The sequence below is a fragment of the Arthrobacter sp. D3-18 genome (genome assembly GCF_054408525.1).
Window position 1 is genome coordinate 4,401,800 of the sequence record NZ_CP096440.1, and the last position, 55,826, is coordinate 4,457,625.

Annotated in this window: 59 protein-coding genes and 1 tRNA gene (2 of these 60 running past the window's edge); 33 read left to right on the forward strand and 27 right to left on the reverse strand. The window is 61.9% G+C overall.

Annotation, left to right across the window (positions count from 1 at the left end; translation table 11 throughout):
- The 3 genes from M1D89_RS22660 to M1D89_RS22670 form a co-directional block, all read left to right on the forward strand.
- On the forward strand, positions 1 to 31 hold the final stretch of the coding sequence (locus M1D89_RS22660; protein ID WP_498647193.1) for a FadR/GntR family transcriptional regulator. It extends 671 nt beyond the left edge of the window; 31 of the gene's 702 nt are visible here — the last part of the coding sequence; the start codon falls outside the window, past its left edge; it ends in the stop codon at positions 29 to 31.
- A 113-nt stretch (positions 32 to 144) separates the two neighbouring features.
- Entirely contained in the window at positions 145 to 717 is a 573-nt protein-coding gene (locus tag M1D89_RS22665; RefSeq protein ID WP_498647196.1) for a nucleotidyltransferase domain-containing protein, read from the forward strand.
- Entirely contained in the window at positions 718 to 1,101 is a 384-nt protein-coding gene (locus tag M1D89_RS22670) for a hypothetical protein (RefSeq protein WP_498647197.1), read from the forward strand.
- Between the two features lie 3 nt (positions 1,102 to 1,104).
- On the opposite strand, the gene M1D89_RS22675 is transcribed toward M1D89_RS22670, so the two are convergent.
- A complete protein-coding gene (locus tag M1D89_RS22675) occupies positions 1,105 to 2,073 on the reverse strand; it encodes an AraC family transcriptional regulator (protein ID WP_498647200.1) in 969 nt (322 codons plus the stop codon).
- A gap of 184 nt (positions 2,074 to 2,257) precedes the next feature.
- Between M1D89_RS22675 and M1D89_RS22680 the strand changes: the two genes are divergently transcribed.
- From M1D89_RS22680 to M1D89_RS22720, 9 genes are all read left to right on the forward strand, one after another.
- Positions 2,258 to 2,407, forward strand: a complete 150-nt coding sequence (locus M1D89_RS22680; protein ID WP_498647202.1) for a hypothetical protein — start codon at positions 2,258 to 2,260, stop codon at positions 2,405 to 2,407.
- 127 nt (positions 2,408 to 2,534) lie between these two features.
- Positions 2,535 to 3,323 carry an SDR family oxidoreductase gene (locus tag M1D89_RS22685; protein WP_498647204.1) on the forward strand — a complete coding sequence of 263 codons (789 nt, stop codon included), beginning with the start codon at positions 2,535 to 2,537 and terminating at the stop codon, positions 3,321 to 3,323.
- A gap of 60 nt (positions 3,324 to 3,383) precedes the next feature.
- A complete protein-coding gene (locus M1D89_RS22690; protein ID WP_498647206.1) occupies positions 3,384 to 4,625 on the forward strand; it encodes a styrene monooxygenase/indole monooxygenase family protein in 1,242 nt (413 codons plus the stop codon).
- A 27-nt stretch (positions 4,626 to 4,652) separates the two neighbouring features.
- Entirely contained in the window at positions 4,653 to 6,404 is a 1,752-nt protein-coding gene (locus tag M1D89_RS22695; RefSeq protein ID WP_498647208.1) for a flavin reductase, read from the forward strand.
- 25 nt (positions 6,405 to 6,429) lie between these two features.
- Entirely contained in the window at positions 6,430 to 8,061 is a 1,632-nt protein-coding gene (locus M1D89_RS22700; protein ID WP_498647211.1) for a phytoene desaturase family protein, read from the forward strand.
- A 7-nt stretch (positions 8,062 to 8,068) separates the two neighbouring features.
- Positions 8,069 to 8,875, forward strand: coding sequence for a cyclase family protein (locus tag M1D89_RS22705; protein WP_498647213.1), 807 nt, complete (start codon positions 8,069 to 8,071; stop codon positions 8,873 to 8,875).
- Entirely contained in the window at positions 8,872 to 10,548 is a 1,677-nt protein-coding gene (locus M1D89_RS22710) for a thiamine pyrophosphate-binding protein (RefSeq protein ID WP_498647215.1), read from the forward strand. Before M1D89_RS22705 ends, M1D89_RS22710 begins: the two co-directional genes overlap by 4 nt.
- Before the next feature lie 99 nt (positions 10,549 to 10,647).
- Complete coding sequence (locus M1D89_RS22715) at positions 10,648 to 11,793, forward strand: zinc-dependent alcohol dehydrogenase (RefSeq protein WP_498647216.1); 1,146 nt, start codon at positions 10,648 to 10,650, stop codon at positions 11,791 to 11,793.
- A 72-nt stretch (positions 11,794 to 11,865) separates the two neighbouring features.
- Positions 11,866 to 12,447: a hypothetical protein gene (locus tag M1D89_RS22720; RefSeq protein ID WP_498647218.1), complete on the forward strand. Its 582-nt coding sequence runs from the start codon at positions 11,866 to 11,868 to the stop codon at positions 12,445 to 12,447.
- A 90-nt stretch (positions 12,448 to 12,537) separates the two neighbouring features.
- Here M1D89_RS22720 and M1D89_RS22725 read toward each other — a convergent pair whose 3' ends face one another.
- Positions 12,538 to 12,969: a universal stress protein gene (locus M1D89_RS22725; protein WP_054808808.1), complete on the reverse strand. Its 432-nt coding sequence runs from the start codon at positions 12,967 to 12,969 to the stop codon at positions 12,538 to 12,540.
- Between the two features lie 160 nt (positions 12,970 to 13,129).
- Between M1D89_RS22725 and M1D89_RS22730 the strand changes: the two genes are divergently transcribed.
- Positions 13,130 to 13,936 (forward strand): SDR family oxidoreductase, encoded by an 807-nt coding sequence (locus M1D89_RS22730; protein WP_498647219.1) that lies wholly within the window; start codon positions 13,130 to 13,132, stop codon positions 13,934 to 13,936.
- Between the two features lie 108 nt (positions 13,937 to 14,044).
- Complete coding sequence (locus tag M1D89_RS22735) at positions 14,045 to 14,254, forward strand: dodecin (RefSeq protein ID WP_011773002.1); 210 nt, start codon at positions 14,045 to 14,047, stop codon at positions 14,252 to 14,254.
- A 62-nt stretch (positions 14,255 to 14,316) separates the two neighbouring features.
- Here M1D89_RS22735 and M1D89_RS22740 read toward each other — a convergent pair whose 3' ends face one another.
- A complete protein-coding gene (locus M1D89_RS22740; RefSeq protein ID WP_498647222.1) occupies positions 14,317 to 15,192 on the reverse strand; it encodes a helix-turn-helix transcriptional regulator in 876 nt (291 codons plus the stop codon).
- A gap of 185 nt (positions 15,193 to 15,377) precedes the next feature.
- On the opposite strand from M1D89_RS22740, the gene M1D89_RS22745 reads away from it, so the two are divergent.
- From M1D89_RS22745 to M1D89_RS22765, 5 genes are all read left to right on the forward strand, one after another.
- Positions 15,378 to 16,199, forward strand: coding sequence for an aldo/keto reductase (locus tag M1D89_RS22745; RefSeq protein WP_498647223.1), 822 nt, complete (start codon positions 15,378 to 15,380; stop codon positions 16,197 to 16,199).
- 21 nt (positions 16,200 to 16,220) lie between these two features.
- Positions 16,221 to 17,192: an aldo/keto reductase gene (locus tag M1D89_RS22750; protein ID WP_498647225.1), complete on the forward strand. Its 972-nt coding sequence runs from the start codon at positions 16,221 to 16,223 to the stop codon at positions 17,190 to 17,192.
- A complete protein-coding gene (locus M1D89_RS22755) occupies positions 17,189 to 18,226 on the forward strand; it encodes an NAD-dependent epimerase/dehydratase family protein (protein WP_498647227.1) in 1,038 nt (345 codons plus the stop codon). Before M1D89_RS22750 ends, M1D89_RS22755 begins: the two co-directional genes overlap by 4 nt.
- Before the next feature lie 61 nt (positions 18,227 to 18,287).
- Positions 18,288 to 19,118, forward strand: coding sequence for an aldo/keto reductase (locus tag M1D89_RS22760; RefSeq protein ID WP_498647230.1), 831 nt, complete (start codon positions 18,288 to 18,290; stop codon positions 19,116 to 19,118).
- A 2-nt stretch (positions 19,119 to 19,120) separates the two neighbouring features.
- Positions 19,121 to 20,164 (forward strand): lactonase family protein, encoded by a 1,044-nt coding sequence (locus tag M1D89_RS22765; protein WP_498647232.1) that lies wholly within the window; start codon positions 19,121 to 19,123, stop codon positions 20,162 to 20,164.
- Positions 20,165 to 20,238: 74 nt separating this feature from the next.
- On the opposite strand, the gene M1D89_RS22770 is transcribed toward M1D89_RS22765, so the two are convergent.
- Both M1D89_RS22770 and M1D89_RS22775 read right to left on the reverse strand, forming a co-directional pair.
- Positions 20,239 to 20,469, reverse strand: coding sequence for a hypothetical protein (locus M1D89_RS22770; RefSeq protein WP_054808809.1), 231 nt, complete (start codon positions 20,467 to 20,469; stop codon positions 20,239 to 20,241).
- Positions 20,466 to 20,663, reverse strand: coding sequence for a hypothetical protein (locus tag M1D89_RS22775; RefSeq protein ID WP_017197046.1), 198 nt, complete (start codon positions 20,661 to 20,663; stop codon positions 20,466 to 20,468). Before M1D89_RS22775 ends, M1D89_RS22770 begins: the two co-directional genes overlap by 4 nt.
- 390 nt (positions 20,664 to 21,053) lie before the next feature.
- Between M1D89_RS22775 and M1D89_RS22780 the strand changes: the two genes are divergently transcribed.
- Positions 21,054 to 23,771: an alpha-amylase family glycosyl hydrolase gene (locus M1D89_RS22780; RefSeq protein WP_498647235.1), complete on the forward strand. Its 2,718-nt coding sequence runs from the start codon at positions 21,054 to 21,056 to the stop codon at positions 23,769 to 23,771.
- Positions 23,772 to 23,820: 49 nt separating this feature from the next.
- Here the strand turns inward: M1D89_RS22780 and M1D89_RS22785 are convergent, their stop codons facing one another.
- The 3 genes from M1D89_RS22785 to M1D89_RS22795 all read right to left on the reverse strand — a co-directional run bounded on the left by M1D89_RS22785 (position 23,821) and on the right by M1D89_RS22795 (position 26,586).
- Positions 23,821 to 24,978: an IS30 family transposase gene (locus M1D89_RS22785; RefSeq protein ID WP_498647237.1), complete on the reverse strand. Its 1,158-nt coding sequence runs from the start codon at positions 24,976 to 24,978 to the stop codon at positions 23,821 to 23,823.
- Between the two features lie 88 nt (positions 24,979 to 25,066).
- Entirely contained in the window at positions 25,067 to 26,071 is a 1,005-nt protein-coding gene (locus M1D89_RS22790) for a hypothetical protein (protein WP_498647239.1), read from the reverse strand.
- A 5-nt stretch (positions 26,072 to 26,076) separates the two neighbouring features.
- On the reverse strand, positions 26,077 to 26,586 hold the full coding sequence (locus M1D89_RS22795) for an RNA polymerase sigma factor (RefSeq protein WP_498647241.1): 510 nt from the start codon (positions 26,584 to 26,586) through the stop codon (positions 26,077 to 26,079).
- 145 nt (positions 26,587 to 26,731) lie between these two features.
- On the opposite strand from M1D89_RS22795, the gene M1D89_RS22800 reads away from it, so the two are divergent.
- Positions 26,732 to 27,709 (forward strand): serine hydrolase domain-containing protein, encoded by a 978-nt coding sequence (locus M1D89_RS22800; protein WP_498647243.1) that lies wholly within the window; start codon positions 26,732 to 26,734, stop codon positions 27,707 to 27,709.
- Between the two features lie 57 nt (positions 27,710 to 27,766).
- On the opposite strand, the gene M1D89_RS22805 is transcribed toward M1D89_RS22800, so the two are convergent.
- From M1D89_RS22805 to M1D89_RS22840, 8 genes are all read right to left on the reverse strand, one after another.
- Positions 27,767 to 28,819: a HoxN/HupN/NixA family nickel/cobalt transporter gene (locus M1D89_RS22805; protein WP_498647245.1), complete on the reverse strand. Its 1,053-nt coding sequence runs from the start codon at positions 28,817 to 28,819 to the stop codon at positions 27,767 to 27,769.
- Positions 28,819 to 29,676, reverse strand: coding sequence for an urease accessory protein UreD (locus M1D89_RS22810; RefSeq protein WP_498651016.1), 858 nt, complete (start codon positions 29,674 to 29,676; stop codon positions 28,819 to 28,821). Before M1D89_RS22810 ends, M1D89_RS22805 begins: the two co-directional genes overlap by 1 nt.
- 211 nt (positions 29,677 to 29,887) lie before the next feature.
- Positions 29,888 to 30,505, reverse strand: a complete 618-nt coding sequence (gene ureG, locus M1D89_RS22815) for an urease accessory protein UreG (RefSeq protein ID WP_498647247.1) — start codon at positions 30,503 to 30,505, stop codon at positions 29,888 to 29,890.
- A gap of 21 nt (positions 30,506 to 30,526) precedes the next feature.
- On the reverse strand, positions 30,527 to 31,198 hold the full coding sequence (locus tag M1D89_RS22820; protein ID WP_498647249.1) for an urease accessory protein UreF: 672 nt from the start codon (positions 31,196 to 31,198) through the stop codon (positions 30,527 to 30,529).
- Between the two features lie 138 nt (positions 31,199 to 31,336).
- Positions 31,337 to 31,810, reverse strand: a complete 474-nt coding sequence (gene ureE, locus M1D89_RS22825) for an urease accessory protein UreE (RefSeq protein ID WP_498647253.1) — start codon at positions 31,808 to 31,810, stop codon at positions 31,337 to 31,339.
- A gap of 8 nt (positions 31,811 to 31,818) precedes the next feature.
- On the reverse strand, positions 31,819 to 33,549 hold the full coding sequence (ureC, locus tag M1D89_RS22830; protein ID WP_498647255.1) for an urease subunit alpha: 1,731 nt from the start codon (positions 33,547 to 33,549) through the stop codon (positions 31,819 to 31,821).
- Positions 33,546 to 33,917, reverse strand: coding sequence for an urease subunit beta (locus tag M1D89_RS22835; RefSeq protein WP_498647257.1), 372 nt, complete (start codon positions 33,915 to 33,917; stop codon positions 33,546 to 33,548). The genes ureC and M1D89_RS22835 overlap by 4 nt, the downstream gene beginning before the upstream one ends.
- Positions 33,918 to 33,925: 8 nt before the next feature.
- Positions 33,926 to 34,228, reverse strand: coding sequence for an urease subunit gamma (locus M1D89_RS22840; RefSeq protein ID WP_498647259.1), 303 nt, complete (start codon positions 34,226 to 34,228; stop codon positions 33,926 to 33,928).
- 205 nt (positions 34,229 to 34,433) lie between these two features.
- Here M1D89_RS22840 and M1D89_RS22845 point away from each other — a divergent pair, with 205 nt between their 5' ends.
- Entirely contained in the window at positions 34,434 to 34,955 is a 522-nt protein-coding gene (locus tag M1D89_RS22845; RefSeq protein ID WP_498647261.1) for a flavin reductase family protein, read from the forward strand.
- Here M1D89_RS22845 and M1D89_RS22850 read toward each other — a convergent pair.
- The 4 genes from M1D89_RS22850 to M1D89_RS22865 form a co-directional block, all read right to left on the reverse strand.
- On the reverse strand, positions 34,887 to 35,600 hold the full coding sequence (locus tag M1D89_RS22850; protein WP_498647263.1) for a biliverdin-producing heme oxygenase: 714 nt from the start codon (positions 35,598 to 35,600) through the stop codon (positions 34,887 to 34,889). The two genes, M1D89_RS22845 and M1D89_RS22850, sit on opposite strands and share 69 nt — an antisense overlap.
- A gap of 185 nt (positions 35,601 to 35,785) precedes the next feature.
- Entirely contained in the window at positions 35,786 to 36,895 is a 1,110-nt protein-coding gene (locus tag M1D89_RS22855; protein WP_498647265.1) for an ATP-binding protein, read from the reverse strand.
- A gap of 200 nt (positions 36,896 to 37,095) precedes the next feature.
- Positions 37,096 to 38,196 carry a D-TA family PLP-dependent enzyme gene (locus M1D89_RS22860; protein WP_498647267.1) on the reverse strand — a complete coding sequence of 367 codons (1,101 nt, stop codon included), beginning with the start codon at positions 38,194 to 38,196 and terminating at the stop codon, positions 37,096 to 37,098.
- A gap of 47 nt (positions 38,197 to 38,243) precedes the next feature.
- Positions 38,244 to 39,248, reverse strand: a complete 1,005-nt coding sequence (locus tag M1D89_RS22865; protein WP_498647269.1) for a LacI family DNA-binding transcriptional regulator — start codon at positions 39,246 to 39,248, stop codon at positions 38,244 to 38,246.
- Between the two features lie 298 nt (positions 39,249 to 39,546).
- Between M1D89_RS22865 and M1D89_RS22870 the strand changes: the two genes are divergently transcribed.
- From M1D89_RS22870 to M1D89_RS22890, 5 genes are all read left to right on the forward strand, one after another.
- On the forward strand, positions 39,547 to 40,266 hold the full coding sequence (locus M1D89_RS22870) for a GAF and ANTAR domain-containing protein (protein WP_498647271.1): 720 nt from the start codon (positions 39,547 to 39,549) through the stop codon (positions 40,264 to 40,266).
- 282 nt (positions 40,267 to 40,548) lie between these two features.
- Positions 40,549 to 41,331: a GAF and ANTAR domain-containing protein gene (locus M1D89_RS22875; RefSeq protein ID WP_498647272.1), complete on the forward strand. Its 783-nt coding sequence runs from the start codon at positions 40,549 to 40,551 to the stop codon at positions 41,329 to 41,331.
- A 123-nt stretch (positions 41,332 to 41,454) separates the two neighbouring features.
- Positions 41,455 to 42,177 (forward strand): GAF and ANTAR domain-containing protein, encoded by a 723-nt coding sequence (locus tag M1D89_RS22880; protein WP_498647274.1) that lies wholly within the window; start codon positions 41,455 to 41,457, stop codon positions 42,175 to 42,177.
- Between the two features lie 11 nt (positions 42,178 to 42,188).
- Positions 42,189 to 42,497 carry a hypothetical protein gene (locus M1D89_RS22885; RefSeq protein WP_498647276.1) on the forward strand — a complete coding sequence of 103 codons (309 nt, stop codon included), beginning with the start codon at positions 42,189 to 42,191 and terminating at the stop codon, positions 42,495 to 42,497.
- A gap of 96 nt (positions 42,498 to 42,593) precedes the next feature.
- Positions 42,594 to 42,968, forward strand: coding sequence for a hypothetical protein (locus M1D89_RS22890; protein WP_498647278.1), 375 nt, complete (start codon positions 42,594 to 42,596; stop codon positions 42,966 to 42,968).
- Here M1D89_RS22890 and arfA read toward each other — a convergent pair.
- Positions 42,965 to 44,491 carry an arabinosylfuranosidase ArfA gene (arfA, locus tag M1D89_RS22895; RefSeq protein ID WP_498647280.1) on the reverse strand — a complete coding sequence of 509 codons (1,527 nt, stop codon included), beginning with the start codon at positions 44,489 to 44,491 and terminating at the stop codon, positions 42,965 to 42,967. The genes M1D89_RS22890 and arfA overlap by 4 nt on opposite strands.
- Before the next feature lie 201 nt (positions 44,492 to 44,692).
- Here arfA and M1D89_RS22900 point away from each other — a divergent pair, with 201 nt between their 5' ends.
- The gene (locus tag M1D89_RS22900; protein ID WP_498647282.1) at positions 44,693 to 45,298 is read left to right on the forward strand and encodes a class I SAM-dependent methyltransferase; all 606 of its coding nucleotides are present in this window, start codon (positions 44,693 to 44,695) and stop codon (positions 45,296 to 45,298) included.
- A gap of 138 nt (positions 45,299 to 45,436) precedes the next feature.
- Here M1D89_RS22900 and M1D89_RS22905 read toward each other — a convergent pair.
- Positions 45,437 to 45,509 (reverse strand) — tRNA-Lys (locus M1D89_RS22905).
- 240 nt (positions 45,510 to 45,749) lie between these two features.
- Between M1D89_RS22905 and M1D89_RS22910 the strand changes: the two genes are divergently transcribed.
- Complete coding sequence (locus M1D89_RS22910) at positions 45,750 to 46,409, forward strand: hypothetical protein (protein WP_498651017.1); 660 nt, start codon at positions 45,750 to 45,752, stop codon at positions 46,407 to 46,409.
- A gap of 234 nt (positions 46,410 to 46,643) precedes the next feature.
- Here the strand turns inward: M1D89_RS22910 and M1D89_RS22915 are convergent, their stop codons facing one another.
- Positions 46,644 to 47,375 (reverse strand): hypothetical protein, encoded by a 732-nt coding sequence (locus tag M1D89_RS22915; RefSeq protein WP_498647284.1) that lies wholly within the window; start codon positions 47,373 to 47,375, stop codon positions 46,644 to 46,646.
- Positions 47,376 to 47,570: 195 nt separating this feature from the next.
- Here M1D89_RS22915 and M1D89_RS22920 point away from each other — a divergent pair, with 195 nt between their 5' ends.
- Both M1D89_RS22920 and M1D89_RS22925 read left to right on the forward strand, forming a co-directional pair.
- On the forward strand, positions 47,571 to 48,188 hold the full coding sequence (locus tag M1D89_RS22920; protein WP_026005244.1) for a DUF47 domain-containing protein: 618 nt from the start codon (positions 47,571 to 47,573) through the stop codon (positions 48,186 to 48,188).
- 1 nt (position 48,189) lies between these two features.
- On the forward strand, positions 48,190 to 49,206 hold the full coding sequence (locus M1D89_RS22925) for an inorganic phosphate transporter (protein WP_498647286.1): 1,017 nt from the start codon (positions 48,190 to 48,192) through the stop codon (positions 49,204 to 49,206).
- A gap of 160 nt (positions 49,207 to 49,366) precedes the next feature.
- On the opposite strand, the gene pstB is transcribed toward M1D89_RS22925, so the two are convergent.
- The 4 genes from pstB to pstS all read right to left on the reverse strand — a co-directional run bounded on the left by pstB (position 49,367) and on the right by pstS (position 53,520).
- A complete protein-coding gene (gene pstB, locus M1D89_RS22930) occupies positions 49,367 to 50,146 on the reverse strand; it encodes a phosphate ABC transporter ATP-binding protein PstB (RefSeq protein WP_011772968.1) in 780 nt (259 codons plus the stop codon).
- Between the two features lie 69 nt (positions 50,147 to 50,215).
- Positions 50,216 to 51,319, reverse strand: coding sequence for a phosphate ABC transporter permease PstA (gene pstA, locus M1D89_RS22935; protein WP_498647288.1), 1,104 nt, complete (start codon positions 51,317 to 51,319; stop codon positions 50,216 to 50,218).
- A complete protein-coding gene (gene pstC, locus M1D89_RS22940; protein ID WP_017197022.1) occupies positions 51,320 to 52,252 on the reverse strand; it encodes a phosphate ABC transporter permease subunit PstC in 933 nt (310 codons plus the stop codon). It abuts the gene before it with no gap.
- Positions 52,253 to 52,398: 146 nt separating this feature from the next.
- Entirely contained in the window at positions 52,399 to 53,520 is a 1,122-nt protein-coding gene (gene pstS / locus M1D89_RS22945; protein ID WP_498647290.1) for a phosphate ABC transporter substrate-binding protein PstS, read from the reverse strand.
- Positions 53,521 to 53,756: 236 nt separating this feature from the next.
- Between pstS and M1D89_RS22950 the strand changes: the two genes are divergently transcribed.
- Positions 53,757 to 54,884, forward strand: coding sequence for an FUSC family protein (locus M1D89_RS22950; protein WP_498647292.1), 1,128 nt, complete (start codon positions 53,757 to 53,759; stop codon positions 54,882 to 54,884).
- A gap of 116 nt (positions 54,885 to 55,000) precedes the next feature.
- Positions 55,001 to 55,826, forward strand: partial view of a DNA repair protein RadA gene (gene radA, locus M1D89_RS22955; protein WP_498647294.1) — the 5' portion only. Its footprint extends 548 nt past the window's final position; the window shows 826 of its 1,374 coding nt (coding positions 1-826); its start codon is at positions 55,001 to 55,003; its stop codon lies off the right edge, out of view.

Sequence of the window (55,826 nt, forward strand, 5' to 3'; positions counted from 1 at the left end):
TGACCTGAAGACGTACGTGCTGGAGGCGTAGCTACCGACGCAGGCTCGTTAGCCTACTATTGTAGATATAAGTGCACAATAGTAGATGTCGGAGATACCGTGCGGCTGCAGAACCCCTTAACGACTATCAGCCCCACGCTTGACATGGGCGTACTCTACGTCTTGGCACGGGCTGATGCCGAGTTCACGGCCCCCAACCTCTCGAACCTTCTTCCCGAGCGCAGTTCCTTGGCCGGCGTCCGCAAGGCCCTCCTTCGTCTCGTCGCCCAGGGCATCGTCTTGGAAAAGGTGGCCGGAAGAACGCACGTTTTCCGGCTGAACCGTGATCACGTTCTGGCCGAGGCTGTGATTGCTATGGCTTTCACAAAAGATCGCCTTTTCGACCGGATACGGCGCGAGATCGAGATGTGGGAATTCTCGCCCATTGTCGTCACGATCTTTGGCTCAGCTGCACGTAATGACATGCGGAACGATAGCGATATAGACCTTTTCATAGTCCTCAATGACTCCATCGAGGAGTCACAGGCTGACACCATGATTGCCCAACTAGCCGCCCGTGTCAGTGCGTGGACAGGCAACGACACGCGGCCCTTGGTCTACCTCGAGTCCGAAGTTGCCCCTGCGCCGATCTTCGATTCCATCATGGCCGACGGGTACACAATTTTCGGCGATCCTGCTTGGCTGAGGCGCGCACTACGCGCCGACAGCGTTGCTTGAATGAGGACCGCCCAAGGAAGTGAAGAAATCCGCTTAGGTCGCTTGAACAAGGCCGTCCAATTCCAAAAAGTTGCTTTGGATGCACTCGACTTGGCTGAGGAACATCATGAAGTAGCTGACGCCGTGGCAACACTCTGCGTCCACGCCGGCATTGCCGCTTCTGACGCCATCTGCATTGCGCGGCTCGGACACTTCGCACAGGGACAAGACCACAGTGAGGCTGCCGGACTCCTGAGGACAGTAGATGCAACTGCAGCAAAGCACCTAACCACTCTGCTGGCCATGAAAACTCGCGCGGGGTACGGGCACCACACCGTCACTACGGAACAGCTTAAAAAGGCCACAAGGGCCATGAGCGCGTTGTTGGAACTTGCGCGGTTATGACACTCAGCGACGCAGGCTCACGCTGGGCAGCTCGCCGAATGCCTTGAGGTACAGCGCCGAGAACCGTCCTTGGTGCGTAAACCCGCACAACTCCGCAATGGCAGTGACGCTCTGCTCCCGCGGGTTCGCTTCCAGGAGCATCTCCCGGGCTCGGTCCAGCCGGATACTGCGCAACATGTCCGACGGCGTGGCACCGGTTTCCGCCCGAAGCGCCGTTTGCAGCGTACGGACCGAAACGCCCAAGCACTCGGCAATGTCCGGCACCGTAAGTTCCTCGAATGCATGCCGCTCCAACAGCTCGCGGCATTCACGGACAAGCCGGCTTTCGGACTCCGCGTCCCGGGTCTCGCCACCGGGCAACTCCATCGCCATCAGCAAGCGCGACATCATGCTGTCCGCCAGCAATCCCTGAACGAACGCAGGGGCACTGGTGGCGGGCTGGCTGATCATGTCGTCATGAAGTTCGACGACGGACCTCAAGAACGCCCGGCCGCTGCCGCTTGAGAGATCCATGCCATAGCCCAGGTCAACAGCACGGTCGCCGTACAATTGCTCGGCCACGCGCTCCATCGCCGAGCGCCGCACATAGACAATCATGTGCGGACTGCCGCTGTCCCAACTCATGGAAAAGGGCCGGTCGACCGGCGGAACGGTGGCCACACTCGCACTGGATTCCACAGTGTTTGTACCCACCTGCATGGAAGCATGCCCGGCCAGCGGAATCTGCACCAGATGGAAATCCTGCAGTCCCTCGGGTTCTATCCGAACGTCCGCGCCGTAGTCCAGGAACTCGATGCCAACGTCGCCGCGATGCAACGAACGCAGCTTCATGTCCATCAACGATGCGCGCGTGCGTGGAGCGAGCTCGTGGCTGCAGAACAGCTCCGCGATCTTGGCATGTGCTTCGTCCACATCCGTTGTGGCCACCGTTGGTTGTCCCCGCAGAACATCACGGGCAAGAATCCTGACCATCCGCCACCTACTTCACGGGTAATTGCACTCCACATTTAAACGGCATTTTGCAGCTTTTCGCCTTTCGGATGATCCCCGCGCCAAGTGGATATTCCGCAGTGCAGCGGCTGTCTAGAGTCGCCTTTAAGACAAGTATGACGCAGCTCACAAAACCATAACAGTCGTGGAAGCGAGGTGAGGACAAGTGAAGAACATCAAGCTCGTGCACGACCGCCGGGACGAATGGGACAGGAGCCACTTCGAACTCTGGGCGGCGGAGCTTCAGGCCAGGGAAACCCACCTCACTTCCGCAGCGTGGGTTGGTTGGCATGAAGAAGAGGAAGACCCTGCGTAATTTGGATGATCCTCGCGCTAAGTGGATATTCCCACCGGCAGCGGCTGCCTAGAGTCGCTAGCAGGATAAATATGACGCACGTCATATCTCCGTAACAGCATCATCCCCACGCGAAAGGGTTCGGCACATGCCAGCACTCAAGGGCAGGACGGCAATTGTTACCGGTGGAGCCACCAAGGTGGGGCAAGGCGTAGTCTCGGCGCTTCGGGACGCGGGAGCCACTGTGGTGGTTGCGGACATAGACCCCGACGGCGCCTCGCTCACCGCCGGGCTGGGCGAAGGAATCACCTACTCCCACACTGACATCACCGATGACGGCGCCGTGGAACGGTTGGTCAGCGAAACCGCTGCTGCACATGGGGGCCTGGACATTCTGGTGAACCTCGCCTGCACCTACAAGGACGACGGCGGAGCTTCCGGTCGCGCCGACTGGCTCGACGCACTCAATGTCAACCTTGTTAGCGCTGTGGTGGCAAGCAACGCGGCCCGCCCCTACCTGAAAGCCTCCGGACACGGTGCCATCATCAACTTCACCTCCATTTCCAGCTCGGTGGCCCAGACCGGCCGCTGGCTCTACCCGGCGAGCAAAGCGGCGCTGGTCCAAGTCACCCGGAGCATGGCAGTGGACTTCGCAGGGGACGGCATCCGGGTGAATTCTGTTAGTCCCGGTTGGGTGTGGAGCAACATCATGGACTCCCTCAGCAACGGAAACATTGAGAAGACAGACTCCGTCGCCGCACCTTTCCACGCTCTCAAGCGCGTCGGCCGCCCGCAGGAGATAGGCGACGTCGTCGCGTTCCTTGCCGGCGACCAGGCAAGTTTCGTGACCGGTGCTGATTGGGCGGTCGACGGCGGCTACTCGGCTTTAGGCCCGGAACGCGCCGAAGAAACCATCCCCTTGCTCGCCGCCAACTAACCATCACAGACAGTCGGTCCCAAGAGCCGGAACCAGAGACCAAGAGAAAAGGGCAACACTATGACACAACGCCATATCACCATCGTCGGAGCCGGCCAGTCCGGGCTGCAGCTCGGCATCGGCCTGCTCGATGCCGGATACCAGGTCACCACGATTTCCAACCGCACGCCCGAGGAGATTGCCGGAGGCAGAGTGGCCTCCAGCCAGTGCATCTTCCACAACGCCCTGGAGCACGAGCGTGCGTTGGGTCTGGATTTTTGGCCGGACGCCCCCACCGTTGACGGCATCTCCTTCACCATCCCGCACCCCGAAGTTCCGGGTGAGAAGGCCATCAGCTGGGCTTCCCGCCTGGACAACCACGCCAAGTCGATCGATCAGCGCGTGAAGTTCCCCAAGTTCATGGAGGAGTTCACTGCAAGGGGCGGCGAGCTGGTGTTCGAGGATGCCGGTGTCGCTGAGCTGGAAAAATACACACGGAACTCGGACCTGGTGATTGTGGCAGCGGGCAAGGGCGAGATCGCACAGCTGTTCACCCGCGACGCCGAACGCAGCACCTACGACGCACCGCAGCGCGCACTGGCCCTGACCTACGTGAAAGGCCTGGAGCCCCGGCAAGAGTACTCCGCGGTCTCGTTCAACCTCATCCCCGGGGTAGGGGAATACTTCGTTTTCCCGGCACTGACCACTACCGGTCCTTGCGAAATCATGGTCTTTGAAGGAGTTCCGGGCGGACCCATGGATACCTGGAAGGGCCTGTCCCCCGAAGAACACCTGCAGAACTCCAAGAACATCCTCAAAACCTTCCTTCCTTGGGAAGCCGAACGGGCCACGAATGTGGAACTGACCGATCCCAACGGCGTGCTTCAGGGTCGCTTCGCGCCCACCGTCCGCCACCCGATTGCTACGCTGCCGAGCGGCAGGCAGGTACTGGGCCTGGCCGACGTCGTGGTGTTGAATGATCCGATCACCGGACAGGGCTCCAACAACGCCAGCAAATGCGCGGCATCGTATGTGGACAGCATCATTCAGCACGGCACTGCAGCTTTCGATGCGAGCTTCATGCAGGCCACCTTTGAGCGCTATTGGGACTACGCCCAGCACGTTGCGCACTGGACAAATGCCCTCCTGGCCCCGCCGCCGCCACATGTCCTTGAGCTCCTGGGGGCTGCGAACAACGAACCGGCCATTGCGCATCGCTTCGCCAATGGCTTCAACCACCCTCCGGAGTTCCAGGACTGGTTCATGTACCCCGACAAAGCCGCGAGCTATCTTGCTGACCTGTCGGCCGCCAAAGTTTCATAGCACACCCCTGCTAACAAGGACACCATCATGCGAAAGATAGCAATTATTGGGGCCGGCGAATCCGGGGCCCAGTTGGCCCTTGGCCTCCAGCGGGCAGGCTACGCAGTGACGCTCCTGTCCGATCGTTCCGCAGCCCAGATCCGCACCGGCAAGGTCATGTCCAGCCAATGCATGTTCGCCACTGCCCTGGACGCCGAAGCCCAAATGGGGACAGCGCTCACACAGTTCTACGAATCCGGATCGGTCCCAGGCATCAACTCCATCCGACTGCACGTGGAAGCGGACGACCCCATTGAGTGGGAAGCCCCTTTGGATGGCCCGGCCCACTCCATCGATCAACGGATCAAGAGCGCCCTCTGGATCGAGACGTTTGTTGCATCCGGTGGTGACTTCCGCATTGAGAAGGTCACCCCGCGGATGCTCGAAGAACTCGCCCATGACTACGAGCTGGTCATTGTGAGCACCGGCAAGGGCGAGATCGGCCAGATCTTTCCCCGCGACAAGGCAAAGTCACCCTTCGACCGGCCGCAGCGGGTGCTGGCGCTGAATTACGTCAAGCCCGACGGCGGCGCTTCCGCCGATTCACCGGCAAGCACCTCCATCAGCGACAATGCCATTCGCATGTCCATGGTCCCCGGCGTCGGGGAGTTCTTCACTTTCCCCGGCCTGACCGTTTCAGGTCCTTGCCACATGATGGTGTTCGAAGGGGTGGTGGGCGGACCCATGGACCGCTGGACCGACGTCGGAACGCCGGAAGAGCAGCTGGAGCGTTCGCTGGAAATCCTGCGCGAACATTTCCCGCACGAGGCCGAAAACTTCGCCGATGCGGAATTGACGGACGACGGCGCCACGCTCCTGGGGCGCATCACACCCACGGTGCGTTCCGCCGTCGGGGAGCTTGGCAACGGGAAGCTGGTGTTCGGGCTCGGTGACGCCGTGGTCCTCAACGATCCCCTCACCGGGCAGGGTTCCAACAACGCCACACTGGCCGCGAAGTACTACCTTGATGCGATCGTTCGCCGCGGCCAGCAGTCTTTTGACCGTGCATGGATGGAGCGCACGTTCGACGAGTTCTGGCGCGGGTGGGGCCAATGGGCGGTGGAATGGACCAACGACCTGCTGAAGCCGCGCCGGGATCACCAGAAGACGCTTCTCAGTGAAGCCGCTGAGCACCCTGCTTTGGCGGCAAGCATCGTGAGCGGCTTTGATGATCCTCGGACGTCGTACCCATGGTGGTTTGACTCAGCTGCAGCCGTGGACTTCATGCAAGCCCGCAAAGAAGAGGACTCGTCGGCTTTCGATGTCCGGGATTTCCGCAGCGCCTTGGGTCAGTTCGCCACCGGCGTCACCGTGGTCACCACAGTCTCGGCAGACGGTCGAAAAGTGGGCATGACGGCCAACTCGTTCACGTCGGTGTCCATGGATCCGCCGTTGGTACTCTGGTGCCCCAGCAAACGCGCGCCCAGCTTGGACGATTTCGAGGACGCAACGCACTTTGCCATCAACATCCTGGCCAGTGACCAGCATGTGCTGTCCCGCCAGTTCGCCACACCGGCCACGGATAAGTTCGCCGGCGCGGAAACCACAGAGGGCATCGCCGGAATTCCCCTGCTGGAAGGCGCAGTGGCCACCTTCCAGTGTCGAACAGTTTCGCGACATGACGCCGGGGACCATGCCATCTACGTGGGTGAAGTGGAAAGCTACAAGCACGACGGCGGCGCTCCCTTGGTGTTCCATGGCGGCAAGTACCACGCCACCGCCAGCCATCCGGATTTCTAGGCAGTCCCTTTAGAAAGGTGCGGGTATGGACGAATCCGTTGACGTCGCGATCATTGGATCAGGCATTAACTCTTTGGTGGCGGCGGCTGAGTTGGCCTTGGCCGGAAGGCGCGTTTGCATCATGGAGCGCTCGGACCGGTTGGGCGGTTTCATTCAGTCAGCCGAGCGGACCCTTCCGGGCTTCATCCACGACTCCTTCTCTTCCTGGCACCCGTTATTCGTGTCCGGCGGCGCCTACGGTGCGCTGGGTAAGGAACTGCACGCCAGGGGCCTGGAGTACTGCAACACCACCGGCCCAGTGACGGCCAGCGTTGCTACGGACCCGGCCACCGGAGCCCACCGCGTGGTCATTGCCCAGCGTGATCCGGCCGAGACGGCTGCTGCGTTCAAGTCCTCTGGCGATCAAGCCGCCTATCTGGCTATGTTGGATGATCTTGGGCGAAATGCCGGCACGGTTTTTGGAGCGTTCGGGGCGGAACTTCGCTCGTTTGGGGAGGTGGCCAAGATTGCGTTTGGCGCTGTTCGGCACGGGCGCTGGAGTGGCACGGAGGCTTTCGTCCGGGATTCGGTGATGAGCGGCCGGAATTACACCCGCAGCCGCTTTGACGGGTGGGAAGCGGACCAGTTGTGGTCGCCTTGGCTCCTGCACGCAGGGCTCGGCCCAGACCAAGCCACCGGGGGCGTCATGCTGCCCGTGATGGCCCTGAGCATGCACGGCTTCGGACTTCCCATTGTGAAGGGCGGGGCATCAAGGTTCGTGGCGGCCTTTGAGTCGTTGCTGCGCGACAACGGGGTCCGGATCATGCTGGGCGCGGAGGCCGAGGAGATTCTGGTGGCTGAAGGGTCAGTGGCTGGAGTGCGGACTTCGCAGGGAGTAGTTTCTGCCAAGACGGTGCTCGCAAACGTTTCGCCCCAAGCCCTCTACTCCCAGCTGCTTCGCCAAGCGCCGGCCGGTATTGCCGAAGCCGCTGAACGCTACCAAAACGGCCGCGGGGCCATGCAGATCCATCTGGCTTTGGACAAGCCTCTGGAGTGGCTCGATCCGCGGCTCAACGAGGTTCCCCTGGTTCACATCAGCAACGGCTCGGACAGCACCGGGATCGCCTGCGCCCAGGCCGAAGCCGGGCTGCTGCCCAGCGAACCCACCGTGGTGGTGGGGCAGCAATGCGTCCTGGACCCGTCCCGCGCTCCGGAGGGCAAGGCCACGCTCTGGCTGCAACTCCAGGAAGTCCCCTTCTCTCCCATTGGTGATGCGGCGGGCCGGCTGCCCGTTGGCGAAGGTTGGACCCACGAACTGAAACAGGGCTACCTGGACCGGGTCCTCGACCGATTGGAGCAGTTCGCTCCGGGAGCCCGCGCCACGGTTCTTGCCTCAGACATCATCGCTCCCACGGACCTGATGTCCGCGAATCCCAATGCCGTCAACGGCGACCCCTATGGTGGTTCCGCGGAACTCTTCCAAAACCTGCTCTGGCGACCTTTTCCTGCGGCGGCAGGCCACCAAACCGCCGTCGACGGTCTCTGGCATATCGGCGCTTCCACTCATCCAGGCCCTGGTCTTTCCGGTGGTTCCGGACACCTGGTGGCCCAAAAACTGACCGCGCCACCCTCACGGCTTTCCCGTATTCAAGCAGCACTGAAACCAAGCAAGCGATAGGAGAACAATGTCTGTTCTGGCCGGGCTCACTGCAGCCCTCTCGAGCGGTTCGGTGGAAATCATCGATCTCACCACGCCCCTAAGCTCCGAAACCCCCATCCTGAACCTGCCGCAACCGTTCGCGAACACGGTTGGATTGTCGGTCTCGCCGGTGAGCAATTTCGACGACGCCGGCCCTGCTTGGGCGTGGAACGACGTCACCGTGGGTGAACACGCCGGGACGCATCTGGACGCCCCGGTCCACTGGATCACGGGCAAGGACGGAAAATCCGTGGACCAGATCGAACCACACCGGCTGGTGGGTCCCATTGCCGTGATTGACAAAACCGCCGAGGTTTCCGGCAACCCTGATTTCCTGTTGGAACCTGAACACTTGGAGCAGTGGCAGGAAGAGCACGGTGCCTTCCCTCAGAATTGCTGGGTCATTTTCCGGACCGGATGGGCGGCCCGTGGCACTGATGCGGCGGCATTCGTCAACGCGGACGACGCCGGTCCCCACACCCCGGGGGTCTCTGCCGCGGGTGCCAAGTGGCTTGCCGGTAACGCCTCAATCAGTGGTTTCGGTGTTGAGACCGTGGGCATCGACGCCGGCCAGGCCGGCGGCTTGGATCCGATGTTCCCTGTCCACTCCTTCCTCCTGGGCGCAGACAAGTACGGCGTCACCTCGCTGCGGAACGTCGACCGGCTCCCCGTCACTGGTGCCACGTTGGTAGTGGCGCCATTGCCGATCGTGGGCGGCACCGGCAGCCCCAGCCGGGTGTACGCACTGGTTGAAAAGGGCATGGTTGAAAAGGACACTGGGGTAGCAGCATGAGCGAACAAGTACGGGTCTCCACACTGGTGGGCAGGACGCTGGCGAAGCTCGGCGTCGGGCATGTTTTCGGCGTGGTCGGCTCCGGCAACTTCGATGTCACCAGCACCCTCATGGCCGAAGGCATCGGGTTCACAGCAGCCCGGCATGAGGGCGGCGCCGCGACCATGGCTGACGCGTATTCGCGGATGTCCGGCAAGGTGGGCGTGGTGACCACGCATCAAGGGTGCGGTCTGAGCAACGCCATCACCGGGATCGGTGAGGCAGCGAAAAGCCGAACCCCCATGATCGTGCTCACAGCCGACACCCAGGCCGCAGCGATCAGGTCCAACTTCAAAATCGACCAGGACGGACTGGCCCGCAGCGTAGGGGCCGTGGCCGAGCGCATCCACTCCCCCGCCACCGCCGTCGCGGACACCGTTCGGGCCTTCCGGACAGCGGTGAACGACCGCCGCACAGTGGTCCTTAGCCTGCCACTGGACGTCCAAAGCGGCACCGCGGCAGACGAGGTGAGTGCCGCCGTCGTGCCTGAACCTTTGAAGATCCGCCCGGATGCTGCCGCCATTGAGCAACTGGTAGCACTGATCGCAGCCGCGGAACGGCCTGTGTTCGTCGCCGGACGCGGCGGACGTGGTGCCGGGGACGAGATCCTGGAGCTGGCACGGCACGCGGGTGCGCTGGTGGCGACCTCCGCTGTGGCGAGTGGGCTGTTCAACGGCGACTCCCACAACCTGGGTATTTCGGGTGGCTTCTCCTCCCCGGTGACCGCCCAACTGATCAGCGATGCGGACCTGATTGTGGGCTGGGGTTGCGCGCTGAACATGTGGACCATGCGGCACGGGCGGCTGATCTCCGCAGGCACCAAAGTGGTGCAGATCGACGTCGAAGACTCCGCACTGGGCGCCAACCGGCCTATCAGCCTTGGCCTGCTGGGTGATTCGGCGTTGACAGCTCTGGATGCTCTGACGGCGCTGCGCTCCAGGCAGTCAGAGCCAGCGGAGAAGTACCGCACCGAAGCCAACGCCCTGGCCATCAAACAGGGCTCCAGATGGCGGGACGTCGACACCGAAGACCTGTCCACGGCAACGTCCATCGATCCCCGAGTCCTCACCCGCGAACTCGACACTCTGCTCCCTGCCGAGCGGATCGTGGCAGTCGATTCAGGCAACTTCATGGGCTACCCCAGCCAATACCTCGCCGTGCCGGACGAATTCGGGTTCTGCTTCACCCAGGCATTCCAAGCAATCGGGCTCGGACTCTACACGGCCATCGGTGCCGCCCTCGCCCAACCGCACCGGCTCCCGGTCCTCGGCGCCGGGGACGGTGGATTCCTCATGGGCATCAGCGAACTCGAGACCGCCGCCCGCCTCCAACTCCCCCTGGTGTGCATCGTCTACAACGACGCAGCCTACGGGGCAGAGGTGCACCACTTCGCCTCAGAGCACTCTCAGAAGGACCTCTCCAGCGTGGTGTTCCCCGAGACTGATATCGCAGCGATCGCCCGAGGATTCGGGGCTGAGGGCGTCACCGTGCGGACCGTGGCGGATCTGGAAGCCGTGCGCCCCTGGATCGCCGCCTACCAGGCCGGGACACAGGACCGACCGCTGGTCATCGACGCGAAGATCGCTTCAGACGGTGGTTCGTGGTGGCTGGCCGAGGCCTTCCAAGGCCATTAGGCACCGCGCTCTCCCAACTTGAAAAAGAACTGGACACGCATAATAAGGAGGCTTAGCATTTTTACCTGTATCGACAGCTAGCTGTTGGAGGCGGCGAAAATGCGAGCGATGGTGTACCGCGGCCCTTATAAAGTCAGGGTCGAAGAAAAAGATATCCCCCGGATTGAGCATCCAAATGACGCTATCGTCCGGGTAACCGGAGCCGCGATCTGCGGCTCAGACCTGCACCTGTATCACGGCATGATGCCGGATACGCGGGTGGGGATGACCTTCGGGCATGAATTCGTGGGAGAGGTCCATGAGGTTGGCTCGTCGGTGGAGAACCTGAGCGTCGGGGACCGCGTGATGGTGCCCTTCAACATCTATTGCGGATCCTGCTACTTCTGCACCCGTGGCCTGTATTCCAACTGCCACAACGTCAACCCAAATGCGACGGCGGTGGGCGGCATTTACGGTTACTCCCACACCACCGGTGGTTACGACGGCGGCCAGGCGGAGTTCGTGCGCGTGCCGTTCGCCGACGTCGGACCCACCAAAATTCCCGAATGGATGGATCAGGAAGACGCGGTAATGCTCACTGATGCCCTCCCCACTGGCTACTTCGGAGCCCAATTGGGTGACATCGAACAGGGCGACACGGTGGTGGTTTTTGGTGCGGGGCCCGTTGGGCTTTACGCGGCGAAGTCGTCCTGGTTGATGGGTGCGGGCAGGGTCATTGTCATCGACCATCTCGAGTATCGGCTGGAGAAGGCCCGGACGTTTGCCCACGCGGAAACGTACAACTTCACCGAATACGACGACATTGTGGTGGAGATGAAGAAGGCCACGGATCACCTTGGCGCAGATGTGGTGATTGACGCCGTCGGGGCTGAAGCTGACGGCAACCTGACCCAACACATCACGTCGTCGAAATTCAAGCTGCAGGGCGGTTCGCCTGTTGCTTTGAACTGGGCCATCGATTCCGTCCGTAAAGGCGGAACGGTGTCGGTGGTGGGTGCCTATGGCCCGATGTTCAGTGCAGTGAAGTTTGGCGATGCCATGAACAAGGGGCTGACGCTGCGGATGAACCAGTGCCCGGTCAAGAGGCAGTGGCCCCGACTGTTCGAGCATGTCCAGAACGGCTACCTGAAGCCCAGCGACATCATTACCCATCGGATTCCGCTGGAACACATCGCCGAGGGTTACCACATCTTCTCGGCCAAGCTGGATGACTGCATCAAGCCGATCGTGACCACGGCCGCCTAGACGCTGATCAGGCTTAGCGCCAGCTGAATGAGCGTAGTGCCAGCTGGATCAGGCATAGCAAGGAGGAACATCATGCCGTACACAGCAGAACGGCCCCAACCAAGGCCGACGCCCGAGGAGCTCCGGGCTAAAATCCCGGGCTGGGGCGTGGACCTGGACCCCAAGGATCGGCCTGCTTTCCCACGCGAGCAGCGCGGGATCATCACTGGGGCGCATTGGGACTTTCCGGAGCGCCAGGAGGAAAAGTGGCCACGGGAACGCTCTATTGAGCACAAGTTCCTGACACCGGTTTTCGGAACATCCACCCCACCGAAGGGCGTCTCGGGAGCCATCCGGAAGTACGCGTACAAATACAGCGAAGGACGGGCAGCGCACTGGCTGCTCCTGATCGCAGGTGACCGAGTCGACGCTTGGGAGAGCCACCTGCGGTCATTTGGCACGCTGCATCCTGATAACCCGATCACGGAAACCGGTGTGCTGAGCGAGTTCAAGAACCACGGTTGGGCTTCTCGGCGGGGCAGGAAGCGTGCAGACACCAAGCACCAGTGGATGGACCCGATCATCGTGGCCGGGCCGTGGCTCCTGGTGGGGACCGGCGTCGTCCTCGTTCTCAAGGGCGTCGCCAAAGCTGCCCGGACAACCCGCCGCCACTAACTCAACTAAGCAGCACTGAACCCAACTAGGTAGCAGCACAGGCCGTTCTGAGCGCTTAAAACGGCATGTGCTGCTACCTACATGGGGTGGTTACGCGTCGACGTCGGTGTTCACGATGTACACGTCGCAGGGAGCACCGTGCGCCACGCTGTTTGCGATGCTGCCCAAGACGCGGCCCAGGCCCTTCATGCGCTTGTTGCCCACCACGATCAGTGAGGCGTTGTTGGTCTCGGCATAGTTGATGAGGGCATTGGCCGGAGTGCCGCGGGCTGCGAAGTACTTGATGTTGCCGGCGGGAACGTCCAGCTCTTCGGAGACCTTGCGCGCCACGTATTCCGCGGAGTCCGCCGAGGAGACGGTGATGCGGTCGCTGCCGCTGCCGAACTCTTCGATGCGGTCATCGGAGAAGCCGCTGATCACGTGCAGTTCGGCACCGAGAGCGGTGGCGAGCTTCGCTGCTGCCACTGCTGCGCGCTTGGCCGTCTCGCTGCTGTCAACGCCGACCACAATAACTTCTGACATGAGTACTCCTGGTTGTGGGGATTCACTAGGTGCTGCTGCAAGAAATCTACACTCGATCACCCCGCGCCGGGATGACCGTTTTGCGCCGGGAGTGTTTACGGCCCGATTCACTGGGTAGGGATAAACCATCGGAACGATCACATCACCGAAAGGCAAGACAATGAGCGACGCACCATTTTCCCCGCAGACCGCCATCGTCACCGGATCGGATTCCGGCATCGGAAAGGCCACTGCGGTGGCGTTGGCCAAGGCGGGCATGGACATAGGAATCACCTGGCACTCGGACCAGCAGGGAGCTGAGGAAACCGCGGAGGAAGTGCGCGGTCTGGGCCGGAAAGCTGTGGTGCACCAACTGGACACCACGGATGTCCGGGGAACCGCTGCAGCCATCGACAAACTGGCTGAGGAACTTGGTGGCGTGGACGTCTTCGTCAACAACTCCGGAACCGGCGACGGCACCAAATTCCTTGAGTTGGACTACGACACGTGGATGTCCACCTTGGACACCAACCTCAACGGTGCGTTCGTGGCTATGCAGACAGCAGCCAAGCGCATGGTCAAGGCCGGCCGCGGTGGGCGCATCATCGCTGTCACCAGCGTCCACGAGTTCCAGCCAAGGGTTGGGGCCTCGGCATATGACGCGTCCAAGCACGGCTTGGGCGGCCTCATCAAAACCATGGCCCTGGAACTCGCTGAGCACGGGATCACTGCCAACAACGTGGCACCGGGTGAAATCGCGACTCCGATGACGGGCCAGGAAGATGAAGATCCCACGCAGAAAGAACGGCCCGGAGTTCCGCTGGGACGCCCCGGCGATGCCCGGGAAATCGCCGCCGTCATCGCCTTCCTGGCATCACCGGATTCCAGCTACGTCAACGGCGCTTCGTGGCCCGTGGACGGCGGAATGTTGCAGATGGGACCGCAGGCAGGTTCGCACATCACCAGTAACGACTGGCGCGAAAGCTAAGCCCTTGCAGACTCTGGCCGCGCGGTGATCCGTGGGCTAGTCTGCTTGGACGGCCTGCCTGGCGGGCCTGATTTTCCAGAGATTCGTAAGACGTTGATGAGGAGCACCATGGCTGGCCACACATATAGCGTTTCCGAAATTGTAGGAACTTCCACCGAAGGCGTTGACGACGCGATCAAGAACGGCATCGCAACAGCCTCCCAGACCCTGCGGAACCTGGACTGGTTTGAGGTCAAGGAAATCCGCGGCCACCTCGAGGACGGCGCAGTTGCCGACTGGCAGGTCACCATCAAGCTTGGTTTCCGCCTGGAGCGCTGATCACCCCTTTACCCACCCCGCGAGATGGCAGTTGACGCCCATGTTTTCGGAAAACATGGGCGTCAACTGTCGTCTCGGCGGGCGGGTTCGGGAACGGGCACGGAGGCCGCCTCACCGAAGCTCAGCAGCGTCAAAGCGTCCGACGACGGCGAACCGGCCTTCGCGGAATATATCCTCAGCATCTGGTCAGGGTCGTCCGGAAGACTCAGCGTCTCAAAGTTCAGTTCCAGGTCACCCACAATCCGGTGGTGCAGGCGAACAGTGCCGGCGGATCGCGATGCCACCCTGTGCCCGGCCCACCACTGCCGGAAATGCTCGCTGTGTACGGCGAGCTCGCCCACCAGTTGGTTTGTCTGCGGATCGTTCGGATGCCGGCCCACGTCCATCCGGAGGGCACCCACAGCTTCAGCAGCCACGGTTTTCCAGTCCCTGAACAGCTGTCCCGCCAAGGGATCCAGGATGATCCAGCGGGTCAGGTTCCTCTCCCCGGCAGCGAGTGCCGGGAAGTCGGTGAAGAGCAGGTGGGCCATCCGGTTTCCGGCCAGGACGTCCGCGCGCCTGCCCAGCACCATGGCAGGAACATCGCCGACTGCGTCGAGCAGCTGCCGGAGCCCGGGCCTGACCTTCTGCACGGGACCGGGACTGCCGGCGGAACTTGCACAGTGCTCCAGGAGGTCCATCATGTGCGCTTGCTCCCCCGCGTCCAGGCGCAGTGCGCGGGCCACAGAGTCGAGGACGGCCTTGGACGGGTGGATGTTGCGGCCCTGTTCCAGGCGCGTGTAGTAGTCAGTGCTCACTCCGGAGAGTCGGGCAACTTCTTCGCGGCGGAGTCCGGGCACCCTGCGGGCACCGCTGGACTCTTGCGCTCCAGCGTCTTCAGGTGAGAGACGCGCACGCATGATTTTGAGGAATTTACCGAACTCGGCGCTTTGACCCATCCGTCCATTCTGCCGTTCGGGGCGTGTGAAAGACCACCATTTTGGGTAGGACTACCAGACCTAGGAAAAACAGGATCAGGTTGGATTGCTGACTCTGCCACCAAAAGTGCATAGGCTCAGTACAGAGCCTCCGAAAACGCTTTCTGGAGTGTCCCACCATAATCATTCCGTCGAAGGAGACCGTCATGCCAGAGCTGACATTGAACAACGGCGTCACCATCCCACAGCTCGGATTCGGTGTCTTCCAAGTACCTGCTGAGGAAACGCAGAAGGTCGTGGAAGACGCCTTGGAAGCCGGCTACCGTCACATCGACACCGCGGCTGCCTACCGCAATGAGGCAGGAGTCGGCGCTGCCGTCGCGGCCTCGGGCATTCCCCGGGAAGAACTCTTCATCACCACCAAGCTCCGCAACGGGGAGCAAGGCGAGGCCTATGACGCCTTCCAGCGGAGCCGCGACGCCTTGGGCCTTGAAGTTATCGACCTGTACCTGATCCACTGGCCCGTCCCTTCGCAGGGCCTCTACACGCAGGCATGGAAAGAGATGGAGAAGCTGTACCAGGACAAGCAGATCCGGGCTATCGGCATCTCCAACTTCCTCTCCGACCATGTAGACACACTGCTGCGGGACGCTGAAGTAGTTCCCGCTGTGAACCAGATCGAAGTCCACCCCACGTACCAACAGGGCGAGCTGGCCAACAAGTGCCGCGACCTCAGCATCGCCGTGGAAGCATACAGCCCGCTGGGTCAGGGCAAGGACCTGAATGCCGAGCAGGTGGCCCTGGTGGCGGCTGCCCACGGCACTACTCCTGCACAGGTGATTCTGGCCTGGCATCTCGCGCAGGGGACCATCGTGATCCCCAAGTCCGCGGATTCGAAGCGGATGCGCGAAAACTTCGGCGCGGCCGATCTCACCCTCACCGAATCGGAACTGGCTGCCATCACGGCACTTGAGGCGGGCGCCCGCATAGGCTCCGATCCCGCCGTCGCCGCTTTTACGCAGTTCTAACCACAACAAAGGACAGCAAACATGCAGTACACCCACTTGGGCCGCTCGGGCCTGAAAGTTTCCCGTCTCTGCTTGGGCACCATGAACTTCGGTCCGCAGACGGACGAAGCGACAGCGCACTCGATCATGGACTCTGCGCTGGATTCCGGCATCAACTTCTTCGACACCGCCAACGTGTACGGAGGAACCGGACACCGCGGCTGGACCGAGGAAATCATCGGTCGATGGTTCGCGAAGGGCGGCGAGCGCCGCGAGCGCACCGTCCTGGCCACCAAGTTGTATGGCACCATGACTGACCGCCCTAACGAGTCCAAGCTGTCGGCGCTCAATATCCGCCGTGCACTCGATGCCAGCCTGAAGCGGCTTCAGACGGACTACATCGACATTTACCAGTTCCACCACATCGATCGGGATACGCCGTGGGACGAGATCTGGCAGGCTATCGAGGTAGCTGTCCAGCAGGGAAAGATCCTGTACTCGGGCAGCAGCAATTTTGCGGGTTGGCACATCGCCCAAGCCCAGGAAGCCGCCCGGAGGCGGAATTACACGGGTCTCGTCAGCGAACAGTCCATCTACAACCTGTTCCGGCGCGAAGTTGAGCTTGAAGTCATTCCCGCCGCGCAGCATTACGGCCTGGGCCTGATCCCTTGGTCCCCGCTGCAGGGTGGGCTCCTTGGTGGTGTGCTGAAGAAGGAAGAGCAGGGTGTTCGCCGCACCGAGGGCCGGGCTCTGGAGACCCTCAAGAAGCATGAGGAGCAGATCCGCCAGTACGAGGATTTCGCGGATGAATTGGGCCAGGCACCCGGCGATCTAGCGTTGGCCTGGCTGCTTCACCAGCCTGCCGTAACGGCTCCGATCGTTGGACCTCGAACCCAGGAACAGCTTGATGCTGCTATCCGTGCTTTGGACGTCACCCTGAATGAGGACGCCCTCAAGCGCCTCGACGACATCTTCCCGGGCCACCGCACCGCCCCCGAGGACTACGCCTGGTGAGCAGTTCCCTCCCCACCACCCTCGGAACGGCAGCGGACACCGTCTCGCCGCGGAACATCCTGTTCATCGGCGGGACCGGGGTCATCAGTGCGGCGGCGGCTGAACGCGCCGTCGCATTGGGCCACCGGCTGACCATCCTCAACCGGGGAAGGTCAGCCGGCAGACCGGTTCCGGAAGGCGCGGAAGTACTCCACGCGGACGTCCGGGACGCCGCCGCCGTGCGCGAGGTACTTCAAGGAAGAGAGTTCGACGCCGTTGCGGACTTCATCTCGTACACACCGGATCAGGCGCGGGCCGGGTTCGAATTGTTCCGCGGACGGACTGGACAGTACGTTTTCATCAGTTCCGCGTCGGCGTACCAGAAGCCACCCACTACGCTGCCGATTCGGGAATCAACTCCGCTGAAGAACCCGTTCTGGCAGTACTCGCGGGACAAGATCGCTTGCGAGGAGCTGCTGTTCGAGGCCTACCGTGAGCAGGACTTCCCGTTGACAGTAGTCCGACCGTCCCACACTTATGACCGGACCAAGATCGCGATGGTGGGCGGTTGGACCGATATCCACCGGATGCGTGCCGGAATGCCGATCATGGTGCACGGCGATGGAACGTCCCTTTGGACGCTGACCCATTCCCGGGATTTTGCCAAGGCCTTCGTCGGTCTTCTGGGGAGGCCGCAAGCCGTAGGCGAGAGTTACACCATTACTTCTGACGAGTTCCTGCCGTGGAACCAGATCTACCGCTTGTTTGCGCGTGCGGCCGGGGTGGAAGAACCGGAACTGTTCCATGTTTCTTCTGACACCATCGCAGCCCACAGTTCGGAGCTCGGACCGAATCTGTTGGGCGACCGCTCGCACTCCGTGGTGTTCGACAATTCCAAAATCAAGGCACTCATCCCTGATTACAAGGCCACGATTCCGTTTGCTGACGGCGCCAGGGAGATCGTGGAGTGGCATGACAGCCACCCTGAGCTGCAGATAGTGAGCGAGGATTTTATGGAGCTGAGTGACCGGCTCCATAAATGGTCGGGGCGGTAGCTGTTGCCAAGCAGCAAGCGGCCAGCGTAGAACAGCAACAGACCCAAAGGAGATCACGCGCATGACATTTGCCCCGCTCATTGAACTCAACGACGGCCACAAGATCCCGCAACTCGGGCTCGGCACGTGGCCGCTGAATGATGCCCAGGTTGCCGATGCCGTGGTGGAGGCTGTGTCGCACGGCTACCGGCACGTGGACACTGCCGTGAAGTATGGCAACGAGAAGGGCGTGGGCAACGGCATCCGGGCCTGCGGGGTGAATCGCGAAGAACTCTTCATCACCACCAAATTGGACGGGGAATTCCAAGGCTCCGGCAAAGCCGTGGCAGGGCTGGACGGCTCGTTGGAGCGCTTGGGGCTGGAGTATGTCGATCTCCTGTTGATCCACTGGCCGCTCCCCCGCCGCGGTGAGTTCGTGTCCACGTGGAAGACTTTCGAGGAACTGCAGGCCTCAGGCAAAGCACGATCCATTGGTGTTTCCAATTTCAAGCCCTCCCACCTGGACCAACTGTTCAGGGAGGCTGCTGTTGTTCCGGCGGTCAACCAGATCCAGGTCAGCCCCTCCATCCCGCGGCCCGCCGCCCGGGCCTTCAACGAAGCAAACGGCATCATCACCGAGTCGTACAGCCCGCTGGGTGCCAGCAGCGACCTCCTGAATGCGCCAGTGCTGGCCGGCATCGGGAATAAGTACGGTAAGACGCCGAGCCAGGTGGTGCTGCGCTGGCACGTTCAGCAGGGCTTGGTGGCCATACCCAAAACCGCGAATCCGGAACGAATGAAGGAGAACATGGACATTTTCGACTTTGAACTGGACCACGACGACCTCACCCGATTGCAAACCCTCGACGCCGGACCGGACGCCGGTGTGGACTCAGACGTACAGGGGCACTGACCATGGATATCCAAGAAACACTGATCTGGGTTGGTTCCTACACAGCCGACAGGAACGGCAACGGCGAGGGCATCGTCGCAATTTCGGCCGATGATGACGGCCAGTTGACGTCCCTTGGTTTGGCAATCGCCGCCAACTCGCCATCGTTCCTTGCGCTCCACCCGTCACTCCCTGTGGTCTACGCCGTAGCCGAGGAAGGCAAGACTGTTCGGGCGTATCGCCGGACGGGGGATGCTGAACTGGAGGCTTTCGGCGATCCTTGGCCGGCCGGCGAAGCGACCTGCCACGTAGCCGCCGATCCGCAAGGACGTTTCATTGTGGCCACCTGTTGGGGCGACGGCCAAGTCATCTTGTACGAACTGGACGACGACGGCGCTATCACCTCGCGCACCAGTGCAGCGGCCGCCGTCGATCCCCACACTGCAACGTCTCCTGACGAGCAGCGGCCCAGCCGGGCGCACGCAAGCCTGATGCTCCCGGACGGCCGCGTCATGACCACGGATTTGGGACATGATCTGGTCAGGGTGTGGCAGTATTCACCGGCTGAGGGCCTGCATTTGGATCATCAGGTGATCCTGCCGAAGGGCTCCGGCCCCCGGCACATGGCCCGTCATCACAGCGGAACAGTCTTTGTGGACACCGAATATTCCGTGGAAGTAGCCGCCCTACGGATGGAACCGGACGGCACATACGAGCTGACCACCATGGTTCCGGCGAGCGCAGCGGGGGCAAAAGAGGGCGACGCCGGCGCGGAGATTGCGCTCTCACCCGATGGCCGCTTCGCATACGTGGGCGTGCGCGGATCCAACCGCATTTGTGTTTTGAAGGTGTCCCACGGAGGGGCTGAGCTGGAGCCCCTCGCGGAGGTGCCGTGCGGCGGCGAGTGGCCGCGCCACCACCTGGTCCGCGAAGGCTGGCTGTACGTCGCCAACGAAGGCTCGGACGACGTCGTGAGCTTTAAATTGGACCGTGAAACCGGCTTGCCCGGCGGCGTCGTGAGTCGGGTGGAGACGGGCTCTCCGAGTGTGCTGATTCCCGCCGGTTAAATGACGCCGAGATGGCACTTAATACCTATGATCCGCTCAGACATTGGTATGAAATGCCATCTCGGCGAGTCTTTTCAGACGGTCCAAACCTCGACGTCGTCCGTTCCGCAGATGAGACGGCGGCCGGTCGGCTCGAGGATGACCCAGAGCAACTCCTGGTGCTTGGAAACATCGTCCACGCGGCCGGTCCCGGCGCCCCACGCGACGTCGTAGATCCACACGGGATCGCCGGAGCTGAGTTCAGTCCACTCAGCCGCCGGTACGTGGCGGTAATCGGCGGGCCTGTTCAGGATGGTGCTGGTCATGCCGACACTTCAGCGGCAGTGCGGCGCCGCCACACAGTGGGTACACCATTGTGCGCCGGGAGGATGTGGCCTTCCGCGAAAACCTGGACGGCATCCGGATCGGAGTCCGGGCTCCACAGGCCTGACGCCGGGCAGTGGGAACCGGTAGGCATGACGCGGGTGGCTCGTTCGCGCAGGAGGGCGATGCTCTTCATCGTTGAAACTCATCCTTGGAAGTAGTTCGGGGGCGTTTATGTGAAGCAGATCTCTTCAACCCTATGCAAGTCACACGAGCTTGGTTATGGGCAGATGCATAGCGTTTCCGCTTGAGGCCATGCAAAGGCACAGTGAAAATTCTTTGTAATCTCGGGTAGATGCCCTGCAAGCGCTTCCAAGAAACGAGAATGAGAAGCCTCTTCATATTCCGCAATGCCCTAAAAGCTGTGGAATAAATAGACGGAAGCGCTTACAGTTGTGACTTGCCACACAGCACCTCTGTCCCACAGCACTGTCGCTTAGCGGAAGGTTCCATCACGTTGTTATCTCGCAATAGACACCGCCCCTGCCCCCAGCGCCCATCCCTCACGCGAATCGCCGCAATTGTATTGACGACGGCGGCACTGACCGTCTCGGCTGTCCTCCCCGCAGGCGCCGCACCAGCCAGCACACCCGATCCCGCCGCCCAGCACTCAATCCGAGGCGGTGTCAGCGATCAGAACTTCTACTTCGTCATGGCCGACCGCTTCGCCAACGGCACCAAGACCAACGACGACGGCGGGCTGGGTTCTGATCCGATGGTCTCCGGCTACGACCCCACGCGTAAAGGCTTCTTCAACGGCGGCGACTTGAAGGGTCTCCAGGACCAACTGGACTACATCCAAGGACTGGGCACCAATTCACTCTGGCTCACACCGAGCTTCAAGAACAAGGCCGTCCAAGGTGACGGCACCCTGGCGAACAGTTCAGCCGGCTACCACGGGTACTGGGTCACGGACTTCACCCAGATCGACCCCCACTTGGGCACCAACGCCGAGTTGAAGACCCTCATCGATGCCGCCCACGCCCGTGGAATGAAGGTGTACTTCGACATCATCACCAACCACACGGCGGACGTCATCCAATACCAGGAGACCGCCTCGGCGCCGTACATTTCCAAGGAAACCGAGCCCTACCGGACCGCTGCGGGTGAAGTCTTCGATGACCGCGACTATGCCGGGACGCAGGACTTCCCCGCGCTGGACCCGGCGACGTCCTTCCCGTACACGCCCGTGATCCCAGAGGCAGAGAAGGACGTCAAGGTTCCGTCCTGGCTGAACGACCCCACGCTCTATCACAACCGCGGCAACACCAACTTTGCCGGCGAGGACTCCCTCTACGGCGACTTCTTTGGGCTGGATGACCTGTTCACCGAGAACCCGAAGGTGGTGAACGGAATGATGGACGTCTACAAAACGTGGATCCGCGACTTCGGGATTGACGGCTTCCGCATTGACACCATGAAGCACGTCAATGACGAGTTCTGGCAGCAGTTCGGGCCCCAGGTTCTCAGCTATGCCAAGGAACAAGGCAAGGACGAATTCTTCATGTTCGGCGAGGTCTTCGATACCTCCAAGAGCATCACGTCCAAGTTCACCACCAAGAACCAGATGCAGGCAGTGCTGGACTTCGGCTTCCAAGGAGCAGCCCGGAGCTTCGCTTCCCAGAGCAGCAAAGCCACCGGCCTGGCCGACTTCTTCAACGGGGACGACTGGTACACGGATGCTGACTCCAACGTCTACCAACTGCCCACCTTCCTGGGAAACCATGACATGGGCCGTATCGGGACCTTCATCGCCCAGGACAACGTGGGAGCTTCCGAGACCGAACTGGTGGAACGCGACGAGCTCGCCCATGAGTTGATGTATTTCTCGCGCGGCAACCCCGTGATCTACTACGGCGACGAGCAGGGCTTCACCGGTGCCGGCGGGGACCAGGATTCACGGCAGACGATGTTCGCGAGCAAGGTCCAGGAATACCTGGATGACGACCTCCTGGGCACCAGTTCCACCCACGCCACGGACAATTTCAACACTGAACATCCGCTGTACAAAAAGATCAGCGAACTCGCGGCCCTCACAGCTGAGCATCCGACGCTCCGCAGCGGTGCCCAACAGAACCGCTATGCAGCGGACGGGGCTGGGATTTACGCCTTCTCCCGTATTGACGCCAAGGAGCAGCGCGAATACATCGTTGCCGTAAACAACAGCGAGACTGCCCAGACAGCGGCGATCCCCACGTATGAAGCCAAGCAGCCGTTCAAGCTGGTCTACGGTGACGCCGCGAAGAATGCCAAGACCGACTCCCAGGCCAACCTGGCCGTCACCGTCCCACCGCTTTCCGCAGTGGTTTACGAAGCAACGGGGCAACTTGCCAAATCCAAAGCCGCACCCGGCGTCGTGCTCAAGAAGCCGGTCACCGCGGCTGGTGACGCGACTCGCCTGAAGGTGACGGCCGACGTCGACGGTAACTCGTTCTACGAGGTCACCTTCCAGGCACGTACTGCCGACGGCGAGTGGACGCCGATTGGCACCGACGACAACGCGCCCTACCAAGTGTTCCACGACGTGTCGTCCGTGGAGTCGGGGTCCTCAGTGGAGTATCGCGCGGTGGTATTGGACAACCGCGGGCAGACGTCAGCGAGTGAGCCGAAGAGCGGCGTGGTGGGAGAACCAACCCAACCCGAAACCGTCACCGTTGCTGGCAGCCTCAACACGGAACTGGGCTGCACCGAGGACTGGCAGCCGGGCTGCGAGCAGGCGCTCATGAGCTACGAGCCGACGCACCGGCTGTGGCAGCTGAACGTTCCCAATCTGCCGGCCGGAACCTATGAGTTCAAGGCTGCGCTCAACGGAAGCTGGGACGAAAACTACGGTGCAGGCGGCGAGTTGGATGGCGCCAACGTGGTGTTCCAGCACGCTGGCGGCGCCGTCACATTCCTGTACGACCACGCAACCAACGTGATCAGCGCAGCTGTTCCAGGACAGCAGCCGGCCGCCGTCTCCGTGCCGGGAAGCCTGAACTCTGAGCTCGGCTGCGCAGGTGACTGGATGCCGGACTGCGCCCAGGCACAGCTGTCATTGGATGCCACTGATGGACTGTGGAAGCTCTCCGTGCCAAATCTCGCTGCAGGAAGTTACGAGTTCAAGGCCGCGATCAACGGCTCCTGGGCTGAAAACTACGGCCTGGCCGGAGCTCCGAACGGCAGCAACATCGCCTTGAAGCACGACGGCGGCCCGGTCACCTTCGGGTACGACCCCGCCAGCCATCTGGTCACCGTCCGCTAACCCAAGTAGGTAGCAGTTGAGGCCGTTTTGAGCTGGCGGTTTCTAGCGGTTATCGCAACAGGAAGGTTCTGATCATCTCATTGGGGGTGCAGAAGTCGAATCGTTGGCGGGGTCTGTCGTTGAGTTCGTGGGCGACGTAGTCGAGGTCGGTTTGGCTGTAGATGCTTAGGTCTGCGCCTTTGGGGAAGTACTGGCGCAGGAGCCCGTTGGTGTTCTCGTTCGAGCCGCGTTGCCAAGGTGAGTGGGGATCGCAGAAGTAGATGTCGATGTCGGCTGCGATCTTCACTTCCTTGTGCCTGCGCATTTCGGTGCCTTGGTCCCAGGTCAGTGAGAGCCTCAGTTCGTCGGGAAGGGCGCCCATTTTGCGGATCAGCCCATCCCGAACAGACTCGGCACGGTTTTGACCGGTCGGGACATGGAGGAGCATCACGAACCCGGTTGTGCGCTCCACGATGGTGCCGATGGCGGTTTTTCCGTCCTTGCCTACGATCAGGTCCCCTTCCCAATGCCCAGGCACGGCACGGTCTTCGACCTCGGCGGGACGGTCGGCGATCATGACCTTGTCCTGGATTCTGCCGCGGCGTTCGTCGGGGCGGCGTTGGGGTTTGCGCAGGGTCCGGCCGGTGCGCAGGTTCTTGACCAGTTCCCGCTTCAGCCCGCCCCGGGACTCGAGATAGAGGGACTGATAGATGGTCTCGTGTGACACCCACATCTCCGGGTTGTTCGGGAAGTCCTTGCGGAGTCTGCCAGCGATCTGGACCGGTGAGTCTTTCTTTTCGAGCCGCTTTTCGACTTCCAGGCGCAAGGGCTTGTTGCTGTTGAGCTTAGCGGTCTTGGGCCTGGCTGCCCGGGCGTGGGCGCGGGCATGGGCGGTGGTAGCCCGGTAGAAAAAGACCTTGTCAGCGTTCCGCCGGAGCTCCCGGGAGACCGTTGACGGGGAACGACCCAAACGTCTGGCGATCTCACGGACCGATTCCTTGCCCCGCCATAACGAGATCAACTCCCGCTCCTCGAAAGACAGGGACCGGCCGGTCAGGGTCCGGCCCCGACGGGGCCGGACCCCTCCTGAGGACCTCAGCTCACGGCGGACCGTCATTACGGACCACCCGACGAACGCACCAGCATCTTCAAAACGGGCACCGTCCGCAACCTGCTGCCAGAACGACTGGACAACCTCAGCAACCAAACGATTCGTGAACTTCACCATGACAATCGACACCCTTCAATAATCAGGTGTTGCGATCACCGCATGATTCAGCGCTTTCAGAACGGCCTCAACTGCTACTCAGATGGGGTTATTTGTAGCTCAGGCTGAGGAGCATGGTCTTGAGTTGGGCATACTGGGCGCTGCCCATCCAGGCCTTGGCAGCTTCCGGGGTTGCGAAGGCAGGCTGCTTGTTGATGTCAAAGATGACTCGTGCGGACATGTACCCGTTGGGCATCAGGATCTGGTTGGATCCGGACCCCGTCTCACCGGGCTGGAGTTCGGAAGCAATCCGTAGGTCCATGAAGTAGCTCGGCGGATCCAGCACCGGGGCACTATCCGCGGGCGCTCCGTAGGGAACATACCTGGCCTGATTGGCCGCGAAGCCGAACTCCACGGGATTGCCTGACGTGTCCGTGAGACCTGGGACCACTGCGCGGTCATACACCGTCCTGGTCACCGGGCCACCGGTGCCGTCGCCGTAGAAGCCGCTGCTCATAAAGGCAACCTCGGCACCGGTGCTGTCCAAGATGGTGGCTCCGTCGGAAGGCCCTTGTTCCGGGCGGACGGTCCATCCCACCGGGTAGGTGAAGGAGATGTGTCCGTCGGGGAAGGTGTAGGTCTGGGAAGTAGCAGCGGGAACGGGCGGCTGCGTCGGAGCAATTGTTGGCGCGACCGCCGGAACCGTAGGAGCAATGGGCGGGGTGATGATCGGCGCGGCGATTGTGGGCGCTGGGGTCGGAGTAGCTGAGGGCGTCGCGGTGGGCGTTGGGGTTACCGATGCGCTGGGCGTGGGTGTCGCTTCAGTGGACGTAACTGTGACGGCAGGCGCCGGCGCGGTGTTCACGGAACCAAAGTTGGCGGCCACAAGTACTCCCGCTGTAACGGCGGCAGCGCCCAGCAACAGTCCCCCGGCAATCTGGGCTTTGCGGCGCCTCCGCTGTTCCAGGGACGTCACTGCGGCGATCGGGCGGCTGTCGCTGAACACCGTGGTGCCCGACAGGATTTTGTGGAGCGCTTCTTCGCCGTTGGGTTCCGCCACTGGATCGATAGTGAGCGGGTCAATCGCTGATATCTGGTTCTTGATCGGATCCATTGTCTTCAGACCCCCATCTTCTGTGTAGTCGATTCGGCCCCTGCAGGCAGTTGTTTTCTGAAGGCTGTCCGGGCGCGGTGAAGGCGGACTTTAGCCGCCGATTCGCTGCACTGCAGCACCTTCGCGATGTCGGCGGTCCCCAATCCGTCCCAGTAGGCCATCTGCAAAATGTCGCGGTCCTGCTCCCGCAGGCGCTCCATCGCGTCTTGGACAGCAACGTTCTCGGAGTTGTCACCAAACCGCTGGACCGCCGTCGTCCGCAGTTTTTCCTGTAGCGCCAGGCGCCTGTCACGGCTCCTGTACGCATTTCCCACCAGGTTCCGTGCAACCGTCAAGAGGTACGGGAGGTCCGGGCGGGAATCGTCGGTCCATTTCTGCCACACGATGCGGAACACGTCGGCCGCGATCTCTTCAGCTACCTCCGCGGATTCAACGCGTCGGCAGACGAACTTGAAAACGGATGGGTAGCTGTCTTTGTGAATGGCGATAAACGCCAATTCGCGCTCTGAAAGCACGATTGTTCCCCCTGATAATTAGAGCCCTGAACTGCAGGATACTTGTATAGTTTCCGGCTGGGCGGCCAGGGTTACACGGGTAGCAAATTTCTTCACGCCCACGATAGATTCATGCATAAACCCCGATCAAAGGCGTGAAACAACCATGGTGAAAACAGGACCCGCTGCAGACTGGGCCCGCAAACAGGTAGACCTTAACCGTGTGCCCGTCGCGGTAATGGGCATCGCCTCGAGCCAGGGCATCGAGGACGTCATGGCGTTAGGGTCCGACGACGACAGGCAGGCCACAGCCGACGACCACTTTGCGCTGTTTTCTGTCACCAAACCGATCAGTGCCCTCACGGTCATGCGACAGGTCGAGTTGGGGAAACTTTCCCTTGGAGCTTCGCTGGGTGACGCCCTCCCGGGATTTGGCGCCGGGCGCACGGACACCGTGACCCTTGAGCAGTTGCTCAGCCACCGTTCCGGGATTGCAGACCCAGCGCTCGACGACGGCGCGCCCCTCCGCGAGGCGCTCACCTCCGCGGGGCAAGCCTTTTACGCCGGCTCCCTGGTTCAGTACTGCAACATCGCCTTCGAAGGTGCAGCGGCAATGGCCGAATGGGCTGGCGGACGCCCGTTCGAGGAGCAACTCCTGGCCTTGGCAGGGGACACGGGAGCCCACGGCCTCACGTTCAATACGGAGTGCAACCCGCACACTGTTCATGGCACCGACGCTGCGGGCCTAGATGTCCAGGCCATGTACAAGAACAGGCACCCGGGAGCCGGCCTGTTCGGCACGGCCACAGACCTGCTCAATTTGGGCTCCCAGCTGCTGCGGGACTCCGGAAAAGCGGTTCAGCCCGCAACGCTCGCGGCCATGCGGAGGCCCCGGACCACGGAGGTTTCCCACATCACCACCCGACCCGAGCCACTCCGCCACACCGGGCTCGGCTTCCAGATGCCCGCCAACGAGTCCGAGCTGTTCGCGCAGGGCATTTATGGGCACCCGGGCTGGTCCGGAACGGAGTGGTGGATGTTCCCGGAGCAGGATCGCTGCGTCGTATTCCTGACCAACGTGCTGGACACCCCGGACCGCGGCGTGGACACGAACGAGCTCTTCAACGCGGTGGCGGTCTCCTAACCCAAGTAAGTCGCAGTTCAGGGCGTTCTGAGGGCTCTAAACGCCCTGAACTGCGACTCAGTTGGGCGGGGCTGGCCGTGTTACGCGCCCACGGACTGCGGACACCGCCCAGACGATCACGAACAGCCCCACCAGGATCAGGCCGTCGTCGCCAAGGTCAATGCTGCCAAGCCACGTGGTGAGGGGGTCTTCGAGTTCGAGCGCGGAATTCACGAATCCCCCGAGCGTGATCACGGCGATGAATAGCGCCGAGACTGCTGAGATGCCGGTAATCACGGCGTTGAATCCGAGCTTCCGTCTCGGGTTGTGGATGGCCGATTTGTACATCTTCATCATGGCCACGCCGTTGACGGAATCGCACAGAGTCATCGCGGCGGTAAACGCGAGCGGGAGCGCCATCAAGGCAAGCGGTGAGACCCCGGCGAGGGACGCCGTCGTGGTGATGACCAGCAGCCCGATGGTGGTGGCGGTATCGAACCCAAGCCCGAACAGGAAACCGATCACGTAGATGTTCCGTGGCCGCTCCACTTTGGACAGCGGTTTAGCGAGCAACCGGGCGACGAACCCTTTCGCTTCAAGGTCTTCGGGACTCAGCTCGCCTCCTCGCTGCACCTGACGGTAGACGCTCGTTGCGCGAACGAACGCCGAGCCGTTGAACAAGCCCATCGTCAGCAGGAACAGCCCGGAAACACAGCTGCCGATCAGGCCCAGCACCTTGTTTCCCGTGGTCCCGTCCTCCATGAACTGCCCGATCAGCGTCGCGCCCGCCACCACCAGCAGCCCGGCGAGGATCACCACGGAGCTGTGGCCCAAGCTGAACGCGAACCCCACGCTCACGGGGTCCTTGTGCTGTGCCACGAATTTACGCGTGGAATTGTCAATTGCAGCGATGTGGTCCCAGTCGTAACTGTGCTTGATTCCGGCCACATACGCGGTGATCACCAACCCCAGCGCCAGCGCCTGCGCGCCACCAGCTGTTCCAACAAGCAACAGCACGACGGCGGCAACGTGCAAAGCGGCCACGGCACCGAACGTGAACAACAGCCTGGTACGCAAGGACAACGTCTCCCGCTCCCGGTACATGGTGGCGAACTCAGTCAGCGCAGTCATTAGTACTTCCTCAGGTTCAAGGGCGCCTGCCCATACCAACGTTCCCGCAGGACACCGGTGCAGGCACCCAGCAAATTGTTGAGTTCCTCAGTGCTGTTGGACAACGATCGCAGCACAAGCCCGGCAGTTCCGGCAATAGTCGCGGTCAAGGACACCCCCGTATAGGCGTCAAAGTCGCGCCCAATTTGGTCCAGCTCATCTGCAAGCCCCTGGTCCACCCTCGGGTCCACCACCACCAACGACCCCAAATGGCTGAAACCCTCCATAAACCCCATCCTGGTCACATCGTTGACAGGTGGGAGAATCAGCACATTGTCCAGCGCCAACAATTTGGACCCCTCACCGGTCTCCACCCAGATCTCGTTGCGCAGCCGCACCTCTTCGTACTTGAACACGCTGCCGTCCGGGGACCACCCGGGCGTGATGACTTCGGCCATGACAAGGCTCGACGCCGGGTGGAGACTAATGCGCGAATTCTGCCGGTAGCTCGCCTCCCGGTAGGCAATCAACTGGTCGGGCATCAGCTCCAACCGCGACCCCTTCCCCAGTTTGATGTTCATCCGCTGCTCAGCGAACGACCCCGGAGTCCGATACACCTTGGTGGCCGACTGCGTTGTCAGCAGCAGATCCGCCCCGGCCTCGACCTCCACGTCAACAACAAACAAATCAGCCCCAAGATAGGCCCCGCCCGGATTGACCATGACATAACAAACCTGCCCGGACCCATCCAAGTAATGCGGCCGCAACACCCTCAACGCGCCCTCATGAAACTGCCGCGAAGCAACGGACCTCCCCCCGCGCACACTAATGCCCAACTCCAACCTGCCCCGCTCCCCCCGCCCGCCCACAGCCAACATGGAGCCGGGCTCTACATTTTCCCGAGCGGCCAAACCATCGACAGGAACCTGCACTGGCGCCCTCATAGGCATTGTCCGTCGGGTGACTCGACCGCAGAGGCTGCGGAGCCGGGTGATAGGGGCCGCGGCGTGGTGGGCATCGCGAAGCGGGCACGGCCCCTATCACCCGGTGCAGCCGCCGGACCCGGCCGGGGCACGGTCTTAAGCGGAGTCACGATGCCAAGTCGAGCATCAGGACATCGCGCCGGATCCAGTTGAGGACGGCTTCCAGCCCTTCGTCCGTCTTGAGATTCGTAAAGCAGAACGGTTTGTTGCCGCGAAATTCCTTGGAGTCCCGTTCCATGACCGCGAGATCCGCTCCAACGTGGGGTGCCAGGTCGGTCTTGTTGATGATGAACAGGTCGGATTTGATCATGCCTTGGCCGGCTTTGCGGGGGATCTTTTCGCCTTGGGCGACGTCGATGATGTAGATGGAGAAGTCGACGAGCTCGGGGCTGAAGGTGGCGGAGAGGTTGTCGCCTCCGGATTCGACGAAGATGACTTGGAGGTCGGGGTGCCGGGCTTTGAGTTCTTCGATGGCCGCGGTGTTCATGGAGGTGTCTTCGCGGATGGCGGTGTGGGGGCAGCCGCCGGTTTCGACGCCGATGATGCGGTTTTCGGGGAGTATGCCGTTGGCTGCGAGGATTTTGGCGTCTTCGATGGTGTAGATGTCGTTGGTGATGGCGGCCATGGAGATGTCGCCGCTCATGTGTCGGGTGATGCGTTCCACGAGCTGGGTCTTGCCTGCTCCGACGGGTCCGCCGACGCCGATTTTGATGGGTTCTGTCATGTTTTCTGTCCTTTGCACTAGCTAGCTCATGAACATGCGGGCGCGTTGCCGTTCGTGCCGCATTTGTGAAATTTCGAGGCCGGGACTGACGGCCCCGAAGTCGTCCCAGCACAGCTGTGCTACATCATCGACGGCGGTAGCGACGGCGTCGTGCGCTTGGCGAAGGACGCGCTGCCCGGCGTTCTGCCCGAGCGGAATGGCGCGCACGGCGTTTTGGGTCAGCGAAGTAACGGTGGCAAATAGATACGCAGAGAGCGCCGCTTCAAAAGGAACTCCCAAGGACCGCGCAATCACCCCAAAGGCCAAAGGTTGATGCCCCCCGGCACCACCCCCACGAACCAACGCCCTATACGCCTCCAACTCCCCCGAAGGAAACACTTCACCGCCGATCTCCAACAGTCGTCCCCCCATCTTCAAGGAGGCCTCCCGAACCTCCCGAGCCAACAACTGGGCAGATAGCACCCCATCCAACAAGCCCACATCCACGCCCTCATACAAGAACCGCAGAGCCAACCCATCGGAATAAGTCAGCTGCTGCCCCACAAACACCCCCAGCCAGTTCCCGAAAGTGACCTCATCCCGGACCAACTCACGATGTATGTAGCTCTCAAACCCCAAAGAATGAGCAAACGCCCCCGTAGGCAACGCAGAGTCAGTCAACTGCTGAAGAGCAAGCTGATATCCGGCACTCAAAGCGCACCGCGCTGTAACTGGGCTCGACAAGCGGAGGCGGGTGATAGGGGCCGCGGTGTGGAGGGCATCGCGAAGCGGGCACGGCCCCTATCACCCGCCGGAGGCTTGCCAACCCCGAAAGCCAGCACCGGGATTCGCCTAGTGCGAATGCTCAGCATGGCGAAAAGGCACCGGCATGACCCGTTCTTGCCTGTCGTAGGGGACGCCGACGCTCTTCAGATAATCTTCGACCGTGTGGTCATACTGACAAACCATGACCTCACCGCCGTATTCGGATGGAGCGTCAAAGAACTGTGCCTGCAAGTGCCGGTTGCCGAGTGAATGTGCCACGACCCCCATTTCGTGGATGCTGCGCGGCGCGATCACCAGGACGTCGGTGGGCAGCACGGAGATGACGATGATGTTGTGGTCGTCGACGGCGAGGATGTCGCCGTCGCGGAGGTCGCCGGTTCCGGTGGGGAGACGGATACCGAGTTCTTTGCCGTGGTCGGTGGTGACGCGTTGGATGCGTTTGACGAGCAGGGCGCTGGGCAGGACTACTTTTTCTTTGTGGCGGCCTGCATAGTGGTTGGGCTGTTCGTGGAGGTTGCCCAGGATTTTTTCGATGATCATGGAGGCTCCTAGAAGAGGAAGTAGCGCTGGGCCATGGGCAGCACATCGGAGGGCTGGGAGGTGATTTCGACGCCGTCGACACTCACCTTGTAGCTTTCGGGGTCGACGGCGATGTCCGGGGTTTCGCCGTTGTATTTGAGGTCCGCTTTGCTGAGGTTGCGGATCCCGGTGACGGGTTTGATGATGCGTTCGAGTCCGAGTTCGGCAGGCACTCCGGCGTCGATGGCGGCTTTGGACAGGAACGTAATGGACGTCTGTTGAAGTGCCTTGCCGTACGTGGCGAACATGGGCCGCATGGTGCGTGGTTGCGGCGTGGGAATGGAGGCGTTGGCGTCGCCCATGAGTGCGTAGGCGATTTGTCCGCCTTTGACGACGAGTTCGGGTTTCACGCCGAAGAAGGCAGGGTCCCAGAGGACGAGGTCGGCGAATTTGCCTTCTTCCACGGAGCCAATGACGTCAGCCATTCCTTGGGCAATGGCCGCGTTGATGGTGTATTTGGCGACGTAGCGTTTGAGCCGGAAGTTGTCGGATTCGGCGGAACCGTGCACGGCTCCGGACGGATCGTGGAGGACACCGCGTTGGCGTTTCATGGCGTCAGCCACCTGCCAGGTGCGGGTGACCACTTCGCCCACGCGTCCCATGGCTTGGGAGTCGGAGGAGGTGATGGCGAAGATACCGAGGTCGTGCAGGACGTCTTCCGCGGCGATGGTTTCGGCTCGGATTCGCGAGTCAGCGAAGGCCACGTCTTCAGGGATGTCGGGGTTGAGGTGGTGGCAGACCATGAGCATGTCCAGGTGCTCTTCGATGGTGTTTTTGGTGTACGGCAGCGTGGGGTTGGTAGATGCGGGAAGCACGTTGGGCAGGCCGGCGATCTTGATGATGTCCGGAGCGTGGCCACCGCCTGCGCCTTCGGTGTGAAAGGTGTGAATCACGCGCCCGTCGATCGCCCGGATGGTGTCTTCCACGAAACCGCACTCATTGAGGGTGTCTGTGTGGATGGCAACTTGGACGTCGTATTCGTCTGCTACGCGCAGGGACACGTCGATGGATGAGGTTGTTGAGCCCCAGTCCTCATGGACTTTGAGCCCTACGGCACCGGCGCGGATCTGCTCTGCGAGGGGCTCGACGGCGGACGCGTGACCCTTGCCGAAGAGGCCGATGTTCACGGGGAGCCCTTCGGCCGCTTGGAGCATTCGGGAAATGTGCCAGGCGCCGGGTGTGATGGTGGTGGCTTTGGTTCCTTCGGCAGGGCCGGTGCCGCCGCCCACCATGGTGGTGATGCCGTTGCACAGGGCAGCCGGCACCTGTTCCGGGGAGATGAAGTGGATGTGGGTGTCGATGCCGCCGGCGGTGAGGATTTTCCGTTCACCGGCGATGATTTCCGTGCTGGCGCCGATCACGATGTCCACGCCGTGGGTGATCTGCGGGTTGCCGGCCTTGCCGATTTTGAAGATGTGCCCGTCTTTCAGGGCAATGTCGGCTTTGTAGATGCCCGTGTAGTCCAGGACGATCACGTTGGTTATCACTGTGTCAGGGATGTCATCTGAGCGGAGGAGCTGGCCGTTCTGGCCCATGCCGTCGCGGATGACCTTGCCCCCACCGAAGACCACTTCTTCGCCGTAGACCGTGTGGTCCTTCTCGATCTCGAGGAACAGTTCCGTGTCAGCCAACCGGATGGCATCACCGGTGGTCGGACCGTACAGCTCGGCGTACTGTTTGCGGGGAATTTCGAAGCTCATTTGGCGTCTCCTTCCGAAGCAGCCCCGCTCAGTGAAGCAGTCCTACTCAGGCGAGTACCGCCGTCGAGCTTTCCATTGACGGCGTTACTGAGCCCGAAAACTTCCCGGGCCCCGGCAATCGCGATCAGCTGGACCGTCTTCCTGTCGCCAGGTTCGAATCGGGCGGCCGTGCCCGCGGGAATGTCCAGGCGTCGGCCGTAAGCGGCGTCGCGGTCGAACTCCAAAGCTCTGTTGGCCTCGGCAAAGTGGTAGTGCGAACCAATCTGGACGGGACGGTCGCCGCGGTTCACAACCTCGACGGCGATCGCCGCACGGCCGCTGTTGCACGCGATGGAACCGCGCTGGAGCCTGTATTCACCGGGGATCATGGGGGCTCCTAACGGATGGGGTTGTGGACTGTGACGAGCTTGGTGCCATCCGGGAAGGTGGCTTCGATCTGGACGTCATGGATCATCTCCGGTACGCCTTCCATCACGTCTTCGCGGCGGAGCAGGGTGGTCCCGTAGCTCATGAGCTGGGCAACTGTTCGGCCGTCACGGGCCCCTTCGAGGAGCTCGTAGCTGATGATCGCCACGGCTTCCGGGTAGTTCAGTTTGAGGCCTCGTCCTTGGCGGCGCCGCGCAAGGTCTGCGGCCACCACGATCATGAGTTTCTCCTGCTCGCGGGGCAAAAGATGCATGGTTACTCCTTGGACAGCGGGCACCTGGACAGATTGTGACCAGCGTAGGGAGCAGAAGTTTCGGCTACGTTTCCAAATCGTCTCAGTCGAGGGTCGGTTTCTCAGGAATTGACCTCAACTTAAGTTGAGGTCCTAGCATCAATCAGGTGTGTGCCTGCAAGAGGCGCCCTCCCGAACGCAGTTCAAGTCCCACGAAGGTGTATGAATGACCCACCACAAGCCCCTGCCATCCGAACCAGTCGACGATTTGTTCAGGGCTGCGTTTCGCGCTCATCCGGCTGGAGTCTCGATTGTTACCGCAACGGGACCGGACGGAGCGGTGGGGCTGACGGCATCCTCAGTAGCATCGGTGGCAGTGGATCCACCCACCCTCGCATTCTCTGTAACCGGCGGCCGTTCGGCTTCTCATATCGCAGCCGCACAGACAGTCGTGGTGCACCTGATCGGCGCTGATCAATTGGAGCTGGCTCGGAGCTTTGCAGATCCATCGGCCCCGCGTTTCACGGACTCCATGGACTGGAAGGTGCTGCCCACGGGAGAGCCCCTGCTCAAGGAAGCCGTTTGGGCATTGCGCTGCGAAATCATCCACCGGGCGCCGCTGGGCGGATCGGTGTTGCTGGCAGCGAGGGTTTTGGATATCCGGTCCAACCCGTCAGATTCAGCTCCGCTGGTTTACCACAACAGGGAGTTCCATACCCTGTTTCGCAGCGTGCAGGCCGTCGCTTAGCTCTAAGTAGTAGTCCATCAGATCCACGAAGACCTGCCGGTTGGTTTCGAAAGCCGTCTCGGCATGGTGAAGGATTTCCTGCTTCTCGGTGTCCGAGAATTCGGCCTCGTCCAAGTGCCTGCGATATGAGTCCTTGTACGGCTTGATTTTCCCAATGCTGTCAAAAGCGTAGAAGTTAAGCCCTTCGGGGTTGATGCCGTAGTGCCGCTGAACAAGAGCGGAGATGATCTGCCCGCCCGAAAGATCACCCAAATACCGGACGTAGTGGTGTGCCATGAGATACGTGGTCGAGCCCGGACCGAGTTCATGGAGTTCATCGGCATACGCCTTGGCGCCGGGCGTCACATGCAGTTGGCCTGCGGCGAGCTTCCGCTCCCAGTCATCCCCGTAGTGGACAGCCAAGTCCTTTTGCAGCGCCGGAACCCGCATGAGGGCCGGGTCAGCAAAGGGTGCGAGACGAGGGTCCGCATTGACTTCCAGCGCTGATTCCAAGGCCCGGTAGATGACATAGTTCTGCAGCAGAATAGCTGCTACCTGGCTAGCCTCCATCCGGCCGGCCAGCAATTCAGTGACGAATCCAGCCTGCTCGGCATGCTCGTGCGCGGAGGCTGTATGGCTTTTGAGCTCCTCGGAAAAGGCGGTCATACTTGACTCCAGTCATCAAGCTAACGGACCAGAAGGCTGTTTGATGACACTCTGTCACAGGACCCGCGAGGGGTAAAGCTTTCGTGCTGGTCCACGAGCGCACATGGCCGTTCTGCTAGGAACGGCACCTCCACTGCCTAGATGACCCCGGGAAGCCCCCTCAATTCAAGCGTCTCACTGCGGTGTCAGGCGTCTGGGTTCTTGCGCAGGTACTCTCGGAGGCCGGGAATGGCGAAGTCAACCTTGCCGTGTCCGGTTGATTCGATGAGGCCGGCGTCGAGGAGCCGGTTCCTATATTTCGCAACGAGGGTTGGCCGGGATCCTGTGCGGTGGATGATGTCGGCCGTCGCTGAGGGTCCGTCATCGATGGACATGGCATGGAGGAATTCACGGTCCTTGGCTGAGGCTGCTGCGAGGGCTGCTTCAATGACGACGCGTTCGTTGCGTCGGATGCCGGCGGCTATGGCTCTGTCGACCGCGTCAGAAGAGAGTGTTCCGTTGTTCTTCTCAGCTTCTCGCCAGAGGAAGTAGCCGATGAGCTGGATCAGGAAGGGGTATCCGCCTGTGGCGGCTGCTGCCTCACGAACCAGCTCAGGCGGGATGCTAATGTCAGCGGCGGCGAACGTGTCGGTGTAGGACTTCTCGACGTCGCGGACAGCTGCGGCGTGCAAGTCGATTTTGTCGGCCCTGCGAAGGAACGTCGCAACACCTTCGTTCAGGAGGTCCGATACTGCTGAGGGCAGTCCCGCGAAGATCAACGCGATGGGTAGGCGGTCCTGGATGAAGTGCTGTACGTTGGCGGCCAGTTGGGCGAGTTCCGTACGATCAGCGGCGTGGATCTCATCCACCGTGATCAGCAGGCCCGTGCCGCGTTCATCAAGTAGCGCCAGCAGGGTTTCTCCCAGTTCACGCCAGTCGACCTGGCGTTCGGGTGTCAGCTGGGAGGTGATGCTGAAGCCGGCGATCGACAACCCGGTGATCCGGCGGCGGGATTCAGGGCTGTCAGCCAGTTCCTGGGTCAATCGGCGCATCTTCTCCCCAATGCGGCCCATGAATGCCCCGGTGGCGGTCTCGGCAATGACGGCCCACCCGTGTTCGCGGGCGACGTCGTGGGCTGCCCCCAACATGACTGTCTTACCGATACCCCGCGCTCCAGTGAAGATGGACAGCAAACCAGGCGCACCTGAGCCGAGCTCGAGCCCGTATTCGAACTCGTCCAGAAGCCCGGAACGGCCGATGACTTCCGGCGGAGTAGCTCCGGCTGTAGGTCTAAAGGGATTCTCGGTTGTGGGCACTGGGACTCCAGAATCAGGTAAATCTAGGTTAGTTTGGTGAATTTGGGTAGCGAGGTGAATATGGTGAATATCCCCATGCTATCGCACCCTATCTCGGGAAAGCCCCCGACTTGAAGAGGTTCATCATGGAGGAAAATCGGATCATCGGGAACCTCTAGGTCCTTGGGGCGAGTCAGCAGAACGCCAACAGATGGCCCCGCTTAGTTGTTCCGGCCGCGGGCTGCCACAGCCCACTGCTCCGCCACGGCCCCGGCACGCACAACAGTAACTTCGTCCACGAGGTTCATGGTGAGGCACACATGATTGGGGATGACCCGGAGCCGCGTGCCCAGGGATGGCAGTTCCGAAGAATCCGGCCACACAACCGTGGCGTGGTGCTCGGATAGCGCGGTAACGCGGGCCTCGGGGAATTCGGGAAGCCGTCCGTATCCGGTGGCCCAGTCCGGACGGTCACTGCCCAGGATCTTGCTGCCCGCGTCCACCACAACGCGGCGTACGTTCCCGCCGCGGGCTTCGTGCCTGCTGACAACGGTAGCGGCTACCGTCAGGGCGATGTCGTCCCAGCTGCAGCGTTCGAGTTCCAGTTGCTGAGCATCACCGAACACGTAGACTCCGGGCCGCAGTTCAGTTGCCGCGGTGTCACCGGAGATCAGGGCTGTAGGTGTGGATCCCCCGCTGATGGTCTTCACCTCAAAGCCGGCCTGGCTCAAAGCCTCAGCGGCCTGCGCCAATGATTCATTCTCGTTGCTCGCCGCACCAGTCGGCATGCCGGGCTTGTAGCTGTGCCCCGGGAAGGTAAAGACTCCTGCCACGTTCAACCCGGCAGACGCTGCGGCACGCGCAACATCCACCACTTCGGCCGGCAGTACGCCGCTCCGGTGATGCCCGCTGTCCACTTCGATGAGCACCTCAATGCTTCCGGCGTCCGCGCCCAGTTGGCCACCCATCGCCGTCGCGCTTTCCACCGAGTCAACGCCAACGGCAAGGCGGCACTGAGCCGCCAAGGCGCGTAGGCGTTTCGCGTGTGGCACTTCAACCCAGAGCGGGTAGGCGATGAAGATGTCCGTCACGCCGTCCGCAGCGAAGACCTCAGCTTCACCGATCGTGGCCACAGTTATACCGACGGCTCCCGCCGCGAGCTGCTTGCGCGCAATCTCCAGTGTCTTGTGCGTCTTCACATGCGGACGGAGCCCCAGCCCGCGCCCGCGCACGCTCGAAGCCATCCGTTCGATGTTCCGGTCCAGGACATCGACGTCGATCAGGACGGCAGGGGTGATGACGGCAGCGGGAATCACGTTCATTCCTCAAACACTAACGGCCGGGACACACGGCCTGGAAAGTAAGCACCCTACGGCGCGGACTGCCTGACGCGCATTTCGAAGGCCGCTTTCGGTTGCTGGACGGTGGGTGCGGCGTCTTTGCTTTCAATTCGCCGGATGATGAGTTCGACGGCGCGCTCCGCAATTTCCGTCCGCCCCGGCGCCACAGTGGTCAACGACGGCGACGCGAACCGCGACTCATCAATGTCATCGAAGCCGGCCACGGCTATCTCTTCCGGGACTTTCCGACCGCGGACCAGGAGTTCGTGCAGCGCCCCCAAGGCGAGGGCGTCGTTGAGCCCGAAGACGGCGTCGAATTCCACACCGCTGTCCAGCAACCTCGCGGTGGCATCCGCACCGGCGTCGCGACGCCAATCGCAGGGGACCACCAGCGCAGGGTCATGCTCCACGCCGGCGGCAGCGAGCGCAGCCCGGTACCCGCGGAGGCGAAGGCCGTTGCTGCCGGCTTCATCGCCGTCGTGCGCGCCTAGGACTGCTATACGACGGCGGCCACCCGCCAGCAGGTGCGTGGTTACCGCGGCCGCAGCTTCCTGGTTTTGGATGAGGACCATGTCCAGCCGCGGGTCCTGCACGAATTCGCCCAGGAGGACCAGCGGTTTCTTGCCGGCAGCGGAGATGATCTGTTCGGCGTCGAGCGCGAGCGGAATGAACAGGAGGCCGTCGGTGAGGCTACGGAACTGGCCTTGGAGCGCAGCTTTCTCGTGCTCCGGCTCGTTGCCGGACTGCTCCACCAGGACACGGTAGCCGCGGGCCCACGCCGCCTTCATGATGTCCGAGGCGAGCTCCGCGTAGTACGGGATGGAAAGATCGGCCAAGACCAAACCGAGCATGCTGGTCTTTCCGGACCGGAGGCTGCGGGCCGTCAGGTTGGTTTCATAACCGAGCTCGTCGATCGCATCAAGGACGCGTTGCTTGGTGGCGGGGCGGATGAACTCGTAGTTGTTGATGACGTTGGAGACCGTCTTTAACGAGACTCCCGCCGCGCGTGCGACGTCATTCATGGTGACGGCCATGCGGGTGCTCCTTCTTTAGGTTCTTATACATCGTTGCAGATAGGGGGCCTCATACTGTGTCCATCACCGCGGCGACTGCCTCGATTTCCACCAACTGATGGTCTTTATCGGGTTGAATACATCCCATCACGGGCCACCGCCCTGTCATGTTGAATGGCATCGGCGTAGTCTCGAATGTAGGAGATTTCGGGTTGCGGCTAATGGTCCGGAGTTGAATATCCGGGCTTTGCGCGAACACGAGCGCACTGCCGCCCAGCCGGAGATGCGTGGACTCCGGTGTTGCTGGAATTGAGGCCGCATGGCCGAGAGTGACGCAGTGCCCACAGCCGAACAGCTGCAGGATCTGCTTTTGGAAAGCCCGGGATTCACCGATTTTCTTCTTGGATTGGCAACCATTTCGGCGTCTCTGCTGGGCGGCGACTCACCTATGCTGTGCGCCATTACCGTGGAGCGTGACGGTGGCCCATCCACGGTTGCCAGCAGCAATGAGGCTGCCCGACGCCTGGACGAAAAACAATACGAGTTCGACGACGGGCCTTGTCTTACGGCGCTCCGCCAGCAGCGCACGGTGTTGATTCCGGACCTTCAGTCCGATGACTCCTGGCAGCATTATGCAAAGGCAATATCCAATGAGGGCATCCGGTCTGTGCTGGCAGTCCCCATTCAAACCGATGACGGATCAAAATCTGCCCTGAACTGTTACTCCAAAGAGCTGGGGACCTTTGGCCCGGACACGGTAGCTCGGGTGGAAAGCCATGCCGCATCACTGTCACGGATTCTGCGACTGGCTCTTCGCCTCCACACCGAGGTCCCCTATCCTGAGCACCTGCGGTCCGCCTTCAAATCCCGCGCCATCGTAGACGCAGCAATCGCACTGATCATGATGCAGAACCACTGCAACCGGGAATCAGCGCTGCGACTGATCCAAGTGGCCTCACGCAACAGCAATAAACGGCTCCATGAAATAGCGGGAGACATCCTGGACCGTGCCGGCTATGCGGATCAGGGGGGAAGGTAGTTCGATGAATGCCGAACCTTGGGGCGCATCGGGTAACCATGGAGAATTTGATCAACGTCTGCAGGCCTCTTGCAGATTCCAGGTTGGAAATATCAGCCTTGATAGATTGTGGACTTACTATTTCGGGATTGGAGGAAACGCCGACGAATTGGCTTTGGAGGCCTACCTTAACGAACTTCTGACCCTGGCCCCCGGTCAGATGCAACTCGTAGACACTGCCTTGAAGGAGCTCAGCTCTAACGGTCGGACGGAACCGGCCGGGCAGTAGTAAGGAAACACGCATTGACTGAAACCCAGCCCTCGGAGCAGATTCCCGTCCCGGACCCTGACGAGGACCACGTAGACCTGACGGACTTCCTGGTGCACCTGCAGGAGCTACTCGTGGAGAACGCAGACATCCGCGAATTCCTTCAGGATCTCGTCACCATGACTTCCGGAAAACTAAGCCGGGACGGCAATACCATCGCTTGCGGCCTCACCGTAATTCGGCAGAAAAAGCCAGTTGCTGTCGCCGACAGCGATCCCCTGGCCCGAAAACTGGACGACATCCAGAACAGCTACGGAGACGGACCCTGCCTCTCGGCCTTGCGCACACGCACCATTACGCACGTCCCGGATGTCCATGAAGAAACTCGGTGGGCGGACTACATGAAAGCCGCCGCGTGCACGGACGTAGGCTCAATTCTCGCGTTGCCAATGGAACTGAACAGCACCGCGGAAGCCGTCGTGAACCTTTACTCAACGCGTCCCCACGGCTTCTCCCATGAGGACATCGCCGCGGCCGAGAGGATCACAGCAACGGGAGCGAAAGCGCTGTACTTAGCCCTGAAAATCGCCCAGTTGCGGGATGCGCGCGAGAACCTCGCGGCCGCCTTGGCGTCACGCACGGCTATCGACACCGCCGTCGGAATCGTCATGGCGCAGAACCGCTGCAGCCGCGATGCCGCCTTCCAGATCCTGGTCAGCGCTTCCAGTCACCGCAACATCAAACTTCGCACTGTAGCGGAGGGCGTCATCAGCCATGTGGCAGGAGACCGGAATATCCCGACCGCATTTGAGGAGTAGAAATTGAACCACGCGGTTGGGGCATGAGGTTCCAAAAGCACTAGGCTGGAATTGCAACAAGCAATCCAGCAATTCACAGAATTTACGTGTCGGCTTGCCGACATGAACGGCCGGGAGAAGACCATGACGAAGAAGCAACTTCCTCTGGATGAACTCTCCGGTGCCATCGGCAGGATACTGGGCCTTCTCCTCACCGAGGAAAAGGTGGACCATGCAGTTCAGAACCTTTCACAGGCCATCAAGGAATCCGTACCTGGGACCATCGGCGCCGGCGTTTCCATCCTCGATTCCCAAGCCCGCCGAACCAGCACAGGTTTCACGGACAGCATCGTGGAGCAGGCCGACCACCTGCAATACGAGCTGGGTCAGGGTCCCTGCCTCACTGCCTGGGCGTCTGAGGAATCCGTCATCATCAGCGATGTCCGCACCGACCCCCGCTGGCCCGAATGGTCTGCGGCAGTCAGCACCTTACCTATCAGGTCAGTCGTCAGTGCACCGCTCATGGCCAATGGACACAGCATCGGTGCCATCAAAATTTATGCTTCCGAACCTTCCGTGTTTGAAACCGCCGCTGTTTCGTTAATGGATCTTTATGCTTCCCCTGCGGCTACACTTCTAGCCCACATCCAGAGCACCGAAACGCCCAAGCGCATCAGCGAGGGCCTCCAGCTGGCCCTGCACAGCAGGGACTTGGTCAACCGCGCCTGCGGAATCCTCATGGAACGCCACAAAATTACTCATGAACGAGCCCTCCAACAACTGATACTGCAGGCGCGCAACAAGAGCCAGAGCCTCCAGGAAGTCAGCGCGGAGCTGGTAGCCGGGATCCCGGCAGACCGGAACTAGGGCCGCGGGACATGGGCTTCGATAACAACGAACCCGAGCAACGGCGCAGACTCCAAGCGGCGCTCTCAGGCGCGGGGATCACCACAGGCACTCTATGGCTGCAGTACTTCAGCATCGGCGGGTCGGTGGGCGAGTACGAGGTTGAAGCTTACCTGCAGGGCATGCTCTCCCTCCCCGAACTGGAACGCGACCTCCTGGCCATGGCTGCTAACGAACTGTCCAACAGCGGTCCCGGACCCCACGCGCCGTACTCCGATGAATTCCCCCTCGACGCTCCGCGGGAAACCGATTCCACGGACGACGGCCCTGCTTCCCAGTAGCCGTCACACCCCGCTCATTTACCTGCAACGCGCCCGCAACAAACATGCGCAAAGCTGGATCCATAAAAGACGCGCAGCCAGCTGAGGGGTGCAGACATGAGCATTGTAAACAGGGATCTTTTCCAGGCATTGAAGACACAGGCAAGCCTGGCGCAGGCGTTCGGCACTTTGCCCGGAAGCCAGGATGAACCACACGCGCTGAAGCCAGGGGAGTTCATCGAGGCGTGGCACAACGGCCGCCTCTATCACCGGGGCACTGTAGTGAAAACAGTGGCCGGCACCGACCTTTTTTGGCTCCAGGACGAAACCGGCAGCCGCCGTCTGCTGGACATGGAGTCAATGGAAATCGTGACTGGCGACGAGCCGGCCCCGGCACCTGCAACGCAGGCACCGGAGCCCACCCCGGCAGCCACGGTTACGCCAATTTCGCCGTACCCCATCTTCCGCGACGGTTCGCAGGCTATCGCCTAGGAGTTCACGGCTAGGCGGATCATGCTCCAGCTCACGGCCGGAAGCTCGGCGGTGAGGCGGCCGCCGTCGAGCTCTACACTGACGTTTTCGGACGGCAGGACCGACGTCGAATCGTCAGCCGTCGCCTGCCAGTACGGGTCCTTGTTGGTGTAGGTGACAGCCTCGATAATTTGCGCGGGGTTCAGGCTTCCGACGGCGGCATCCAGCGTCAGCGCGTCAGTTGCCGAGCGGTTGACGGCGAACACCACGGCCTCATTGGCTTCGGCGTCGAACGTTGCCACGGCTGAAAGCGACATGAATCCGGATGTCGTCTTACTCTCCAGCAGCGGGGATTCGACGGCGAGGTTCAGCACTGTGCCCGAGGCGTTCTGCGCGGTGAGCGCGAACGGGTGGAACGTGGTCTGCTTCCAGGCGCGACCACCCGGCTCAGTCATGATCGACGCGATCACGTTGACCAACTGCGCGAGGCTCGCAGAGTGGACGCGGTCCGTGTTGCGCAGCAGCGTGATGAGGAGGTCGCCCACCACCACGGCGTCCGCCACCGTGTAGCGGTCCTCGAGGAGTACCGGTGCAACCGGCCAATTGTCCCCGGTAGGGGCCTTGGACTCATCGCGGGACATGTGCCAGACATTCCACTCATCGAAGGAAATGTTGACCTGCTTCGCGGACTTCGTGGCCGACTTCACATGGTCGATATGGGACACGAGGTCCTTGATGAAGGCTTCCATCCGGTGCCCGGCGGAGAGATGCTCCTGCAAGTCTCCGAAGTCCTCGAAGTACTGGTGCGCCGAGATCAGGTCCACCAGTTCATAGGTCTCGCTGAGGACCACACGCTCCCATTCACCAAACGTCGGCATGGTGGGTGCCGAACTTCCGCAGGCGACCAGTTCAAGATCCGGATTGACCATGCGCATCGCCCGCGCCGTTTCGGCGGCAACCCGCGCATACTCGCCCGCCTTCTTATGGCCGATCTGCCAGAAGCCGTCCATCTCGTTCCCGAGGCACCACATCTTGATGTTGTGCGGCTCGACGGCGCCATTCGCCTTGCGCTGTTCGGACAGGGCCGTTCCACCCGTGATGTTGGAATACTCCAGCAGATCCAAAGCTTCCTGGGTTCCTCGAGTGCCCAGGTTGACGGCCATCATGGGTTCGACGCCGGCCTTCTCGGACCACTTGGCGAACTCGTCCACGCCCACCAAGTTGGGATCGCTGGAATGCCAGGCGAGGTCAAGCCGGGTTGGGCGGTCTTCCTTGGGGCCAACTCCATCTTCCCAGCGATAACCCGACACGAAGTTGCCGCCCGGATACCGGACCGTGGAGACGCCCAGTTCCTTGGTGAGCTCCAGGACGTCGGTGCGGAACCCGTCGTCATCGGCCTTGGGGTGCCCGGGCTCGAAGATGCCCGTGTAGACGCACCGGCCCAAGTGCTCCACGAAAGCGCCGAAGGTCTTCCTCCTGACGGGGCCAACCACGAACGCGGGGTCGAGGGTGATTTTAGCCGCGGGGTTCTCTTGATTTCCCAAGGGTGAGTCCTTATCTGCTGGGTTGCTGTTTTTGCCGCTTTCTACAACGTTATAGAAACTATGCTGACTGGGCCGAGGGGTGTGAGTCAAGGGATTTCTTTGCCACGTCTCGCCCAGTCCCGCTCTCGTTTGCCGAGCAAACCGTAGTGCGGCGAGGGATGCGGACAAGTGCGGGTTTCGGTGCCCAATAGGCTGGGTCCCATGTCATCCGGAACCGTTGCAGCCGCCTACTCCGCCCGCGCAGCCGAATACACCTCGTTGTTCGGGTCCATCAGCAGCACGCATCCGGCCGATCAGCAGCTCGTTCTCGAGTGGGCCAAGGGCCTTTCCGGCAGGGTCATTGACGCCGGCTGCGGGCCAGGACAGTGGACGGACTTCCTGCACTCCGCCGGGGTATCCGTCGAAGGGGTGGACTTGGTCCCGGCGTTCATCGAAACAGCAAGGCAGAGCTACCCGGATGCCCGATTCTCCGTCGGCTCACTTGAAAAGTTACCGACAGCGGATCGGTCACTTGCCGGGATCCTCGCCTGGTACTCCGTAATTCACACACCCCCGGCCGACATCAGCCGGATTCTGGACGAGTTTGCCCGGTGCATTAAGCCCGGCGGCGGCCTTTTGCTCGGCTTCTTCGAAGGCCCCACCCTTGAGGTCTTCCCGCATGCAGTGATTCCGGCCTACTTCTGGCCTGTGGAGGAAATGTCAGCGCCGCTTCAGAAGGCCGGCTTCACAGTGGTCAACACACACTCCCGCGTCGACCCCGAAGCCCGCCCCCACGCCGCCATCGTCGCACTCCGGACGGAACTCTGACCTTCAACACACTCCCCCTGACCTTTGTCCGCCCAGCACACCGTACTGCGGCGGGGGATGCGGACAAGTGCGGGGATCCATGCACACAGGAACAAAAAACAGGCCGGAGACTCAACGTCTCCGGCCTGTCTTGGAGGGTGGGCCCTGTGGGGATCGAACCCACGACCCACGGATTAAAAGTCCGATGCTCTACCAACTGAGCTAAAGGCCCCTCCAGCTGTAGAAACAGCCATGAATACTGTACCCCAATGTCACGGTAGACGAGGAACTCAAGGCGCCATGCGCCGTCGTGACCTTCTTTGACGAAATAACCGACGGCGACGCGCGGCGGCAACGGCGTGTCGCGGCAAGTACGGCGGCAAAGAAGGTCAGGAAGCAACGCCGGCAGCACGAACGGCAGCCCCGGCAACCGTTACTCGACCCCACCAGAGCACAGGAGTACGGTGAACTCATGAGCGAACAGCCAGGACCACGTGCGTACGGCGGAGCGAACAGGCATCACAAACCCAAGCCCTTCGCGCCCATCGATTTCGAACCGTTCGCCGGTGGGGCAGATCCCGCCCGGGTTTCGGAGGCAGCCCATCTGGCCGCCCAGGCGCTGGTGAGACGCGGCCGCGACAGCGATGACCCCAAGGTCACCCGCCGCCTGGTGAAGTTGGCTGACGAGCAGGGCCTCGAAGCCATCGCCGAGATGTGGGCCGAGAGCCCTGCACGCTCCTTGCCCGGCGCTCTTTGGAGGCTGTACGCCCTCCGCGCCGCCACCATCCAGAACCCCGAACGGATCTCTGTCTACTTCAGGGCGGGGCGGGACACCGCGCAGGTTTCCAACGTGGTGGCCGGCGCAGCAGAGCCGCCGGGAGCCGACGAAATGAAGACCATGGCTGACGCCATTTTGTCCGGCGCTTTCGACGGCGAGTTCGACGTCGCTCTGGAACGTTCCGCCGCGTTCTGCCGCGTGGTGGCGCTCGGCCAAGCCACCCTTGCGGATGGCGCAGAACACAGCAATGAGGGCCATGCCAGCAAGCTCACGCGCAATTCGCACCAGCTGGTAAAGACGGCCGAAGACCTCGAGCACGCTGCCAACGCGTGGCGCTTGGGCGAGCTCGACTAACCAACAAAAGGGGCGAAACGTACCCACGTCGGGCCCGGCCTGTCAATGTTGACTTAGCCCGCCTGACGGTGAAAACTAAAGCTGGTGTCGAACCGCGAAACCCCCGGGCTTCAACTTATAGCCGCTTCGAGCGGCCTACCGCCGAGAGGCGTATCCGGTTCGGCACCATTTTTATGCCCGAACGCCGTTTGCCCGGGCCTGCGCTGAGGCGGACCCGGGCAAAGGCGCTGAAAACTACTTCAGCGTGACCGTGGTTTCGGCCTTTTCCTTCTTGTCGTGGTCCAGCTTGCCGTCAGCCGCGGCAGGAGTCATGGTTGCCTCGATCTCGGTTTCCTTGCCCGCGGTGTAGGCGAAATTCTCCGCAATGTTGAAGGACTCGCCCGGCTTCAGCACGAACGGGGCCTCTTCCTTGAGCTTGGTGCCGGAGCTGCTGAGCCCATGCTTCTTATACCCATCGCTACTGGAGTCGGACGGCATGCCGCCCAGGTACTTCCAGTCCGTATATTTTGCGCTGGGAGTGACCAATGAATGGCTCAAGGGGATATCGGCTTGCGATGTGTTGGTGACCACGTAGTTCAGGTACACCACGGGATCGCCCTTCTTGAGCAGGTTTTCCTTGGTTTCTTTGTCCACGAACATGCTGTCCTTGGACGCCACGTCCGTGGCCACCTGGTAGATGTCTACGCTGAAGCTGTCGCCCTTGAGGCTGCCCAGCTTGTCCCCTGCCTCGGAGATGGGCAGCGCCCAGGCCGCTACCTTGTAAGAACCCGAGGAGGTGCCGGCGCCTTCTGACGACGTCGAGGCCAACGGGGAGGCGGACGCTGAAGGCGATGCCGATGCAGACGAGGACGACGACGATTCGGAACCAGCCGTCGTCGAGCCCGCCGTTGCTCCGCCGCAGGCAGTCAGAGCAAGCAGGCCGGCAGCAGCGAGGCCCGTGATTTTCACTACATTATTGAAGCGCATGGTTCCCCCATTGAGTGGATTAATTCAGTGCTTGTCCAGTGTTGCACGGTTACGGAAGCTCAGCGATGGGGACAACTGCCCGCCACGACGTCCGGTGCTTCACAGACGTCGTGGCAGTGCCGGTAAAGTTGGGACCGAAACGGGCGGCGTCAAGTCAAGTCACCCGTGCCCATCCGTCCCCAGCCCGGAAGCGAAATGAAGCTGCGCCTTTTTCCCCAGGAACCTGCCGGGCTCGTACTGCTCGCGCAGATGGCCGGCGTCATTGTTGCCGCTACTGGAACGCTGTCGGAGATTCTCGGCGCCCCGGCCAGTGAGCACCAGCGTCTCGCCGAAGAATTGCACGAGCACGAGTCCAAGTCACTGGACCTGCATTTCGCGCTGCTGACGCACATGCGCACCAGCTTCGTGAACCCACTCCCGCGCGAGGACATGTACACGCTTTCCCGCCACCTCAATGAGGCCATGGAGAAGCTCGACGCCGCCGGAGAACTTGTAGCCCTCTACAAGCTGGATCGGCTCCCCAAGCGCGCTGCAGACCAGTTGGAGATCATCAGTCGGCAGGCCGAGCTCACCGTGGATGCGATGCGGAAGCTTGAGGACCTGGACGAACTGGAGGACTACTGGATCGAGATCCTTCGGCTGGCCAAGCGTGCAGAGCGGTCGCACCGGATCTGGGTGGCCGAGATGCTCAAGGACATGAAGTCCACGCAGTATGCGCGGCACCGGGACATCGCCAACCAACTGGTGGAAGTTACCAAGGACATGCGGAAGGTCGCCACGCAGGTAGGCAGCATCATCGTCAAGGAATCATGACGTGACAATCGTCTTCCTGGTCCTCGTAGTTGCTTTGGCCTCCGGGTTTGCGTTCCTCAACGGCTTCCGCGACGTCTCCAACGCCGTCGCGCTGTCCACCCGGACCCGCGCCCTGACGCCTTCAATCGCCGTGCTCTTGGCTGCAGTCTTCAACTTTGTGGGTGCCATGCTCAGCGGCACCTTCATCCTCGCCTTTACGCAATCGTGGATCACGTTGCCGGAGGGCACCAGCGGCCTCACCATGCTGGCGTCGGGGCTCACCGCGGCCATTTTGTGGGGCGTGTACGCGTGGTGGCGAGGCATCCCCCTGTCCTCCACCAACTCGCTGGTTGGCGGCCTGATCGGCGCCGGGGCGGCTAGTGTCCTTGTGGGCGGCAACGCGGTGGGAGGTATGGACAACGTCCTGCTGACCCAAGTGGCGCTGCCCTTGGTGCTCTCCCCCGTCATCGCGTTCATGGCTGCGTACCTGCTCATATGGCCGGTGACGTGGGCTGCGCGCTACGCCCAACCAAGCGTGGTGAACCGGCGGTTCCGCAGGGCGCAGGCCATCTCCGCCGCCGCTGTGGCATTCGGCCATGGGCTCCAGGACGGTCAGCGCACGGCCGCTGTCATGGTGCTGGCCATGGTGGCCGCCGGCTTGTCCAGCGGCAGCGACGTGCCTCTCTGGATCCTCCTGCTCACCGCCATCATGCTCACTGCGGGCACCATGTTCGGCGGTTGGCGGATCTCCCACACCCTCGGCCACAAACTCATTCGGGTGGATCCCCTGCGCGGTTTCGTGGCACAGACATTGACATCCGTGATGCTCTTCATCGGCGCAATCGGATTTCACCTCCCGCTTTCCACCACCCATACGCTGACCGCCTCCGTGCTGGGTTCGGGCGTGAACCAGCGGTTCCACACCGTCAACAGGCGCTTGGTCAGGAGAATCCTGCTGTTCTGGGTGGCCACGCCCTTGATTACGGCCGCGGCGGCCTTCATCCTGGAGCTGGCGTTCTCGCCCCTCGCGGATTTGTAAAACCAACTGGGTAACAGCAAACGTCGCAATGAGCGCTCATTGCGACGTTTGCTGTTACCTAGTTGGGCAAGAAAAAACGACGGCGGCCGTACCCCCAAGGCGACGGCCGCCGTCGTTCTGTGCCGACTCCCCCCATAGAAGCCGGAACCTGCAGAAACCCTTATCCGAAGCGGCCGGAGACGTAGTCTTCCGTTGCCTTCTGGCCTGGGTTGTTGAAGATGCTGGTGGTGTCAGCGAACTCGATCAGCTTGCCGGGCTTGCCGGTGCCTGCGATGTTGAAGAACGCGGTCTTGTCGGACACACGCGCCGCCTGCTGCATGTTGTGGGTCACGATCACCACGGTGTACTGGTCCTTGAGCTCGTTGATAAGGTCCTCGACGGCCAAGGTTGAGATGGGGTCGAGGGCCGAGCAGGGCTCATCCATGAGGATTACCTGGGGCTCGACGGCGATGGCGCGGGCGATGCAGAGGCGCTGCTGCTGGCCACCGGAAAGACCCGAACCGGGCTTGTCCAGGCGGTCCTTGACCTCGTTCCACAGGTTGGCTCCCACCAGGGACTTCTCAACCAGGGCATCGGCTGCACCCTTGGAAATCTTCTTGTTGTTCAGCTTCACGCCGGCCAGCACGTTGTCGCGGATGGACATGGTGGGGAACGGGTTGGGGCGCTGGAAGACCATGCCCACCTGGGTGCGGACGGTCACGGGGTCCACGCCGGGCCCGTAGAGGTTGTCGCCGTCCAGGAGGACCTCGCCTTCTACGCGTGCGCCGGGAAGGACCTCGTGCATGCGGTTCAGCGTGCGGAGGAAGGTGGACTTGCCGCAGCCGGACGGGCCGATGAAGGCCGTAACGGACTTGGCTTGGATGTTGATGTTGACGTCCTCGACGGCCAGGAAGTTGCCGTAGTAGACATTCAGGTCTTTGACGTCGATGCGCTTAGACATGGTGTTCCTTTGTTCCTTGGGGGTGTGGAAGTTTGAAGGGGCCGCCGGGGAAACCGGTGGCTGGCCCGGCTAGCGTCCCGTTTTGGGTGCGAACAGGCGGGCGATGAGGCGGGCTCCGAGGTTCAGGAGCATCACCAAGATGATCAGCACCAGTGCGGCGCCCCAAGCACGCTGGTCCGAGGGACCAGGGTTGGACGGCGACGTCGGGTTGAGGATCTGCGTGTAAATGAACGTGGGCAGCGAGGCCATCCAGCCACCGAACACATTGTTGTTGATGGTGGTCGCGAACCCGGCAGTGACCAGGATCGGCGCGGTCTCGCCGATAACGCGGGCGATCGCCAAGGTGACGCCGGACGCGATGCCGGAGATCGCCGTTGGAATAACCACCTTGGTGATGGTGCGCCACTTACGCACGCCCAGCGCGTACGACGCCTCGCGGAGCTCGTTCGGGACGATCTTGAGCATTTCCTCGCTGGAGCGGACCACAACAGGGATCATCAGGACGGAAAGCGCGACGGCGGCTACCGCACCGGTCTTGGTGCCGGGGCCAACGATGGCGAAGAAGAACGCTGCCGCGAAGAGGCCGGCCACGATGGACGGGATGCCGGTCATGACATCCACGAAGAACGTGATGGCGCGGGCCAGCGGACGGTCGTTGCCGTATTCCACCAGGTAGATGGAAGTCAGGAGGCCCACGGGCACGGAGATCACCGTGGCAAGGAGCGTGATCTGGAGGGTGCCCAGCAGGGCGTGGTAGATACCGCCGAGGACGGGCGCGCCCTCTTCCACTGCCTTGTTGTCGAAGGCGCCGGTGACACCGTTCATGGAGGTGCCCAGGAAGCCGGGGGTGATGAGTCCGGGAATGCCGTTGACCAGCACCGTGACGATGACCGAGATCAGGGGCAGCAAAGCAACCAGGAAGGCACCCACTACCAGGCACGTGGCAAGCTTGTCCTTGGCTTTGCGGGCACCTTCAACAGCACCGCTCCAGGAGACGAGTCCCACCGCGAACAGGATGGCGGAGACGATGCCCCAGCCGAAGGCGTTGAAGCCGATGAGCGCCAGGATGGCCGCACCGACAATGAGTGCGACGGCCAGGACAATGTAGGGCGCGAACTTGGGCAGTTGACCCTTGGTGAGCGCTGAGCGCTTGCGGACTACTGTGGCGGACATTTAGTTGGCTCCCGAGAATTCTTTGTGCCGGGTGATGATCCAGCGGGCGATCATGTTCACGCCCAGCGTGATGACGAACAGCACCAGTCCGGCGGCGATCAACGTATTGACCTTGATACCGCTGGCTTCGGGGAAGTTCAAGGCGATCTCCGCGGCGATGGTCTGGTTGCCGGACTGGATAAGGCTCGCAGTCAGGACACCGGAGGAGAGCACCAAGGCAACGGCCATGGTCTCACCGAGTGCGCGGCCGAGGCCCAGCATGATGGCGCTGATGATGCCAGGGCGGCCGAACGGCAGCACGGCCATCTTGATCATTTCCCAGCGGGTAGCTCCAAGTGCCAGCGCTGCTTCTTCGTGCAGCTTGGGGGTCTGCAGGAAGATTTCGCGGGACAGGGAGGTGATGATGGGAAGGACCATGACCGACAGGACGATGCCAGCGGTCAGGATGGTCTTGCCGGTTGCGGATGCCGGTCCTTCGAAGATGGGGATCCAGCCGAGGTACGTGGCCAGCCAGTCGTAGGCCGGAGAGATTTCCTTTGCCAGGAAAGCCGCACCCCAGGCGCCGTAGACAACGGAGGGGATGGCTGCGAGCAGGTCCACCACGTAGCCGAGGCCCGAAGCGAGCCGGCGCGGGGCGTAGTGCGAGATGAACAGTGCCACGCCGATTGCCACGGGAGTGGCGATGACGAGGGCGATCACGGCAGCAATCAAGGTGCCCACCACGATCGGGGCGATGTAGGCGAAGAAGCCGTTGCCGCCCTGGATGTCCTCAGCCGGGGCAGTGAGGGCGGGGATGGCCTGCACCACAAGGAATAGCGCGACTCCGAAGAGGACCGCGAGAATCAGGCACCCTGCGGCCATGGCGGCCCCGGAGAAAACCTTGTCCCCGGCGCGTCCTGCGCCTTGGGAGGTTGTCAGGGAGTTGGTGGTCACTTCACGATCCTTCAATCTCAGTGAACTGGTCTTACATGGCTAAGTTCCCTGCCCCGCGGAATGGACCAGCCAGTGGCTTGCGGCCACTCCGCGCGGGACAGGGAACTTCAGTGTTCAGCCGGGTTCAGCAAACCCGCCGGGAAACCTTAGGCCTTGGCCTTGATGGTTTCGATAGCGGCCTTGGCCTTGTCCTGCAGCGTCTTGGAGAGCGGTGCGGACTTCGCGGCGTCAGCTGCGGTCTTCTGTCCTTCGTCGGAAACGACGTAGGTTTCGAAGCCCTTGACCAGGTCAGCAACTTCCTTGGTCTCGTAGGTGGTGCAGACAACGTGGTACGAGACGAGGACTACGGGGTAGGCGCCCGATGCGGTGGTCTTGCGGTCCAGCTTGATGGCGACGTCGTTGGCGGCGCGGCCCTCCACAGGCTTGCCTGCTTCAACAGCCTTGGCAGCGGCTTCTGCGGAGATCTTGACGAACTCTTCGCCCACCTTGATGGAGGCGGTGCCCAGCTTGCCGGAAACAGCGGAGTCATCGGCGTAGGTCACGGCGCCCGGGGTGTCGGTGACGGTCTTGACGACGCCGGAGGTGCCCTTGGCGTTCTCGCCGGCAAGGGTTGCGGGCCAGATGCCGGCAGCCTTGTCCGTCCAAACCTCGGGTGCAGCAGCTGCGAGGTAGTCGGTGAAGTTGGTGGTGGTGCCGGAGTCATCGGAGCGGTTCACGGGGGTGACCTTGAGGTCCGGCAGGGTGACGCCTTCGTTGAGGGCGGCGATTGCGGGATCGTTCCAGTTGGCGATTTCGCCGCGGAAGATCTTGGCCACTGTGGTGGCATCGAGCTTCAGCTCAGTGACGCCGGGAACGTTGAAGGCCACAGCGATCGGGGAGATGTACACCGGGATGTTGATGGCGCCCTCGGGGCCGCACGTGGCTTTGGAGCTCTCGAGCTCTTCGTCCTTCAGGTAGGCGTCGGAGCCGGCGAACTGTGCCGAGCCGTCGATGATCGCCTTGCGGCCTGCGCCGGAACCGTCCGGGGAGTACTGAACAGTTGCGCCGGAGTTTGCGGCGGAGAAGCCGGCCTTCCAGGCGTCCATGGCTGCGCCGGTTGAGGAAGCGCCGATGCCGGTCAGGGTGCCTGTGACCTTGGGGCCGGAGGCAGCCGACTGGGTGCCGGCGGTGGTGCCCGTTGCGTTGTCTGAACCGCAAGCAGTGAGCGCGAGAGCGCCGGCTGCGATGACCGCGATTGCCGCGTTGCGGCCGAAGTGAGTTGCCTTCACTTGGATGTGCCCCTTCCAGGGATTCTTCGATGCGGGCCGAACGGAGATTTCGGCGTGCGCGAGCTGTGGACCTTTTTGTTCCTTTACTGAAGGTAAGGAGCGCAGGTAACGGGATCTGCGGTGAAAGGTGAACGGAAGGTGAACGACGGCGGACCATTGGGTTATGTGGCGCGTGCCACCTTGAGCGGTACCTCCCTTGCGGTAGTTGCGAGGGTTGGGCAAATAGACTGGAAGGCATGGCTGCCGCGAAGGGATTTTCTGCAAGCAAGAGGTTCCTGCGCGCCAGAGTCCGGACGGGCCTGGTCCGCAGCCGCAATTCGCTGACGCCGGCCATCCAGATGACTGTGTGCGCCGTTGGTGCCTACGCTTTTGCTGAATACGTATTGGGCCACCAAGGACCCCTGTTCGCGGCTACTTCTTCGTTGATTGCCCTTGGCTTCTCCCGCGATCCGCGGCTGCGTCGCGTGATCGAGGTGGGCCTGGGCTGCACGCTGGGCATCGTGGTTGGTGACCTGTTGCTTCACTGGCTGGGCGCCGGGATCTGGCAGGCCGCCGTCGTGCTTCTTTTCTCTATCCTCCTGGCCAGGTTCCTGGACAGCGGCACGATTTTCACCACCCAACTGGGGCTGCAGTCATTGCTGGTGGTGCTGCTGCCGGCGCCGGCCGGCGGGCCGTTTACACGAAGCCTCGACGCCGTCATTGGTGGTGTGTTCGCGCTGCTGGTGACCATCCTGGTGCCGAAGGATCCGCGGCGGGAGCCCCGGAAGGACGTCCAAAAAATCCTGCATGAACTCGCCGAGGTGCTCCGTGAGTGCGCCAAGGCGATGATCGAGAGCGACTCCACCACGGCCTGGCACGCCCTGATCCGTGGCCGGAACTGCCAGCCATTGGTTGACCGGATGCGCCAGACTTTGCGGGCTTCGGGTGAGGTTGCCACCCTGGCTCCGGCGCATCGCAGGCACCGCGACGAACTCGCCAGCCTGGAGCATTCGCTGGAATACATCGACCTCGCGCTCCGTAACAGCCGGGTGTTCGCCCGGCGCCTTACCAGCGCAATCAACCATGCAGCGTTGTCCGATGAAGCGATCGAGAGCATCTCCGATGTCCTTCAGGAAACTGCCGCCGCGATTGATGAGATGAACATCGGCTTGTCCGAGCAAAGCGAAGGTACCCGCCGTGTGCATCTCCGCCGTGCCCGGAACGATCTTTCAGATATCGCCGCCCGGCTGCATCCCAAGATGCTTGACGTCCAGAGGCTCGAGGGTGAAACCGTAGTCATGCTGTTCCGGCCGCTCATGGTGGACCTGCTGGAAGCGAGCGGCATGGAGCCGGACGAGGCCCGCGCGGTGCTCCCGGCGCTGTAACTCGCGCGTCGGCCTTCGCCGAGTTGGCATTTGATGACGATGCCACGGCACGGCACTGTCATTAAGTGCCACCTCGGCGGCTAATACTGTCGGTCCCCGCCACTACTCTTGAACCCATGGCTTCCAAGACCTCCCGAGCATCCAAAACACCCGCCTACAAGTGCGCCGAATGCGGCTGGACCGCCATCAAGTGGGTTGGACGTTGCGGTGAGTGCCAGGCCTGGGGAACGGTGGAGGAGTACGGCGTCACGGTAGCGCGTACGACGGCGGCCGCAACCGTTTTGGAGCCTGCCCGCCGTATCGCTGAGGTGGATGGGACCACGGCAGCGTTCCTGCCCACGGGCGTGGACGAACTGGACCGCGTCCTGGGCGGAGGGCTCGTTCCGGGTGCCGCCATCCTGTTGGCCGGGGAACCCGGCGTCGGAAAGTCCACTCTGCTGTTGGATGTCGCGGCGAAGTTCGCCCGCACGGGGCAGGACGTCCTGTACATCACGGGTGAGGAGTCCGCGGCGCAGGTGAAGCTGCGCGCCGAGCGAATCGACGCCGTCGCCCATACTCTTTATCTCTCCGCGGAAACCGACCTCGGGCAGGCGCTGGGCCAAGTGGAGAAGCTTGAGCCCAAGCTGCTGATTGTGGACTCCGTACAAACCCTGAGCAGTGCGGACGTCGAGGGCAGCGCTGGCGGCGTCTCCCAGGTGCGCGAGGTTGCGGCGTCGATCATCTCTGCGGCCAAGCGGCGCAACATGACCACGCTGCTGGTGGGCCACGTGACCAAGGAAGGCACCATCGCAGGGCCGCGCTTGCTGGAACACCTGGTGGACGTCGTGTGCCAGTTCGAGGGCGAGCGCCATTCCCGCCTGCGACTGCTTAGGGCTGTGAAAAACCGCTACGGCGCCACGGACGACGTCGGATGCTTTGATCTTAATGAGGCTGGCATCGAGG

Coding starts and splice junctions, on each gene's coding strand:
- M1D89_RS22665 (WP_498647196.1), top strand. CDS start 145: ATGGGCGTACTCTACGTCTTGGCACGGGCTGATGCCGAGTTCACGGCC.
- M1D89_RS22670 (WP_498647197.1), top strand. CDS start 718: ATGAGGACCGCCCAAGGAAGTGAAGAAATCCGCTTAGGTCGCTTGAAC.
- M1D89_RS22675 (WP_498647200.1), bottom strand. CDS start 2,073: ATGGTCAGGATTCTTGCCCGTGATGTTCTGCGGGGACAACCAACGGTG.
- M1D89_RS22685 (WP_498647204.1), top strand. CDS start 2,535: ATGCCAGCACTCAAGGGCAGGACGGCAATTGTTACCGGTGGAGCCACC.
- M1D89_RS22690 (WP_498647206.1), top strand. CDS start 3,384: ATGACACAACGCCATATCACCATCGTCGGAGCCGGCCAGTCCGGGCTG.
- M1D89_RS22695 (WP_498647208.1), top strand. CDS start 4,653: ATGCGAAAGATAGCAATTATTGGGGCCGGCGAATCCGGGGCCCAGTTG.
- M1D89_RS22700 (WP_498647211.1), top strand. CDS start 6,430: ATGGACGAATCCGTTGACGTCGCGATCATTGGATCAGGCATTAACTCT.
- M1D89_RS22705 (WP_498647213.1), top strand. CDS start 8,069: ATGTCTGTTCTGGCCGGGCTCACTGCAGCCCTCTCGAGCGGTTCGGTG.
- M1D89_RS22710 (WP_498647215.1), top strand. CDS start 8,872: ATGAGCGAACAAGTACGGGTCTCCACACTGGTGGGCAGGACGCTGGCG.
- M1D89_RS22715 (WP_498647216.1), top strand. CDS start 10,648: ATGCGAGCGATGGTGTACCGCGGCCCTTATAAAGTCAGGGTCGAAGAA.
- M1D89_RS22720 (WP_498647218.1), top strand. CDS start 11,866: ATGCCGTACACAGCAGAACGGCCCCAACCAAGGCCGACGCCCGAGGAG.
- M1D89_RS22725 (WP_054808808.1), bottom strand. CDS start 12,969: ATGTCAGAAGTTATTGTGGTCGGCGTTGACAGCAGCGAGACGGCCAAG.
- M1D89_RS22730 (WP_498647219.1), top strand. CDS start 13,130: ATGAGCGACGCACCATTTTCCCCGCAGACCGCCATCGTCACCGGATCG.
- M1D89_RS22735 (WP_011773002.1), top strand. CDS start 14,045: ATGGCTGGCCACACATATAGCGTTTCCGAAATTGTAGGAACTTCCACC.
- M1D89_RS22740 (WP_498647222.1), bottom strand. CDS start 15,192: ATGGGTCAAAGCGCCGAGTTCGGTAAATTCCTCAAAATCATGCGTGCG.
- M1D89_RS22745 (WP_498647223.1), top strand. CDS start 15,378: ATGCCAGAGCTGACATTGAACAACGGCGTCACCATCCCACAGCTCGGA.
- M1D89_RS22750 (WP_498647225.1), top strand. CDS start 16,221: ATGCAGTACACCCACTTGGGCCGCTCGGGCCTGAAAGTTTCCCGTCTC.
- M1D89_RS22760 (WP_498647230.1), top strand. CDS start 18,288: ATGACATTTGCCCCGCTCATTGAACTCAACGACGGCCACAAGATCCCG.
- M1D89_RS22765 (WP_498647232.1), top strand. CDS start 19,121: ATGGATATCCAAGAAACACTGATCTGGGTTGGTTCCTACACAGCCGAC.
- M1D89_RS22770 (WP_054808809.1), bottom strand. CDS start 20,469: ATGACCAGCACCATCCTGAACAGGCCCGCCGATTACCGCCACGTACCG.
- M1D89_RS22775 (WP_017197046.1), bottom strand. CDS start 20,663: ATGAAGAGCATCGCCCTCCTGCGCGAACGAGCCACCCGCGTCATGCCT.
- M1D89_RS22785 (WP_498647237.1), bottom strand. CDS start 24,978: ATGGTGAAGTTCACGAATCGTTTGGTTGCTGAGGTTGTCCAGTCGTTC.
- M1D89_RS22790 (WP_498647239.1), bottom strand. CDS start 26,071: ATGGATCCGATCAAGAACCAGATATCAGCGATTGACCCGCTCACTATC.
- M1D89_RS22800 (WP_498647243.1), top strand. CDS start 26,732: ATGGTGAAAACAGGACCCGCTGCAGACTGGGCCCGCAAACAGGTAGAC.
- M1D89_RS22805 (WP_498647245.1), bottom strand. CDS start 28,819: ATGACTGCGCTGACTGAGTTCGCCACCATGTACCGGGAGCGGGAGACG.
- M1D89_RS22810 (WP_498651016.1), bottom strand. CDS start 29,676: ATGTTGGCTGTGGGCGGGCGGGGGGAGCGGGGCAGGTTGGAGTTGGGC.
- ureG (WP_498647247.1), bottom strand. CDS start 30,505: ATGACAGAACCCATCAAAATCGGCGTCGGCGGACCCGTCGGAGCAGGC.
- ureE (WP_498647253.1), bottom strand. CDS start 31,810: ATGATCATCGAAAAAATCCTGGGCAACCTCCACGAACAGCCCAACCAC.
- ureC (WP_498647255.1), bottom strand. CDS start 33,549: ATGAGCTTCGAAATTCCCCGCAAACAGTACGCCGAGCTGTACGGTCCG.
- M1D89_RS22835 (WP_498647257.1), bottom strand. CDS start 33,917: ATGATCCCCGGTGAATACAGGCTCCAGCGCGGTTCCATCGCGTGCAAC.
- M1D89_RS22840 (WP_498647259.1), bottom strand. CDS start 34,228: ATGCATCTTTTGCCCCGCGAGCAGGAGAAACTCATGATCGTGGTGGCC.
- M1D89_RS22845 (WP_498647261.1), top strand. CDS start 34,434: ATGACCCACCACAAGCCCCTGCCATCCGAACCAGTCGACGATTTGTTC.
- M1D89_RS22850 (WP_498647263.1), bottom strand. CDS start 35,600: ATGACCGCCTTTTCCGAGGAGCTCAAAAGCCATACAGCCTCCGCGCAC.
- M1D89_RS22860 (WP_498647267.1), bottom strand. CDS start 38,196: ATGAACGTGATTCCCGCTGCCGTCATCACCCCTGCCGTCCTGATCGAC.
- M1D89_RS22865 (WP_498647269.1), bottom strand. CDS start 39,248: ATGGCCGTCACCATGAATGACGTCGCACGCGCGGCGGGAGTCTCGTTA.
- M1D89_RS22870 (WP_498647271.1), top strand. CDS start 39,547: ATGGCCGAGAGTGACGCAGTGCCCACAGCCGAACAGCTGCAGGATCTG.
- M1D89_RS22880 (WP_498647274.1), top strand. CDS start 41,455: ATGACGAAGAAGCAACTTCCTCTGGATGAACTCTCCGGTGCCATCGGC.
- M1D89_RS22885 (WP_498647276.1), top strand. CDS start 42,189: ATGGGCTTCGATAACAACGAACCCGAGCAACGGCGCAGACTCCAAGCG.
- M1D89_RS22890 (WP_498647278.1), top strand. CDS start 42,594: ATGAGCATTGTAAACAGGGATCTTTTCCAGGCATTGAAGACACAGGCA.
- M1D89_RS22900 (WP_498647282.1), top strand. CDS start 44,693: ATGTCATCCGGAACCGTTGCAGCCGCCTACTCCGCCCGCGCAGCCGAA.
- M1D89_RS22910 (WP_498651017.1), top strand. CDS start 45,750: ATGAGCGAACAGCCAGGACCACGTGCGTACGGCGGAGCGAACAGGCAT.
- M1D89_RS22915 (WP_498647284.1), bottom strand. CDS start 47,375: ATGCGCTTCAATAATGTAGTGAAAATCACGGGCCTCGCTGCTGCCGGC.
- M1D89_RS22920 (WP_026005244.1), top strand. CDS start 47,571: ATGAAGCTGCGCCTTTTTCCCCAGGAACCTGCCGGGCTCGTACTGCTC.
- pstB (WP_011772968.1), bottom strand. CDS start 50,146: ATGTCTAAGCGCATCGACGTCAAAGACCTGAATGTCTACTACGGCAAC.
- pstA (WP_498647288.1), bottom strand. CDS start 51,319: ATGTCCGCCACAGTAGTCCGCAAGCGCTCAGCGCTCACCAAGGGTCAA.
- M1D89_RS22950 (WP_498647292.1), top strand. CDS start 53,757: ATGGCTGCCGCGAAGGGATTTTCTGCAAGCAAGAGGTTCCTGCGCGCC.